The sequence below is a fragment of the Microbulbifer mixtoriginis (SeqCode) genome (genome assembly GCF_052466765.1).
In genome coordinates, this window is the sequence record NZ_CP174289.1 from 4802264 (window position 1) to 4853817 (window position 51554).

Here is a 51554-nt window from a genome sequence, read left to right on the forward strand (position 1 = left end):
TACAAATTGCCCCTAACCAACGGCTGGATTCGATTTGTGCGCGGATAAGCTCCATTAGAGGTTCCGAGTTATGCATACACTCGGCACCTTCCTTACCTCCTGGCAGAGCTATTAAATTCCAAGTGGTATTTAAACACTCCTCTATACGATAAGGCGCTTCGATAACAAGATTTCGTAGGGTAGTGATGCGATTACTCGGCATAATAGAAGCTAGTGTTAGCTCCGCATCCGTCCGACTTAAAATGTCGTAGATAGCAATGGCCTCGATATCTTCAACGCCATCTGCAAGGGGGATCAGTATTTTGGACATGGACACAGCTCCAAAAAGGCTAGGACTTAAGTATTTATAGGCTTTCTAACCTAACGCCACACCTTAAAGCTAATCCCCAGCTCAGGGAGTTAGGTCCATACGGACCTAACTCATTAGTCCTTAAAGCTTAGCCTCGTATACGGCGTACCCGGAATTTACGCCCTTTCAGTTTCCCATTTTCGATCTTTTTCAGTGCTTGGGATGCCACATTGCGTTTAACAGCAATATAGGCAGTTTGATCCAGTACGTTGATCTTGCCTACATCTTTACCGTTGATGGGGCGATCGCCGCCGGTCAATGCACCCAGAATATCGCCGGGGCGGACTTTCTGTTTCTTGCCGCCATCAATTTGCAGGGTGGCCATGGGTGCTTGAAACGGAGGTTCGCTTAAGATATCGGCAGGCGGTGGAGCATCGGGATCGGATAGCGGGTCCTGGGTTAGATCCATTCGCAGTAGTTTGTGGCCTTCCTTCTCGGAAAACAGGGAGTAGGCGCAACCGCGTTCACCGGCGCGGCCAGTCCGTCCGATGCGATGGGTGTGTACTTCCGGATCTTTGGCGATATGAAAGTTAATCACTGCATCCAGTTTGTCGATATCCAGGCCGCGCGCCGCCACATCGGTGGCCACCAGAATCGAGGCGCTGCCATTGGCGAAGCGGATCAGGGTTTCGTTACGCTGGCGTTGCTCCATATCCCCATGCAGGGCGAGCACGTTGAATCCCACCTGCTTTAGGTCACTGGCGACGTCATCGGTCTCGCGTTTGGTGTTACAGAAAATCAGGGTATTGACTGGCCTGTCATTGAGTAAAATGCGGCGGGTCATCTCCAGGCGATCATCGAAACTCTCAGTTTTGTAAAATCGTTGTTCGATCACATCCTCACTGTGCGCGGACTCAATGCGTACCATCACCGGCTTTTGCATAACTCGTGCACTGAGCCGCTCGATTTGATCCGGGTAAGTCGCGCTGAACAGTAACGACTGTCGCCGAGCTGGCACTTGCGCCAGAATGGTATCAATAACGTCCTGAAAGCCCATATCGAGCATCCGGTCGGCTTCGTCAAAGACGAGGGTGTCGACATGTTCGAGGGATAGGGTTCCCTTGCGCAGGTGCTCTTCGATACGCCCTGGTGTGCCAACAATAATGTGCGCCCCATGGGCGAGGGAGCCAATCTGTGGGCCAAACGGCATACCGCCACACAGGGTCAGAATCTTAATGTTGTGTATTGCCCTGGCCATTCGGCGCAGTTCCTGCGCAACCTGGTCGGCAAGTTCCCGTGTGGGGCACAGAATCAGCGATTGAATTCGAAATCGCTCAACACTGAGCCGCTGCAGCACCCCCAAACCGAAGGCTGCCGTTTTACCGGAGCCGGTTTTTGCCTGCGCAATCACATCTTTGCCGTCGAGTATGAGCGGAAGTGTCTTGGCCTGGACCTCGGTCATTGATGTGTAGTTGAGAGACGCCAGGTTTTTCAGCAGGGCTGGCTTCAAGGGGAGTTCGGAAAAGGGGGCAGTCAAGGTAAATCCTGGAGTCGTTGAATGTCAAATACGCGTATTACTCAACAAGCCAGGAAAGTGATTTTCACATTCTAGCTTTTGTCATTACAGCGCTGTTGCAATCTGGGCAATACAAATCTTGCCTGGCATTTTAACAGTTAACTCTGAGGAAACCTATTTGCCCGCTGTCGTTACAGCAATGCACAGCTGACAAATAGGTAATTTACGCTGATGAAAAATGATCAGTAGAAAATCGATGGGGCAATGGGCCAAGTTGAGCCAATGCCCCCGCTTTTCTAGCTTTCCTTATCTGTACGAGCCTTCCACTGATAAAACACTCCGGGCATAACCAACAGTACAAACAACAGTGTCGTGAGGGTGCCGCCGACCATGGGGGCGGCAATGCGTTTCATGACATCTGCGCCGGTGCCATCGGAAACCATGACTGGAATCAATGAAATCAACAAGGTGAGACTGGTCATTAACATTGGCCGTATACGGCCCGCTGCCGCTTGTGCGACTGCAGCGGTATTGTCTTGCTGCGGCTTATTGGTTCCAGCAGCCGATAAATAGTGCAGCATCAATAGCCCCATCTCTGCGGCAAGGCCGGCCATAGCGATCATGCCCACCCATACGGCGACGCTCAGTTTGTAGTCAAGCAGGTACAGCAACCAGAAGGCCCCGACCAGTGCCATCGGCATAGCGGTAAGTACAAACAGGGTGTCAGACAGCCGGCCGCGGTGTAGGTAAAGCAGGAAACAAACTGCTAGTAAGGTCAAGGGCACCAGCCATTGCAGGCGGGACTTGGCCCGCTCCAGATATTGATACTGGCCAGCCCAGGCGATGCGCTGACCGGGCACCAAATTGACTTGGTCGGCGACCACCTGTTTTGCACGGCTCACATAGTCGGCAACACCTACATCGCCTTTCAGGTCGACAAATACTAATCCCACTAACTGCCCGTCTTCATTGCGAATCATGGGCGGGCCAGTGCGGAAGTCCATATCAGCCAGTTGGTTGAGAGGCACCTGGGAACCGTCGGAAGCGGGAACCAGAATTTGCTCCAGCTGTTCCGGGGTATCCCGGTAGTCGCGGGCATAGCGCACCAGCACGTCGTAACGCTCGCGCCCCTCGACGGTCTGGGTTGCAGCCAAGCCACCGGCAGCCGCGGCAATCACATCTTCGATATCCTGCACATTTAAACCGTGGCGGGAGGCCCGTGCGCGATCGATATCAAAGTCCAAAAAGTAGCCACCGGTGAGGCGCTCGGCAAAGACACTGCGGGTTTCATCGGCGGTGCGCTGATCGCTGCGCAGGGCTTCCTCAATAGCTAATGCGGTTTGTTCGATTTCTTCCAGGTTATCGCCAAATACCTTGATACCCAGCTGGCTGCGAATACCGGTGGCGAGCATTTCGGTACGGGTTTGGATGGGCATCCACCAGATATTCGGCATACCGGGATACTGAAGTTTCTCATCCATCTCCGATAGCAGGTCATCCCAGGTCATGCCGGGCCGCCATGCATCCTTGGGCTTCAGGGTAATCACAGTCTCTACCATGGAGAGTGGTGCAGAGTCAGTCGCACTGTTTGAGCGACCAATTTTACCGAACACGTGCTCAACCTCGGGAAAGGTTTTTAGCTCTTCATCCATTTGCTGCAGTACTTTGCCCGCTTCGGTCACAGACATACCGGGTAGGGCAGTGGGCATATAGAGGATACTGCCCTCATTGAGTGGCGGCATAAATTCACCACTCAACTTACTGATGGGGTAGGCCACGGAAACCAAGGCGGTTACCGCGAGGGCCGCCACCATTTTGCGCTGGCGCACACAGAAGTGGATCACCGGTTGCAGTGTAAAAACTAGGGCGCGGGTGACCGGGTTTTCCTTGGTGCGGATCTTGCCACGCATCAACAGTACGGCGAGTGCCGGGATCAGGGTGATCGCCAGCAGTGCGGCAAAGGCCATGCTGTAGGTTTTGGTATAGGCGAGGGGTTTGAACAAACGGCCCTCGGTGGCTTCCAGTGCAAACACCGGCAGGAAGGAAACCGTAATAATAATCAGGGAGAAGAAGATACTCGGCCCCACTTCTTGCATTGCCCGAACAACCAACCTTCTTCGCTCAGCAGTAGACAATGCCTTATCGCCAGAGGCTGCCAGCTTTTTATGGATGTTATCCACCATCACAACGGCGGCATCCACCATGGCGCCAATGGCTACAGCAATCCCCCCCAATGACATAATATTGGCGGTCAATCCTTGTAGAGAAAGTGGAATAAAAGCCAACAATACAGCAATGGGGAGGGTGATCACCGCGACCAAAGCAGAGCGTGCGTGCAGCAGGAAAATGGCGATCACAGCGGCGACCACTAACATCTCTTCAATCAGGGTGTTTTTAAGGTTGTCGATCGCACTGTTAATCAGCTTTGAGCGATCATAAGTCACCACCAGCTCGACGCCTTCCGGCAAGCCAGCGCGAATCTGTTCGATGCGCTCTTTAACCCTTTCAATCACCTTTAGGGCGTTTTCACCGTAGCGCATTACCACAATACCGCCGACGGTTTGTCCCTCACCATCCAGCTCGGCAATGCCGCGCTGCATGGCCGGCCCCAAGGTAATATCGGCAACCTGATCCAGGGTTACGGGAATTTTTGCCGCGTTTACCCCAATGACTACTTCTTCCAGATCAGAAACATTGCGGATATAACCGCGGCCACGGACCATATGCTCGTGGCCGGCGATCTCCAGTACCCGCCCGCCGGTGTCGTTGTTACTGCGGCGAATGGCTTCGACCACTTTGCCCAGTGGAACATTAAACATCTGCAATCGATGGGGGTCGATCTGGACTTGATATTCCTTCTCATAACCACCGATAGACGCGACTTCGGCCACACCCTCCACAGAAGTGAGCCAATAGCGCAATTTAAAATCCTGTAGTGCGCGCAGTTCTTGCAGATCTTGCTTGCCGCTGCGATCCACCAACGCATACTGAAATACCCAGCCGACTCCGGTGGCGTCTGGCCCCAGAGTGGGCTGAACATCCTCGGGGAGTTGGTCTGACACCTGGTTGAGATATTCGAGCACCCGCGAACGGGCCCAATAAATATCGGTGCCGTCTTCAAAAATGGCGTAGACAAAACTGAGCCCAAAAAAGCTCTGGCCGCGGACATATTTGACTTTGGGCAACCCCAGCATGGCGGTAGACAGCGGATAGGTGATTTGGTCTTCCACCAGGTCTGGACTGCGGCCGGGCCAGTCTGTCATGACGATCACCTGGGCATCGGAGAGATCCGGGATAGCATCCAGGGGAACACTGATTAGGGCCCGGTATCCCGCCAGGGCGGCAATCGCCACAAGGATCAGCGTGATCCCCGGCTTGCCAGCGCAGGCCCCAATAATACGGGCGATCAGCCCTTTGGGTTCGGTATTTACCACTGCTGTACCCCCGATTTCAGGCGACTCTCTGCCGCGATCAGGAACACGCCAGAGGTGACGATTTTGTCACCTTCCTGCAGTCCGGAGCGAATCACAATGCGCTCACTATCCCCGTAACCGGTGCGTACCTGCACCGGCTCCAGGCGTCCCTGGCCCAGATCACGGAAAACGATGCGCTTCTTGCCGGAGATCAGCACAGAATCCCTGGGAACCACTAGCAGATTACCCAGTTTGGCACTCAACATAATGTCCGCGAACAGCCCGGGGCGAAGCTCGCCATCGGTATTGGGCAGGGTTACGCGCAGCCGCGCACTGCGGTTACTGTGATTGAGAAACGGGTCGATCTGCGTGAGGGTTGCCGGAATTTCCTCGTGGTAGACGTTGGTTAAACGCACCTTGGCCGGCATACCTTTTTCCAGCAGTGGCAGCTGGTCCTCATAGGCGTGGGCTTCTATCCAGACCTGGCTCAGATCGGCAATACGCAGCAGGTTGTCTCCCTTCTGAAAGGCCGAACCCGCGACAATATTCTTCTCAATAATCACGCCACTGGCCGGAGCGAATATCGGCACATAGTCTTGCGCTTTCTGTTGCTCTACCAGCCAATCGATTTGCTCCTCTGAGAGTCCCCAAAGCAGTAAGCGCCTGCGTGCGGCTTTTTCCAGGGAGTCGCCGCGGCGGCGCGCTTTCAGGTATTCATCCTGAACGGCCAGAAGCTCCGGGCTGTACACAGAAAACAGCACTTCACCGCGTTTAACTTCCTTGCCCTCAAAGTCGGCATCCAGGTCGCCAATCCAGCCATCGAAGCGCAGGCTGATATCCCGTAGGCGGGTCTCGTCGTAAGTCACCTGACCGTGCAGGTGAATGGGTAGGGCGAATGGCTGTCTTTCAACCGTGCCGGTTTTGATACCGATAGCCTGACGGCGACCACTTTCAACCACAATACTGCCGCTTTGCAGCTCATCATGACTGACCGGCTGTAAGTCCATACCGCAGATCGGGCAGGTGCCGGGCTGTGCAGCTCGGACAGACGGGTGCATCGCACAGGTGTAGTAAGCGGTATCGGAGGCCTCAGGTGCAGATTTCAAGCGCAAACCTTTGCGGTTGGTGCTCATATCAAAGGCCAGGTCCACGTGGCGATCGTGGCCGGTAGCCACATCTACCACCATGGGCCATGAGCCCACCATCGCGAGCTCTATCTCCCCCTGAAAAATACCTGGGCTGGTCTCGTTGATATCCGCCTGAGCGCGCATAGCTGGCATAGCACCCATCGCGGGCATTTCCGCTACTGCGCGAACTTCGGCACCGCTGACTGGACGGTTTTCTTTGTCCCTAACTTCGATGCGAATCTGGTTCTTACCAGCGCGGGGCTGCAGTGGATCTACGGTTACAGCAATCTGGAAGGGGCCGGCAGGAATAAACTCAATATGGTCGGTCACCGCTAATCCAGCTGTTTTCTTCCAATAGAAGGCAGCGCCCGTGGCCGCCAGTAAAAAAACGAAAGAAACCAGGCTCAGCGTTTTTGCGCGGCTCATAGCACACCTCCAAAGATAGAGGGGATCAGAATTTGGGTAACGAGCTCGGTGCTGTGTGGGGTGCCAAGTTGGAAATCAAAGGCACTGCCCATTTCTTTGCTGCTACGGGCAGCAACGGCTTGTAGGGAAATCAAAGGGTTCACTCCTAGAACAATCTTTCTGAAGCCCAACAGCAGCAATGACAAAAGTTGAATGATGCTGCGGGAAATTTCGCAAATCAGAGAGAGGGAGTGATCAAATACGCAGGCGTAGAGTGGCTAACCAAGTTCGATTGCCGAGGAAGGTGGAGGCTAGTTGGAAGGGTGTAACCGCCTTGAGCAGCGGTGGGGCTAATATTTGCGGCCACTGGTAAGTGGGCGGTGGTGCCAGCTGAGGAAGTTCAAGGCCAAGGAACGCAGCGGTTAAGGCGACTTCGTGATCATCCAGGGAGGTCTTGAGAGAAACCTGGGTGTCGTATTCACAGCAGTCGACTTCATCGGGCTCTGAGCTGGTAACCATGTGGTCACAACAGCACTCCGCGGCTGGCTCAGGGCTATCCATCATTTCGCAGGCAAGCACAGTTTGCACCTGGAACATCAGCAGGAGCAAGGCCGCCATAGCAATCAGTTTGGCGCGAAATGTGGAAGAGTAGTGTTTCATTACTAGTAAATCATACACCAGAGATCGGCCACCCGACAAAGATTGCCTTCACTGCGTGACTGGCTGGTGTTCTCAAGTTTCTCCAGGCAATGAAAATATAAACGAGGCTCAGCAATTTCCCATGAGCCCTATGGTGGGAATTCCGACATCCATTTTCTCTTCGAGGCAGGCTTCCAAGCGATAATTAAGCTGTGCCCCTCTGAATAATGGGCCAAGTCACATATAGCTATCGAAAGCGACCTAAGGTTCCCCAATGCCATTCCTTCCAAATGCCGCCTTATTGTTGATTTCTTTAATGAGCATCATCTTTACTACTTCGGCTGTCGCTAGCACTAATCAAGATGCCTTACAGATATTGCATGCTACGGCGAATGATCTCAATAAGAAAATTGATAGCGACTGGATACTGAGTAGGGAACGGAATTGGACAGCTTGGCTGCGAATGAAAGCAGTTCGCCAAGCGAGTTATGACGGTGAAGACTTGTCTTTCCTCCAAAAGCACGGCCTTGAAAAAAAGAGCCCGACTTGGTATGAGGTGAATTTAAAAGAACATCCTGAGTGGATGACCGCATACCGGTTGCTAATGCCGCTTTCCTCTTGGCGAGGACTGCCTGAACACCAGGCTAAACTTTATGAACTTGGCATGACGGTGGTTGAAGTCAATAGACTCACTGGCTATATCCTTGCCAATGATATTCAGGAAATAACCATCCAGGCAGCGTTGGATTTTTTACGGGAGGAGGAGTCCACTTACGTAAGTAGATTTCTTCAAGGAGGTGAAGACTTTTCCTTAATCTATTTAGAATTTGTGGATAAGTTTTACACGCTCTCACATGTATTGGAAACCGATTGGGCGATAGGCCTGTTTAACCTGTTCGATCGTGATGGTCAAGATATTTTATTGACTTACAGTTTGTCGAAAGTTAACTCCCGGATAGGTCTGGGGAAGGGTAGTTTTAGCCTGGATGAGAAGGTTGACATATTCATGGGGTATTTTCTCTCTGGAGGATTTCATGCATCAACGAAAGAGTCATTGCAGAGACACAAAGAGAGAAGGCGAGCCGATAGAACTCAAATTAATGTGGAATTTAACCCCCCGACCGATAAAGCCATCAATGAGTGTCGTTGCGCCCCAAAGCAATGTTCGTATACCAATCATTGAATATACTCATTAATAGCGATAACGCCTTGTGTCGCTTATGTGGTCAATTCTTGATTTTGAGTGGTAGTAGCAATGGCTGTAACAAGGATCTGTATTTGTCTTGTCGTACTTCTCATTTCATTGCCTCTTGCGGCAGAAGAAAACACCCCCGCCGCTGAATCCTACGGTCCCCTTACAAAAATGACCAACTTATGGCTCCGGGGTGAAATTAGCAAAAGGCAGATTCGGGAACTGGCGTTAAGAGGGCGCTATGTGAATAGTTCTGATAAAGATAACGCCCATGTATCTTTTTTTCTGGACGAGATGCAGATAGTTGCTCGTGGATCATCAGTGTCTGGGCGATCAGCCCAAATTAATATCCAGGTCAATGAATCTAAGTTTGATCTGGATTATGACCTTGTCTCAATGCACCTTTTAATTAACGGGCATGGCAGTGGGCTATCGAATGAGCAGAAGTTTCTTCTGATTGTAATGAGCTATCGATTGGCAGCTGAGGGGTGGAGTAAATCTTTGGGAATAGACCAAATGGAGAAGAGCCTGATTTATCGCACTCTCAATTATCTCTCTGAAATGCCGGCAGACTATAAGATGTGGGGGATGGCTAAGGAGATTAAATATCCTTTACATTAATAATAGAAGCGGACAATTTTTAAGTCTGTGGTGATAACCTAATCGTTATCTAAATTGCTATTGATGAGTTTGTGTTATCCAAGGTCTTATATGGACAGCAGAAGTGGCAACTTTTGTATTATGGTGACGCGCATTCGACAGATTTCAAATATATTTTCTAACCGATCTAAAAAAACTATTGGTCCAATAGTCCCAAAAAAATGTTAACCGGCTAATTTTTTAAGTTGGTACATCTGTCAATAAAAGAATAATACTTTTAAGTGGTTCAATCTTGTGTCAAACCTACACTGGCATTAATCTGCTCTATTTTTGCTTAAAAGGATTTGCATGTCAGCCCGGATTTCACAGTTAGATTTGTTGAGGGGAATTGCCATATTGGGCATTCCTTTTATGAATATGGTTAGTTTTTCCATGCCCATGGCTGCCTATTTGAACCCTAAAGCGTATCTGGCAGATGGGCCACTTAATGATCTGATTTTTATTTTCTTACATATATTTGCCGATCAAAAATTTATGGGACTTTTTGCCATGCTTTTTGGAGCGGGTATAGTCCTTCTTGCTGAGAAGCGTTTAAACCAGCAAAAATCTGCCGCTAAGATTCATTACAGCCGCAACTTTTGGCTACTGGTTATAGGCTTGCTCCATGCGATCTATATCTGGGAGGGCGACATACTGACAGTATATGCGCTAGTTGCTATGGTGCTTTATATATTCCGTGGACTGCGTGGAAGTTGGCTCATTACGCTAGGAACTTTGAGTTTAATAGGCGCTGTACTGGTTTCAAACCATACCGGTATTGTGTTATCCGGGCTCAGTGGGGAAGCTAAATATATAGTCTCAGATATCTTCGCACCTGATACAGCACAAATTCAAAGGGAGGTTGCGGCCTATACAGGTGGTTTCTGGGAGTTGGTCAATCACCGATTCGCAGCTGAAGATAGCGATGCAGATATGGAGGCGAATACTGTGATGCTATTTTTCAGTTTGTCGTTTATTTTGAAAATCGCCGCGATGATACTAATAGGTATGGGCCTCTATAAAGTTGGTATCTTACGTGGTGAGGCAAGCTCTGAGACCTATAAAAAGATGGCTGTTGTCGCAACACCCATTGGTTTGATCCTTACCGCATTGGGTTTGGTTTGGAACTACAGCAATGATTGGAGTATTAATCACTACTTCTTATATGGCGATGCATTTAATCTGGTTGGGGCTACCTTCACCAGTATTGGCTATGTTGGCTTGGCCTGTCTCTGGTATCAGAGTAATACACATCTGTGGATTAAGAATAAAATACAACAGGTTGGCCGAATGGCATTTACCAATTACCTCGCTCAGTCATTGATTGGTGTGTTTATATTTTATGGCTTTGGAATGGGGCTATATGGTGCGCTGACAAGAGTAGAAGTTGTTGGTGTTTGTATTGGTCTTGTCCTATTTCAGCTCGCTTATTCTGATTTGTGGCTGAAAGTTTTCCGTATGGGGCCTTTAGAGTGGTTTTGGCGGGCACTAACCTATCTGAAGCTTCCACCGATCTTTAGGGCGAAGTCGCTCCAGACTGCCGGTAGGGGAGCTTAATTAGTCTCATTTGAATAGTGAAAGGACACGTCAGCTAGGGCAGTGACAGGTGTTAAGGCTTAGAGAAGAAAAAGCAGCTCAAACTAATCAGATATCCAAATCGCAGAAGCAGAGAGCCGGCTACAATCAAAGATGTGCAACATCACGCAAATAGCGCCAGTTTTAACTACGGGTGCAAGCTGCTGGTGAGGCAAATCGGCCGGTGACTTAGCCTGCAAGAAAATCAAGCGTGTCCTTACAGCATTTCCTGGGCGAATAGCAGATCGCTGGCGGCCAGTATTTGATAGATGCAGTCGTGTTCATGTGGGCATTTTGGTATCTCTGTCTTTCAATCTCTTTTCTCACCAGCTATTGCGCAAATGGTGTGCGGGCGCATTGGAACGGGAGGTGTAGATGCAGGCAAGTTGGGGCTCCAGTTTCAAAGGCACTGGCACCATAAGAAATGCAACGATCCCTGCCTGTGTCTTGCGTGACCCTGGCAATTCTGAGCCATCGGATCTTGTTTCCTGCGATTTGGTCTTTCGTAACGGAACGCTAATACAGGTTGCTCCGGCGGCCAATCTGCCAGAGGCGTCAGGCGGGCTCGACCTGGATAACGGCTTGGTCCTACCGGCTCTTGTCGATCTGCATACTCATCTGGATAAAGGGCATATCTGGCCGCGTGCATCCAATCCCGACGGCTCTTTCACGGGGGCGATGCAGGCGGTTGACAGGGATCGGAGTAAAAATTGGTCAGCAGAGGATGTTCGGGTGCGTATGGAATTTGGGCTGCGTTGTGCCTATACCCATGGCACGGCCGTCATCCGGACGCACCTGGATAGTTCGCCGCTGCAAGATGAGATCACCTGGCCGCTCTTTTGCGAGATTCGCACCGAATGGGCGGGCCGAGTCGAACTTCAGGGCGTGTGTTTGTTCGGAATCCATCGCCTTGCCGCAGACGATCAATATTTAGGGCGCATTGCGACTAGGGTGCAGGCTGCCGGGGGCATCTTGGGAGCAGCGACCTACATGGTGCCCGATCTAGATCGGTATCTTGAAGCGATGTTCCGCGCGGCTATGGAGCATGCGTTGGACCTAGACTTTCATGTCGATGAGACGCTCGACCCATCCGGAATGACCTTGCGCCACATCGCGGAAACAGCTCTGCGCCTGGGCTTTCAGGGGAAAATTGTGTGCGGGCACTGCTGTACTTTATCGGTACAGCCTGATCACGAGGTGGACCGTACACTGGACCTGGTGGCTAAGGCGGGGATCGCGGTCGTGACTCTGCCGGTGAGCAATCTTTATCTTCAGGACCGGGTAATGGGCCGGACTCCGCGCCGCCGGGGTGTCACGCTGTTACATGAAATGCGTTCCCGTGGAATAGATGTTGTTGTTGCTTCGGATAATACACGGGACCCTTTTTGCGCCTACGGTGACCTCGATCTGATTGAAGTCTACGCTCAGGCAACTCGCACTCTGCATCTGGACCATCCGGTTGGAGACTGGGTTCGCTCAATAACGACCACGCCGGCAGATATAATGGGGATTTCTGCCGGCTGGATTGGGGCCGGTGAGTCGGCAGATCTGATTCTCTTTCGTGCGCGCAATTGGAATGAACTCCTTTCACGCCCAAATGGTCCACGACATGTGCTGCGCGCAGGGTGCAGCATTGACAAGGACCTGCCGGATTTCCGCGAACTGGATCATCACATGCACATGGGAGCGCAACGCCCATGACTGACATCTCCGCTTTGAAAGCGAATCTCGACGGTATCAAGGTTGAGGATGATCCACGGATAGTGAGAAAAAAGAGCCGGGATTTCTTTTGGTATTCCCCGATCCTCAAGGAGCAACTTGATGGTGTGACCGGTGATCTGCTTGTCAGGCCGAAAAATGTTGACGAGGTTATTCGCGTTCTAAAAGTGTGCTACGCCGCGGGCATTCCGGTGACGGCTCGGGGGGCGGGGACCGGCAATTATGGTCAGGCCATGCCACTTTCCGGTGGCGTTGTCCTGGATTTGTCGGAAATGGATGCTGTCAAGGATATTAAGCCAAGCGTTGTTGTTACCGAGCCTGGAGCCGTTATGGCGGATATCGATGCGCAGACGATATCCCGGACCGGTCATGCGCTCCGCATACATCCCTCCACCTACCGTATCGCGACCATCGGAGGATTTCTTGCGGGGGGAGCTGCGGGGGTCGGCTCGGTGAATTGGGGGGGGCTCAGGGATCTGGGTAACGTCATCCGTCTGCGGATGGTAACCATGGAGGCGGAGCCGCAGGTTCTGGAGCTGACAGGAAGCGATGTACAAAAGGCTCTGCACGCTTACGGTACGACAGGCATCATCACCGAGATCGAAGTACCGCTGACAGAAGCTTATGACTGGATTGATGTGCTCGTCGGGTTTGATGATTTTATAAATGCGATCCGTTTTTCTGAAGAGCTTGCCAACATGGATGGCCTTCTGACAAAAGATATCGCTACGATTGAAGCGCCGTTGCCCCATGACTATTTCTTGCGACACAAAAAATTTATCCGCAAGGAACAGTCCGTTGTTGTGCTCATGGTGGCAGAGTTTGCCATGGGGGCATTGGATGGGCTCCTGAGCCGATCACCGGGTGCTGAGATGTTGTACCGCTCCGATAGCGCAACCGCTGAAGATATCACGCATTTACCGCCGGCTTATGAACTCACCTGGAACCACACAACCTTGCGTGGCTTAAGTGTTGATCCATCGATTACCTATCTTCAGGTCCGTTATCCTGATGTGAACCCACTTGAGACCGTCGGCAAGTTGCAGAGCATATATGCTGAAGAGTTGCCCGGCCACCTGGAGTTTATTCGCTACAACGGACGCCTAGTTCCCATTGGCCTACCCATTGTTCGCTTCACGGATAAAACCCGGCTTGATGAAATCATCAAACGGCATGAGGCACTCGGGTGTACGATCTTCAATCCGCACCGATACACCCTGGAAGAAGGGGGGATGAAGCAAATTGACTCGGTGCTGCTTGCATTCAAAAGGCAGACAGACCCCAAGGGGCTACTCAATCCGGGTAAGATGATCGCCTGGGAGGATCCAGACTACAAATTCGATAGTGATCAGGGGTTTTTGTTTCCAGGCTTGCAGCGTTCATGAACTTGTATCATTCACCAGGGCCTGAATAGGCCGAATCGCCGGCACCAGTCTATGCCTGTATTGCCATATTTATATAGCGGTTTAATTTTTGAAATCTATGATGCACTAAGAACTAATATCCCTAAGGTCCCAGGGAAGTGACTGTTATATTGGTTGGTAAGATGATTTATTTATTCGAGTATAAATAGGGTGCCTAAATTTAGTATTATTCTTTTTCAGTTTTATTGAGCCATCTAATAATCGAGATATGTTCGTCATCTCCAATTGTAGTCATACTCTGATGGTTTCTATTGTGAATCTTGACTAGGTCAATATTATCTTGGCTTAAGCCTTTGTAGTCGGAGTAAGGAGCAATTCGATCTGTATCTGAGGATATTAAAAGTATTGGAATTTTAGATGATTGGATAAGGGGGATTATATTTGTATCCTCTAGGTTAATATTATTTTTTTTCAAGACTAAACTGGCGCCTTTGCGAATATCTTGTTCCGGAATGATTTTGCTAAGTATTGGATGTGTGACTTTAGAGTGATTATATAAGGCTTGATCAAATTGCGGCATTGGGGCTAATAAAATAACTCCACTGATATCCGTTCTCAAATTTGAGATATATGTAGCGGTTAAGGCCCCCATTGAGTTCCCAACAATATAAAAATTATCCTTCTTAATAATATCTGCTTCAATGAGGTTGTTAATAAAAGGGTTGATGAGTTTGCTATCATAAACTCCATATTTCTTAATCCCACCTGATTCACCATGGCCGAGGAGATCTGGAACAACAACATGATAACCTAAGAAACGAAAATATATTGCCGAGTTCAACATGAACTCTTTAGATACCCGAAATCCGTGTAATAATATTACCGTTCCAGAATATATCCTTGTTAAAGAACTCTTATTCAAATTCATGCTGGCAGTACTTTCACTGCCATTTGCTTCAAATGTAACAGAGTATTGTAAATTTTGATCTATTAAAGGAGGTCCATGATAATAGCTTATACAGATGCCATCCTTTACAAAGCAATATTTATCTTTCTTAAAACCATGTTTTATAATTCTTTCAATAGTTATTATCTCATCAAATGGGAAGCATTTAGAGCTTTCAATAAAGTTGGCAATCATTTGAGAACATACAGCACGTATAGGGTGTAACAGTAGGGTTGAGAATAGCACTGACAAATTAGCTATGGACTTCATTTCTATGTTTCCTATGCTGTATCTTTAGTGCTTGACTGAAATCTACAAATTGATATCGTCTGCCTGAATGATAGGCGGCACCTTGTTAGTTCTTTTGACCCTCATCAGCCTTTCAACCCGTTTTGTGCTAAAGGCTCCAGGGTATTGCTGGACTACAGATGCCAAGTTATGAATCTCAGCTAGAATTCGTTTTCGAACTATGTCGGATTCTGTAATACCGGTATAAGCTAAAGTAAGTTCGCTTGCAGATTTACGTGTTTCCCCGCTTTTTGTGAGAATCAGCTGCGCCTCCTCAACACCATCCTCTTCTCTAGCGATAGCAAGTATGTTCCTAACGCTAAAAATCGCACTACAAAGACTCACATCATCGTCCGCGCGCCCCTCAATCAGCAATGCATTTGGCTGACCACATGGGCAAGTGGCTTGCCGAATCAAATCCCCTAACCGATAGCGTATAACTGGTACTGTCCAGCCATTGCCAATACGTGTGAGTAGGGCCCCGTGATCGTCGGGTTCAATCAATTGATCCGCTAAAAGGTGGTAAGTATCCCGATCACACTCGGGCCCGTTAACAGCGATGCTGTTGGTCTCCACCGAACCGTAGTCACACCAGAAGCCGGCATTTGGAAAGGCCATACGCACCGTATTAAACTTTTTCTCGGTCCAGGGTTCCGCCATCCAAATAATTGTTTTGATGTTCAGTTTACAATTGCCATCCAGGATGCCCAGGGCGAAGTCCGCTAATCCTGTGGGAGCTCCAGCAAGGGCATTAATCTCTATCTTGCGAAATGTCTCCAGCCAAGCGCGTACTTCACTGGGAGTAAAGGGACCTACAGGTGCGGTGATAGCTCTGCTTTTTTCGGCGAGAGTTTGAATAAAGTAGTGGGCACCCCACAGGCGGCCGGGGTTGAAAAGGTTGAGGAGTACATCGCCAGACCCAAGTGGTTTCCACTGTTGTAGAAGTCTCTGAGTTGCCTGATGGAAGGGCGTATAGGCCAGCTTGGGGTTTCCTGTGGTACCACCGCTGGACATTAATATAGCGCCTTCTGTTTTTGCCAAGGCTTTGGTGATTTTTAAGATTTCTTTCGGCCCACTGATAGGTAGGTCGTCAATCCGGTTGGCATTTGGGGGCACACTGAGCCCCCCCTGTTCAGATATTGATCTGGCATGGTGTAACAGCTGGCTCCAATCTAAGTGTCCGATGGTCATGGGGAGCTCCGTGCTTCCATTTCTTAATTGACTTGCCGGATGGATGGCCATAGTTATGAATACATCAGCTAGGGCTTTTGCGCTGAAATGACCGAGAAATAGCCAAGTGCTTTGTGGCTTTGTGGATTTTTAAAGCCGGCTTTAGTGAGCATTTGGTATAGTTCTTTTTCAGAATACAACTGTGAACCATGATTCATAAAAAGGTGGAAGCTAAATAAGCTCGGTGTAAGCTGGCTCTCATCTAGGAGCATGTCATGAATATAGATAAAACCCTCTTTGGGTAGTAGAGAGAAGGCCTTATTCAGTAAGGATTCACAGATAGCTTCTTGCCAGTCGTGTAGTACATTGCTAAAGCAGAGGCCGTCAAAGCCCGTGGGCCACTCAGGGCTGAATAGGTTCCCCTTTGCAATGGTTATTTGCCGAGTTTTGTTAAATTTTTGTACATACTCCTTGGCAATTTCACAGACTGGGGCAAGATCAAAGAGTACAGCAGTGCGATTTGGATATGTTTCACAGAAGGCCAGGGCGATAGTCCCTGAGCCGGCACCAGCATCAAGTAAGGTATCAACCTGCTTGAAAATACCGTCTGAAGCGGCTTTAACTGCAGAGGCGAAACCCTGAGAGTGCATTAGATGAGTAAATGCCGCTGCCGATTCATTATCCATTTCATCGTTTTGCCACATATCGGTTACTGAACGCCCCTTACACTCCAATTCATATTCCCGCTTAAGGCTGGTTATAATTTTCTTGTCCAAATGATTGATATCGTAAATAGCAAAGGGGTCCAGCAAGACTTCCCCCCCAATAATATATACTGTTCTTATCTAAATAATTTTTTGCCAGCTCAGTGTTCTCATACTGGGCCAGTTCCATTTTGATATAACCCAGGTGATTAAGAATCAAAAGATATTGCTCAACACCCTTGCTACTAAGTTGCAGTGCCTGAGAGATCTTGTCGCTAGTGTTGTAGCCCTTGTCTATCAGGCCGTAAATATCAAGTTGAGTGGCAACCTTCAGACAAGCAAAGGTGTAGTTGCCCATCAGGCGATCCCACAAGGGGGTGTCTGAGGAGGTGGGCGCCTTTATATACATACTCTATCTCACTATTGTCTTTATAAATATCTTCAACACGAAGGGTTACACTCTAATATGTGTAGAAGTGACTTATATATTGATTTGTCGCTTAACTTCTATTTTTGTCACCTAAATGAACTCTAAGGTTTGTTTGTCTTTTCGCTATTTGGTTTAGGTCTATTTGTTTGCTCTTTTGCTTTTAGAGTAATAGTAGATCTCCAGTAAAGCACTAGGATGTCGCGATTTTGTACCAGTATAGGGCTGTGTGGAGTGGTTATGATTAGAGATTTTTTGCTGGAGATAAAAAAAACTTTTAGGGCTGATCAAGTTGTATCTGAGCAGGATGAAATAGCACAGCATATTGAAAATGTTACATCATATAACGTAGATGTTCCTTTAATCTTATATCCTGAGTCTGCTGAGGAAGTTCGACAGATAGTCTTAAATGCAAATAAATTTAAAGTTTGTATACAGCCTTTTAGTACCGGAAAGTCCTGGGGTTTTGGTTCAAAATTATCAACGCAGGGTGATCTAATACTTGTTGATCTTCATCGAATGAATAAGATTATCGAAGTAAATGAAGAGTTTGGCTATGCAGTTATTGAGCCGGGAGTGACACAGTTTCAACTTTTTAATTACCTCAACGAGACTGGCTCAAAGTATTTTTCAGACACAACAGGCTCTGCAAAGGATACAAGTATAGTAGGCAACGCTCTAGACAAAGGGGTGGGGTACAATATGGAGCGATATAAGCAACTTCTTAATCTGGAGGTTGTTCTAGGGGATGGGAGAATATTTAAGACGGGATTTGGGCATTATGCAAATTGTAAAGCAACTAATACCTTTCCGGAAGGAATAGGGCCATCATATCTTCGGATTTTTTTGCAATCAAATTTTGGAGTTGTAACTCGTGCAACAATAGAGTTGAGGAGAAGGCCTGAAAAACAGTGCATGTTTTTGACGGTTTTAAAGGATGAAAGTTACCTGGGTGATGCAATCAATGCCCTCAAAGGAATTAAACAACTTGGGTTGGTTAATTCTATTACTCATTACTATGAAAATGTCCGGGTTAAAAATGGTCTGGCTCCTGTAATGTATCAAGATCTTAAGGGTCAGGATGTTGATATAGATCGCGAGAGCTTGATGGGATTTCTGAATCGATACTCATTTGGTGCAGGTGTAATATTTTCAAATATCAGTGGTACCAAATACCAGATAAAAGCAGCAAAAAAAGAGTTGAAGAGATTGAGTCCTTGGGGTATTACTTTTTATGTGACGGATAGGTTGATTAACTTAGGGTTGTATGCTTCCAAGCTTGTCGGCTGGAAAAAGATGAACTCTTTTATTCATTGTAATGCAGGCTTTTATCGTATGGCATTGGGTGAGCCAAGTGATCGACCTCTTATGAGTATTTATTGGCCGGCTCAAACGGAACTTCCTGAAGGATGGGAGAATCCGGATCACACTGACATTGGTATGCATTTCATTCTTCCAACAGTACCCATGAATGTTGAATATGTTCAGCAGGCAAACTCAATTGTTCGAAAAGTAAATACACATTACAGTAAGGCCCAAGCAAGTTATGCATTTGGCCTTGTTGATGACAAGACAACTCATTTCAGTATATCAACGCACTTTATACGTACCGATAAAGTAGCGCGAGAGGAATCGCGATCTTTGGCAAAGGAGCTTAATGAAGAATTCATTAAGGCCGGCTTCCATCCTAACCGCCTGTTTGTTGATTTTATGGATCTTGTAGTTGATCCTGATGATGTTTTTTGGCAGGTCACAAGGGATATTAAGAAGGTTTTCGATCCAAATGGCGTCATTGCACCTGGCCACTACAATTTAACTTGACACAATTTTGGTAAATGTTAGTGAAAGCTTTTTAGTTCTTATTATGGCTGTTGAAATTTTTATTTTAAGAAATTTTAACTTCCTCCTTTGGTTTGAGAGTGTAAGGGTTATTTAAATGTTTACTGAGAAAAGATATCGGCAGTATATTAGTGATTTTAACTCTACTTTCACTGGAGGAATCAGCTTGGATGATTTCTTTGATAAGTATTACGAAAAGAGTGCAACTTTTGAGTATGTTCCCCAAGCCCGTAAAAATATTGGACGCGACCAGATTCTGGCCTTCTGGGAGGGCGTCGCTGAAAAAATGCAGGAGGTGATTCTAAGTCATACTCATTTCTTGGCGGATGAAAAAACTGTAGCTTCTGAAGCGCCGATAGATTTCCTCTGTAAAGAGGATCTTGAGTGGAATGGCATAACTTATAATGCCGGCTCAAAATTCAGGCTTATGATGTGTGCTTTTTATGATGTGAGTCCAAGCAACAAGTTTTCGTATGTTAGAGTATATTCGATATATAATCCGGGTTATAAGCCTGATGAGTAAAATTTGTTTGCTCGCAATTGCTCAGCTAGGATCCTAGTTCGATGTTAAATGGTTTGTTTAGGCCCAACATGTGGGCCATAGCTTTTGAATTCTTCAAGAGTCAGTCAATAGTAACCACAACTTTGCCCATAGCTTTACCGCTTCTCAGCCTTGCGTGAGCTTTGCCAATCTCCTTAAAGTCAAATGATGATTCGTCGAGTACGGGTTTGACATCACCCTTTTCTACAATAGATTTAAGGGCTTTTAAAATGGTCCCATGGTCTTTTCGCCCTTGATTATGAATCATAGGGATCAACATAAAAACGACATGCAAAGAAAGGCCTTTAAGGTGGGCCGTTGTTAAGTCAAGTTCAACCATGGCGACAGTTGATATCACCTGCCCATTGAGTGTGGCTGCTTCGAATGATTTTGCGATGTTAACGCCACCCACAGAATCGAATACGATATCAAAGCCTTTGCCATCTGTATGTTCTTTGACGTATTCCTCGACCGATTCTTTTTTGTAGTTGATTGGCGTTCCACCGAGCTTTTTGATTAGAGCCATTTGAGGCTCTCCGGCGCCTGTTGAAAAGACCTCGGTGCCAAAGTGACGGGCTAATTGCAAGGCAATATGCCCAACGCCTCCCGAACCACCATGAACAAGGACTTTCTGACCCGCTTGAATACCAGCGCGTTTTAGCCCTTCATACGCGGTAATACCAACCAGTGGTAAAGCAGCTGCTTCTCGCATGGTTGTATTTGTGGGCTTTAATGCGATCAGGTTGGCATCCGCAATCATATATTCGGCCAGGGTGCCCGGCAAATCTGCTAAACCACCGGCACAACCATAGACTTCATCGCCAACCTTATAGTCACTGACACCTTCACCAACCTCTTCAATCGTACCAGCGAAATCCATGCCTAAGATGGCGGGAAGAGGTGGAGAGAAGGGCAGTTCCGTGCCCATTTCTCGGATCATCGTATCGACTGTGTTAACACTGGTTGCTGCAACCTTTACCAGTACATGCCCAGCCTTAATTGTTGGCTTTACTACATCGGCTTCTTCAAATACATCTGGACCGCCAAAGGCATTTACTATCATTGCTTTCATTTTTAATTCTCAAATATCAGGGGTAATAATGGTAGCTAATCAGGATTTTGGACTGATCACCGAGGTGAATTATTAATAGTCAGCCCTTAGAATAGAGAGGCTCTATTTTTCTATTGGAAAGAGAAAACTTTCAAAGGGTTAATTGATGTTCTGTACTTGCATGACCAGTTCACTCCAATTGCGTTGATTTTCAATATCATGCTCTAATCCCTGCTCATCAGCGATCGAAAACCGCTTTAGTGCAGGTGTTTTACTGGTCGCTTGATATAACCAATAGGCTTCAGCCTTCAATGCTTCATCTATGGGCTTGTCGATGGACTCATATACGGCTTGCTTACAGGCATTGATAGATTCAGCAGGAAATTGAGAGATTCTCTTTGCTAGTGAATCTACATATTCACCGATTTCATTAGAGTCCAGTGCTTTGTTAATTGTGCCTAGCCTCTCCGCCTCATCCGCATCGAAGTCTTGAGCACTTAGAATGATCTCTAATGCTCTCCCTAACCCGGTCTGGCGAGCCATCCGAGATGCGCCACCACCGCAGGGCAGTATTCCCATACCAACTTCCATTTGCATAAACTTAAATTTGCCACGTGCGGCAAAACGCATATCCATTGCCAGCGCCAACTCGTGGCCGCCGCCTCGAGCAAAGCCTTCCAGTTTGGCAATGGTTGCCTGTGGAACTTTACTAATTCGCTCACAAACCGCTTGTAAATCGAGTAACTTAACTTCATCTCGGGATATTGCCTCATCAGACATATCCTTTAAGAGCTCGGTGTCATAGTGGCAGACCCAAATTTCTGGGTTTGCCGATTGAAAAACTACCACTTTGGTATTGCGATCCCGTTCCAGGCGCATGGCTAAACTGTTAAGGTCTGCCAGCATTTCTTGCCCCTGGACATTCACTGGCCCAAAATCAAATGTGACCGTTAAAATGCCTTCCTTTTGAGCGGTTGAGAATGTAGTAAAGCCTTCATACTTCATCATTATGTCCTTTTAGGGGGTGAAGGTATTGATTGTTTAAGTTACAGGTTATGCTTTAGGGGATTTGAGCCCCTAACTCATTAGCAACGCTTTCAATTTCTAAAATAAGCAATTCATTCTTTGCCTCATCAAGAGCATCGGGGTGTGGCTGAGACCAATTGCCCAGGTCGTTATCAAAGTACTTGCCGGTAGCACTGGAGAATTCATCACTAAGAGCTGCTCGAACCAATACATCAGCACCAATACCTATATCTCTCCCAAGCGAGCCATAAGCCTCTTTCACCATTTTGCTGCCCAAGAATGATGCGGGGTTAATGGCAATGAATGCTGGGGCTTCATTGCCAAGGGATTTGGATAATTGGAATGTCCACATCGTAATAGCCAATTTACTCTGGGCATAAGCATCACTATCAGAGAGGAGTTGCTCACCTTTAAGCGCTTCCAGATTCACAGGCGCCTGGGCGGCAGAGGATAGATTGATGACACGGCCACTACTATTGAACAGAGTTAAAAGGTGCTTGGTTAATATATATGGTGCAATAGTATTTACGATAAAACGAATATCGTACCCTGAGTCTGTAACTGGATTGGGTATTTTAAGTACACCAGCATTGTTTATTAGTACGTCAATATTTGAATAGTGACTTTTAACTTTTACTGCCAGTGCCTCAACTTCAGATAGGTTAGTGAGGTCTGCCAGAAAAGTGTCTATTGTGGTTTCAGGGAAATCTTGTGAGATGCTTTTCTTTACCTGTGCCAATTTAGACTTGCTTCTGCCATGCAACAGTAAAGTATGGCCTTTTGACGCTAATAGCTTTGCCGTTTCCAGTCCAATACCATCTGTTGCGCCTGTTAGTAAAATTGTCTTCGTCATTAATTATTCCTATCCTTTCAACTCTGGAAGAATATTTGTAGCAATCTGTTGAAGTGTTTCTTGTACGTCTCGTTTATTAAAGCGTAGATTAAGCGCAATATGATTAATGCCAATTGCCGCTCTTGACTTCAAATACGCAGCTAATTGATTGATGCCGATGCGAAACCCCAAATGTATTGGTTGTGGCGGACAATCAGGGTCGTCAATAACATCAATATACAGTGGCTCCATAACTGGCTTGGCAGGGACCCCTTCTTCGCAGATGTTTTTTCTTAGTTGTTTAATAAAATGCTTCTGCTCTGTATGGGGCCTGGGATATGTAATCCATCCGTCGCCATTGCTCGCTAGCCAATCTGGGGCCTGCTGGGAGGATCCTGTTATTAGTAACGGCAATTGTTGGCCATAAGGCTTTGGCAAAAGGTCCACTTCCCCAGATACGACCCCAAGGCGACTCTCAAAATGAGGGTAGGGGGCTGTTATTTTTCGAATGTATTCGTAACTCTCACGAAAAATCGCCCCCCTCTCCTTATAAGGAATATTCATCGTTGGATACTCTTCAGGGCGATCGCCGCTGGCAATGCCAAGGATAAGTCGCCCTCCGGAGAGTTGATCAACTGAGGCAGCTGCTTTTGCAACGTGTGCCGGGTGACGTAATGGCAAAATAAGACTCGCTACGCCGAGGCTAATCTTTGAAGTTGCACCTGCAAGTAATCCAAGATAGACGAAAGGGTCAAACACTTGCCCGGCATCACCAAATGAAGGCACATTGAACGGCACGTCTCTTAGCCAAACGGCGCTAAAACCTAGCTCCTCAGCGAGTTGAACTCTCTCAATATGATCTGCCATAGTTGGCACAGAGGTTGTCGAGTAGTTTTCAATAGGGACGACTAGGCCTATAGAAAGTCGTCCAGGTTTAAATACGCTATTGAAGCCAGTATTGATTTCGGGAAACCAAGCTTTTCTATCTCTTTGGCCAGAAGTCACTAAACATCCCCTTCAACATAGTTGACACAGCGGGTTATGGTTGTTGGCATTGCCATGTCCTTTGCACAATTGGGATCAGTTGGCTCATATCCCATAAATGTTCTGAAGAGAGAAAATACCATCTATTGATCTCTTCTAATCGCGAACGAATTTCCTGTTATTGCTTAGCTACAAGACCTTTTGAGGGCAACTACTCAACAGCTGGGCAAAGCCTAATTCATTGGTTATTACGAATAAATGAGGTATAAATGGATTCAGAATTCTGATTTTGGATATAATTGGTGGATACGAACGGAATAAGGCTTTTTGTGCTGGCTGCTGGCCTGCTCAATATCAGTTCCGCAGGGCGTCAGCTTGGGTTGGCTCCATCAGTAGCCAGTGCGCGCCTGTCAAAGCTTGAGGTTCAATTAGGGGCGGATCTATTCCATAGATCCACTCGGAAGGTCACTTTATCGACAGAAGGAGCCGAATTCCTTCCCTATGCTAGAGAGATCCTTGCCCAAGAAGATGCTGCCTTGGCAGCCCTGGGTAAAGGCAGTTCAAATGTGAGCGGAACGCTAAGATTTGCGGCTTCAAGCACATTTGTACAGCGCTTTGTAGCACCAATACTGCCTGAATTTCTTGAGCGATATCCCGGTGTGGATGTGGAGCTTAAGCTATCTGATACACAAGTTAACCTAATCGAGGGAGGCTTTGACTTAGCCCTACGCAACTATGCCGTAGAAGACAGTAGTCTTATTGGACGTAAACTCGCTGAAGACAAGAGAATCCTGTGCGCTTCCCCCAGCTACTTAAAGAAATATGGTGCTCCAAATACGCCTGAAGATCTCATTCGGCACCAGCTTTTGGTGTTTATGAATTCAAAGCCCAGAAAGCTGATATCTGAAAGTGATAAACAAGCTGGATCATTTCCTCCACCGAAAGGTAAGTCTCGAGTAATTTGTGATGATGGCGCCAGCATGCGTATAGCCGCCAAGGCCGGGGTTGGGGTTTGTATGAGTTCGTTATGGAATATTCATTCTGAATTAGAAGAGGGCACACTGGTTCGGGTACTTCCGGATTACAGAATTGATGACCAGGCAGCGATTTGGCTTGTCTACCCTAAATCTAATGTACTCACTTCAAAAGTCAGGGTGTTTATTGATTTCCTTGTTGAAAAGATTGGTATTTCAGCCACCTGGGCAAACCTGAAATCCCAATAAAGTATCCCTCACATTATCTAGTCGTTCCATAACTGGAGAGATAAATTTTATAGAAAATTGAGGCTGGAACTGTAAATTTTACGCTGTAAATAAGTGGAAGTTTTAGTAGAGATGTAAGAAAGGAATTGTTGTCCGCTAAAAATACAACAACTCCCTTCTTCAACTAGAGCACAAAATTATTGCGTCTTTTGGGGTGACGTTCAGTGGTGCGTTAATCCTGAACTCCGGCTAGCCTCAAATAAGAACCAAGATCGCCTTTCAGCCTGATCAATATACTCCTCCAGAATGCTCGCAGTTGCAATGTCACGATGCTCATCGCAAAGCTCATGGACTTTGCGCATATTCGCAATCATTTGCTGATTGTCTTCAGCAAGTTCCGCGAGCATATCTTGTGGGTCTACATAATCCGTATCATTATCTGAAGATCGTTGTAGTTTGGCGATCTGGCCAATGGAGCGAAGTGTGGTTCCCCCCAGTTTACGCACACGCTCTGCCAAGACATCGGTCATCTCAAAAATTTGACTGGCCTGATCATCAAACAATAGATGGTAGTCCCGGAAGTGCGGACCGCTCACATGCCAGTGAAAATTCTTCGTTTTCATGTATAAGCCAAAGGTGTCTGCCAGTAGTGTATTGACAGCAGTAGTAATGCTACTCCTAGCGTTCTCGCCCAAATCAGTTGGAGCCTTAAGTCTGGCTTGATCCTTTGCGCTTACTTGTTCACTGGTTGCTTTTCTCATAGGAAGCCTCATTAGGTTATGGCAAGGGGGGAGCTAGAAGAGTAAATATTATCTTGGCATTAGATTAGACGCCTGTAGGGCGACTCGCCAGTCAAGCCTGGGTCACTCTGAGACTTTCGCCTTCGTTCCCGCACAATATTTAGCAGGCGTCTGGTCTAAACCAAAAGCCTTCATCAGCTGCGTGCTTGCCCCAATATAGGACCCAACTGTTGCGCCTGACCAATAGCCGGTATCACAAGTCAACGTAACGCAGTCTCCTCCAAAAGTTACAAAAGGCTGATCACGTACTATTTTGCATGTGCAAATGGCCTTGAGTGGATTCATTGGGTCGACAATACAGGGTTGATCCAGGCAATCCGCCCAAGGGTTACCTTCTGGACAGGAAAGCACTGGTTTAGTAGGTGCCTGAGCGAAAGAAAAAGTCGATAAGACTTTTTTTACACCGGTCGAGTTAGTTACAGGAATCCGGGCTTTACATGCTGACATCCCGAAGTTTAAACCCTTGTTAACATCACATTGGCAAATTGCATTTGAATCCGGATTTCTAGGGTCCGGGATACAAGGGGCGGAAGTGCATAAGACATATTCATTACTACAAATATTGCCTTCACTACTTTGAGGAGGCTTAGGCTTACCTTCTTCAGCCGCTGTGTTAAACCCTACAAAGGCAAGAGCAATCAAAATCATTATGAATAAGAATGAATACTTCTTCATGCACATCTCCTTTATGAATCAAGGGGCGGGTAGGATATGAGCAGATATTTACTCAAACTCAAATAATAGCAGTTGTTAATTAATAGTTGTTCCTATGTCACTATCGACCAGGCAGTGTGAAGGAACACCCCAAGAACATTATCTTTAATTGCTCATTAAGTAGCCGTGGTTGTGGCTTATCCAGGCTTATTATGAAAAAAACTAATAGGGTCGACAAAGATAACTGCTCTATCTCGCTCTACCTCTGGTAGGTTTATCCAGCGATATTTAAATTTTGAATATATCCGAAAACTATATAGGCAGTATTACTGAGTAGTATTGAGCCATTTAACAATGGCTTTATGCTCGATCTCACCTATTGTATTCATGCTTGGATGATACCTATCATGAACTTTAAATATTTTGATATTATCTTTCTTCAATTGTTTGAAACTTGCATATGGTGAAATATGGTCTGAATCTGAGAGCATTAGTAGAGTCGGAGTCTGGGAGGATTTTAAGAGAGGTTTTATGTTTGTATCTTTCAAATTTATATTAGATTTTCTTAGAGCCAAAATCGCCCCCTTGCGTATATCTCTCTCAGGGATAATTCTGCTAAGTATGGGGTGGTCACGTTTTGCATAATTGTATACAGCTTCATCAAGTTGCAACATCGGAGCTAAAAGAATAACTCCGCTAATGTCTGATCTTAAAGAAGAAATATGAGAGGCTGTTACGGCGCCCATAGAGTTTCCTACAATATATATATTTTCATTTTTGATGATCCCTTCTTCAATTAGGTTGTCAATAAGGGAGTTGATATATTTAGTATCATTTACCCCATATTTCTTCTTGCCTCCAGTTTCACCATGACCTAGAAGGTCTGGAACAATAACCTGAAACCCAAGAAAACGAAAATAAAGAGCAGAATCCAGCATAAATTCTTTGGAAGTACGGAATCCATGCAGTAAGATTACGGTGCCAAAGTAGCTTCGATCTAATGAATCTCTACTTAAATTAATCTTAACAATATTTTCTCTTTCGTCCTCACCAAATGTTACAGAGTAGTTTAGGTTGGCGTCGGCTAAAGGTGATCCGTAATAATAACTAATGCATGTCTTTTTTCCAGGTGGGCAATATTCAGCTTTCCTGAAGTTTAACTGTTCTATTCGCTCGACAGTTATCCTTTCTCCAAAGGAGAAGTGTTCAGCTTTTTCTATTGAGCTAGCTATTCTTTGAGAGCAGGATGAGATAGCAATGCATATAGAGATAACAGTTAGCACTCTGGCTAAAATTGACTTGGCTTTCATATCGCTTTAACTCAAATGGTAACTGCAGTTTATTCATATGGCGCGTAGATAAATTCACTAATCCATAAATTGCTCACTTGGCGATATCCCGCGACAGATTAATCTTGATATATCAGCTTAGCTGATCCTAAAAAATACAGTTCAAACAGCTATACCTTATAGTTGTCATTTAATATCTTGCAGGTTCAAGCGCATTAGTGAGCCTTAATCGTTTCAATTTGGAATAGTGCATTTTTGCCAGTAGAGTAGGGCGGTAGTTTTACCGCTCCTCCTTAACCCGCTTACGTCGCCTGCTCTCATACCGTTCCCGCATCATCACGGATATGCTTACGGGGACGGTACCTCAAATCTTCAGAAATACCAGTATGGCGAAACCAATGGACGATAGCGCCTTAAGCATTTGGTCGCAAACAGTGATCGTACAGCCTTTGTACCTTTACCTAAAATGTGAAACCATTAGTTTGCGCCGCAATCTTTCTTGGAATCACCCATAGCGGGTAACGATCTTTAAACGGCAACCAACTCAGAGATTCACAAGTACATAGCGAATAGGCTGCTCATAATGAATAAGGATAGATCGTGAACAGTTGGCGATGTCTCGGCCATAATCTCAGAAGTTCCGATATTAACAGCCCTAATGCTTATCTCAGCCTAGACGAAATTGAAGATCAACTGGTAGAAAAATGATGTGTCCGTTGTTGATGGATCGAGTCCAAGCATGTAAATCACTACAAAGAAAACCGCAGAAGCGGCCAGAGTAGAGCTTAAAACCAATCTAATTTGATGTAATAAATATGAATAGCCTCGTTATTCCCGCTGCGCTTCCCATTCCTTTTTCAAGCTTTCCTCACTCCAACCATGTCGGCCGGCTTGGGTTTCAAAAAATGGAACCCAGTGACTTTCAAGTACTTCAACTTCATCAGACTTTTGATTTAACTTCTTCCAACCAGTACCACCTGGCATACGACAGTTTCTACCGCCCGGTAACGGGGGAGTATTCTGTATAGCTTTCGCAAAACGATCAGACTTAGCCTTTACTTCGGAAATAGGGCCGAATTTAGAGGGATCAATACATATATAGTAACTACCACCTACTGAGGTAGCCTGTGCCTTACCGTTTATGAAGTCTGCTAAAGTGGGAACCTCTGGGGTTATGATACCTCTAGGATTTATGATGCCTGTTAGTAACTCGTTCCATAGATTCAGCATATAAACCCGAGGTTCGTGAAGATTCTGGAAGCAGGTCTGATCATATACACGACCATATCCCTCGACTGGAATTGCATAGGGAGCCAAATCATTACCCAGCTCACCTGTATCCGGGTCAATTACAGCATTATATTTAAGCTTGGTACCTTGCAAAACAGCCTGTGCAGTATCTGCATCATACCGCTCACACAGTTTCGTGCTCATCCAGACCGGTGGCTGTTCTCCGCTTGGGCCTATGGCATCAAGCGGCGGTACGGCAATTGTATTTCCCATACCGCCCAGTGGGGAGCACATGGGTACAGAGTTATTCGACGCTTGTGCTACACAATCGGCTTGATGAGCAAGCCACGTGTAGGCGCCAAAACTGCCAGCATCATTATGATTATGAGCAAATACTATTGAAATACCTTGCTCTTTTGCTTTTTTGATCGCAGTCTGGGCAACTTTCGTCATCGTATAGTATCCAGATGAGCGTTTACCATCAATTGATGCCCAAGTAGGACCTTCATCAACAATCTCAGGTTCAGCTTTGATATCCAACATTCCCACTTTATGGGTCAAATCTATGGCTTCATAAACACCGAGTCCCTGATTTAGCTTGCCCTGGAATATTCCGATCATTAATGCATTTGCCACCGCATTGCAGTGCTCATCGCTTGCCCCCTCAGCTTTCCATATCCTTCTAATGCAGTAACTTAAAAAATCTCCACTTGTTTTTCTCGTTTGTGCATCAGCATTCATATTTTCTTCCAGTTATATTAACCTGTTGGTCAAAGTATAGATGGGTATCAAAGGAGAACTACAAACTATAATTTTATGATTTATCCAAAAAATTAATTGTAGTAAGTTAAAATCTAGCTCTAAATTTATATTTAAACGATTAAGTAGTTAGCTACTATATAACTAGCTATTAATCTCAGAGCCTGCATTATGAAAAAACTCTCAGGTAAGATCGCGATTATAACTGGTGCTACCAAGCAAAAAGGGTTGGGTCAAGCTGTAGCAATAAAACTAGCCTCATTAGGAGCAACTGTGATACTTGCAGGGAGAGAAAAGTCAAAGGATAGCCTTGAATGTAATGTTAAAGAAATAGAATCTAGTGGCTGGGAGGCTACATATATATTTATAGATATGTCAAAACCTGATCAAATAGATAATGCAGTTAATGACCTGGCAGATAAATTTGGTCGCATTGATATTTTAGTCAATAACGCTGGGGTTGGATTTGGATCCGCCATTTTAAATGAAAATGAGAATAAAGATTGGGATATTAATTACAGCATCAATGTAAAAGGTGCATTATCTATGTGTAAGGGAGTACTGAAGATAATGGAAAAAGAGGGTTCTGGGGCAATAGTCAATGTTGCATCTACAGCTGGTATCGGGGTTTCTGCGGGTATGCCATATCCTTATATAGCTACAAAGCATGCATTGGTAGGTACAACCAAAGCTTTAGCTTTGGAATATGCAGACAGGGGCATAAGGGTTAATGTTGTAGCACCTGGTGCAATCAATACAGATATGTTGCAGAAAGCTTATGCGGCAATAGCAGAAGGCGAAGGAATTTCTATTTCTCAGGCAGCCGAACAAGAAAACTCATCTATACCGTTAGGGCGCCCAGCAGAACCCTTTGAGGTTGCTGCGGCAATAGCTTTTTTAGCAAGTGATGAGGCATCGTATATTACAGGTGTTGTATTACCTGTAAGTGGAGGCTTGTCTCCAGGGATTTAGTAATATTTAAGAGATAATAGCTTACTTTTAGGTTTATATAATTATATTGTATTTAATAAGATTTCCATGTGAGCATTCAAAATTCTCAGCACTTGTACTTCCCCACTCATTTTTTTTGAAAAAATTAATCCAATTAAAAGGTCAAAAACCTTAACAAAGAAATGATAGCAGCCGAAAACTAACAGTTCCTAGGAGAACCGGATTTTGGAGAAATAAGCTATGAATAGATTCTTTGACATTAATGACCAAGTGGCAGTGATAACTGGAGGAAACTCAGGAATTGGATTGAGCACTGCAAAACGTTTTCATAAGGCTGGCGCTCACGTCATTATAGCGGGTATTGGTAGTGGGGATAATGCAATTCGGGATATAGAAGGCGGCGACTTTGTTGAAACAGACGTATCAAGTGAGTCACAAGTAAAAGAATTAATGAATTACGCAGCAGAAAAATTCGGGAAAATAGATACTTTGGTTAATTGTGCAGGCATAAACAAAGGATATGAAACGCTGCTTAACGTAGATTGCAATGACTTTGGGGCAAACTACAGCGTCAATACAATGGGAGTCGTTTTTGGTATAAAATACGCCACACCTCATATGAAGTATGGTGGCTCCATAGTCAATGTTGCTTCAGCCGCCGCAAAATCTGGCGTTCCTTACCTTGCTCCATATGTTGCATCAAAATGGGCAGTCGTTGGTATTACACAGACAGCAGCATTGGAGTTAGGGGCACAAAATATTAGGGTAAATGCCATATGCCCAACTTCCGTTGATACACCAATGGCCCAAGCAGAAGGTGGTGAACCCCAATTAGCTATGGAAAAAGTTGCTGTTCCTTTGGGACGCATTGCACATCCAGATGAAATTGCCGCTTTGATACATTTTCTGGCGTCACATGACTGTACCTTTATCAATGGTCAAGCCATTAATGTTGATGGTGGTTTTAGTGCAGGGCTTTCTATCTCTGCATTCAATAAATTGGCTCATACTTAGATATAATTTAAGGTGTTTCATATTGTTATTTAAGTGGACGTAAAAATGAGTAAAAGGAATTACCCTTATCCAGAAATGTCGAAAGAGAAAAAAGCACGTCTTCAGGATTTATGGAAACATTCTAGAAGCTCTGATGGGATAGACCCGGAAGTAGCTGCTCACCTACAAAGAATGGGTAAGATGGGCGGCGTTGGATTAGAAGTTGTTGGTAACCTAAACAAGGATTATTTAGGTGGCTTTATGTCGCCTTACTCTCGGGACTGTAAAAATGCAGACCTCGTAATAGTTGGCCAGCCCTTAGAAAAGGCTGCGCCGATGAATGCATCTCATAAATATGGTCCAAAAGTCCTTCGTGAGTTTTCAAAGAATGCCATGGGGACTATCGAACCAAGTCCTGATGGAGGTTGGGATATACCTTTCGATACATGTAGAATCATAGATTATGGAAATATTGATACTTACGGGCGATTTGATTTGTCTGATGAGGTATCTAAAATAATCCAGGAATATGAAAAGATAGTTCTAGATAATGACTGTGTCACATTTACCTGGGGTGGTGATCATACAATTAGCTATGCACCAATTAATGTTCTCGGCAGAAAATTTGGCCCATTAAGTTTGATTCATTTCGACGCGCATTATGACCTGGTAACCTTCGCGGATTTTAAATATCCATATCACTCTGGCAATCAATTCACTAAAAATATGGCAGAGGGATATCTCGACCCAGAACGTATGATAACTATGGGTATCCGGGGAAGGATGACAGCCTTGGTTGGTGGACATGCAAAAAATTTTGGCGTAACTACTTATACTGCCGATCAAGTATTTGAGCTGGGGACGGACAAAATTGCAGAAAGGATTTTAGAGGTTGTTGGAGATGGACCTACATATTTCACTCTAGATCTCGATAGCCTTGACGCTACGGATAATGCTTCCAATTCAGCGGTGGAACCCTTTGGACTAAAGTCTAGACAAATATGGGACATTATTCGATATCTCAGAAAAAATGGAGACATTGATCTTGTTGGTGCTGATGTATGTGAATATGCTCCATACCTAGACTCTACACATAGAGACGCATATATAGCATGCGGTATTAGTTGGAAACTGCTCTGTTGGCTGGCGGATTGTGTAGCTAAGCGTAAGGGAGAAAAACAAAAGACTGAATGGCCTTTAGCTATGGGTAAGGCAAGCCTGTGATATACAAATGAGGATTTTATAGTTTAATTTACTTTAAATGGACTTTGCATGGAATATAAATATTTAAATAAATTTCTATCCGTTAGGCATGGCCATTTGTTCATTGAAGACTGTGATACGGTTGAGCTTGCTGAGAAATATGGAACCCCATTATTTGTTGTATCAGAAAACCATTTGGTTAAAAACTTAAGATCATACAGGAAGGCATTTGAGTCTGAATGGCCTGAGGGTAAGGTCAGAATTATGGCAGCGATTAAGGCAAATCCTGTTACAGCAATACGTAAAATACTGACAAGAGAAGGGGCCGGTTGTGACACTTTCGGTAAAGGGGAGTTGGAGCTGGCTCTTCGAGGAAACGTTCCATTAAAGGATATAGCTGTAAATGGATCTATTAAGGGGCGAGAGATTATAAGTAAAGCTATAAATCTAGGTATTCCCATTGTTTTAGATAGTCCTATAGAGCTTTTATATTGTGAGCAGGAAGCTAAATTTTTAAAAAAGAAAGCTACTGTAATACTTAGAGTCAAGCCCTGGCTAAAGAATCTTGATCTAAATTCAGATTTTTACCCTGATCGTACTATTCGAGAAATGACACAAACTGTTAAGTATGGTATCCCTCACAGTGAGCTTGTAGATATGATTCCACAGCTTAAAAGCTCGAAATGGTGTGATCTCGTAGGCGTTCATACTCATGCAGGACGCCATTCTAAGAAAGCGGCCTTCTGGAAGGCTTTAATGAGAGACTATGCATCACTTATAGGTAAAATAAGTATGTTAATGGGAGGGGATTGGGTACCGAGAATAGTTTCAGTGGGTGGTGGCTTTGCAGCCTCTAATGATCATGAGACCCGAGTCCCGGTAACGGATTATGAAACTCCTACACCTAAAGATTATGCAAAGACGATTACTAAGCAATTTAGAAAATCAATGCAAAAACTAGGTCTTTCAACCGAAGGGATTGTACTTGAGATTGAACCAGGAAGAGCACTCCACAATGAAACTGCTATCCATTTAACAAAAGTTCATAACATAAAATTGGAACGAAACTATATTGCCCGCAGTTGGATAGAGACTGATACCTCTGAGTGTTTTCTAGGTATAGGCAGCTTAAATACAAATCCTCCATTTGATATTTTATTAGCCAACAGAGCAAATTCACCCGAGTATGCTCCATATGATGTTGTAGGAATAACGTGTAATTATGAATGTATTGCTGAGCAAGTCATGATGCCAGAAGTTGCTGCAAAAGATATATTGGCGTTCCTCAATACTGGTTCATATATAGAAACCTATGCGTGTAATTTTAACGCTCTCCCTCGACCGGGTATGCTATTGGTGAGTGGACATAAAGCTAGCTGGATTAAGCGACCTGAAACACAAGATGAGGTGTTTCAACGGGATATTATTCCTCCATGGATTAACTAGTTATCATTAGCCTTAGTATTTCAGCTCTTAATTTAAGATTAAATAAAATGTCAAAAGTTGAGCGCAGCTGGTTTCCAATGATTGTTATTTCTCTGTCAAATGTGATGCTTTATATAACAACTTTTGGTGTAAATGTTCTTATATCTCCGATCGTAAATGACCTTCAAAGCACGGTTTCAACCTTACAGGCCGTTATTGTTTCTGCTTCGTTAATTGGTGGGGCATTAATGGTGACAGCAGGAAGGCTCGGTGATAAATATGGAGAAAAGAAAATATTTTCTATTGGAGTGGCCATTTATGTTCTTGGGATGATAATTGTCATTTTAAGCCCAAATACCCTTATTTTCATTATAGGGTGGGCCATTGTGTGGCCTCTGGGGATGGTTATGGTTGTGCCCACTTCAATCGCTTTAATCATGAATTATTATCATGGTAGCCAGAGGGTGTTGGCTTTTGGGGTTTATGGAGCTGTTCTTTCAGCTGTATCGGCATTAGCTCCAGTAATTGTTGGTTTAATAGCTGACAATGTTAATTGGCGCGTATCACTTTCTTTATCTCCTATATTTGGAATAATTACTTTATTGATGGCTTATTCCCTTCCTGAAACAGAAGGCGATAAAACGATAAGCATAGATGTCAGAAGTGTCATCTTGTCGACGCTAGGTTTTGGTTTCTTCTTAGTAAGCACAACTCTTGCTGGGCAGTATGGTTGGTTGTGGGAGAAGAGGCCATTAGTAATCGCTGGAAACACTATTACCTTTGGAGAGCTGTCAGTTGTTCCAATTATTTATGGGGTGAGTCTAATTGCAATATTCTTGTTTATTGTTCGATGTGTTAGATTGAAGAAGCAGGGGAAAGTCCCATTGTTAGATTTAACTCTGTTTAAAAATATATCATTTTCATTAGGGTTGTTCATTGGTGGCTTCTTTTTTCTGGTAAATGCGGGGTTTCTGTTTGTTGTTTCTGTATATCTACAGGCTGGTGTTCAGATGGACTCGCTCTCTACGGCCCTAACAACATTACCATTCACAGCAATTTTAGCGATATTATCATTTTTAACTCCACCCCTCGGAAAAAAAATTGCACCAAAATGGATTCTGATTTTTGGTGCAATCTGTATGCTCCTAGGAATATGGTTATCCGGGCAGTTGGCCAGAATGGATATGACACCTCTTGTGTTGCTAGTTCCTATGATTATTGCGGGAATAGGGGGCGGATTAATAATGGCCCAATATACGGGAGTTACGATGATGAATGTTAAACCTGAAAATAGTGGAGCAGCGTCAGGTTTAACTGAAACTATGAAAGAAATATTAGGGCAAGGTTTTGCTGTGGCTTTTGCGGGTTCTATACTTTTTGGATCCGTATATGCAAGTATGGCAGACTCGTATGCCAATATAGAGGGAAAAACCTTATCAGATAGAACTCGCCAGGAAGAGGTTGTCAAATTAGAAGATATATTTAATAGTATCTCTGTCCCTGAAGAAGAAAAGTATGTCTCAGAGTTGCCAGAAAAAATCAGATTAGCTTATTCAGATATAGTTTCGAGAGCCGCAAATACTGGTCTGAAAAACGCCCTTTTTTCTATAAATATATTTTTATTGCTTTCATTGGTGTTGATGTTTTTTTTGCCTAACAGAATCTTGAGGTGAAAGTAAAAGGTTAGACTTTAGTGATTATCTTGTAATTCACAACATCTATAAATATTCCCCTTGATTAACGCAAAATGATTGATGTCTAACTAGATAGTAACTCTAAAAAGGTCTTTAGTACGCAGGCTTTTGTTTCCTCCCAATTACGCATAAGAAGATCCTGCACAGCAACCGCGTGCATAATACAAACGCCTCGGCGAATAGGGCATACTTGTTAGTAGAGTAGGGCAGTAGTTTTACAGCCCCTCCTTACCCCGCTTGCTTCGTCCGCTTTCATGCCGTTCCCGCATATCGGAATCAATATAGCGATCGGTTGTGGCGATACTTGCATGGCCTGCATCATCACGAACATGTTCCCGGGGACGATATTTCACATCTTCGGAGATTCCAGTGTGTCTTAGCCAGTGCATCGTGGCAGCTTTCAAGTCTTCCGCATCTTCACCAAGGCCTTCTCCAACCATCCGTTGGTAAGCGGCATCGAAACAGTTCTGTACGATATGTCAAACTTGGCGTGTACTGGTGACAGGTCCCTTGCCGCGAGATTTTTGCACCAAGGGTGTCTGCTCATTGATGCTGGGCAGAGCAGGGAGCTGCAACTGGATTCTGTAGCGCTTTAAGGCACTTAACATCTGGTCGCACACGGTAATGGCTCGGCCTTTATTCCCCTTACCGGTGACGTGAAACCACCTGTTTCCGTCGCGATCTTTCTTGAAGTCACCCATAACGGGTGCCGATCTTTCATCGGCAACCAGCTCAGAGATACGCAGATACATAGCGAATAGGGCGTTCATAATGAACAATGTACGCTCGTGCTCAAGTGGTGACATCTCTGCCATAACCTCAGCAGTTTCCAACACATAATCCCACTGCAGATTGCTGATGCGCCTAACTACCTGGCTTTGTTGCTCACGCCGGACGAACTTACTTTTTTGCCGGATCAATGCCACAGGGTTGGTGGGAACCAAGCCTTCCTGAAAGAGGAAGTCGAAGAAAGAAGACAGTGCGGTAAAGATACACTTGATGGCCGCCTGAGATGGCCGGAAGTCCTTGGCGGATGGTGTCTTACCTGAACGAAACTCAACCTTAGATACACTGACTACGAATGGCCGCCAATCTGAATTAACAACACGTCCGCCGTTTCTAGTTTTAAACCGGGCTACATTCTTTGTACCGATCCAGGCAAGTGGCGGTTCAATACAGAACTGAACAAAATCCTCTATATGCTCACGCTTGAGCGACAAGATTGAAACTTCTTCAATACGCCAAGCCCATTGCAGTAGTTGTTCAAGTTCGCGGCGATAACTATTAAACGTAGCCTGGCTACTGTTGTAGCTGTAAAGAAACTTGAGCGTAAACTCCAGATCGGTTCAATCTGTTTGCTGAGATAATGGCTAGCGGAGAAGTTACTGCAGCGGAATGGGTTCTCAAAATTACTCAGGTTGTTGATGATTGATGCTGGTGATTGATTGGAGGCAGACATAGAAAGGAAATGAAGTTGTTGTTGGAATGCAGTGGACGGCCAAGTAAAGTACTTAATTGAACGACCAGTATTCGGCCTTGGATAAGGTTTTCAATTCTGCCTTGTCTTTAACTACTCCTAGTATGCTTAGAGAGAGTTTTTAGCGATGGCATAGCATAACCCTTTCATTCTGATAGTGTTTAAGCACTAAAAGCTAGCCAACTATCAGCGAATAGGTTTGCCCCAACTTCTGAACAACGTACGCCTTAACAGCAATATCCTTGGAATATCGCCAATCCTCCTCAACAAATTGAGGCAGAAAAAACCCTGTATATGTAGGTCAGGTTCGCTCCGGAAATCGTGATGCGCCGTACCACACTTGTTGGCGGTGCATTACAGGCTGTGTGATATCAGAGAGAGTCTAAGTACACACTCTTTCAGTGAGAGGTGCGTGTCGCTAGGCATTGTTCGACATACCGAGGTATAAGCCTGTAGATTGCGCTTTAGTTAATGGAGACTAAGTTCACGTCTATCTGAAAAACGCTTCTGCTATCTTTCTACAGATCTATGCTTCAAAGATGTGACTCTTAAGACTTCATCAAGCGGTTGTGATCAAACAATATTTGGCGGGTTATTCCTAGTAAAAATCATTTCCTTTATCCCGCTGCCGCCTAATCTCTACATAGTCTTGGATTTTGTTAGTGCGCCAAACTAGCAATAACTAAGGACAACAATCGTTGAACCTTCCGCAGTAGCGGTCGTGGGTAGGGGATGCTGATGAAAACCACATCATATATTGCACTTTCGTTACTTTTTACTTCCACAGTTCCAATTTCCGCCACAGCCCAATTGGCTATTCCAGAAATAGGGACTTCGGCTTATCCAGATGAAATGTGCAAACGGGTTAAGCCGCATTTTGACAAGCTATTTAAAGCGCCAGTCGATGAATGCTTCAATGGAGTTGGTCAACCTTATCCAGAGTTAGTGGACGGCATCTGTTCGGCAGGAGAACCTAAACGCAATGGTACGCGGATTTGGGGAATGGCTGAATCTCCCCAATTTTTATACTGGGGAACCGGCAGTAATTTTCTCTGTACCGCACAAGCGTCACCAACCGCAGTTTTGACACCGCTATTAGCCCCAACGCAGGGTTGGGTTTGCGAGTTTGCCGATGGGATACTTGCTCAGGAAAATCCAAACCTTAAGAACCTTGGGGACTGGCGGGCTCCCTCTGCCTACCGTATGGATACTTGTACACTTGAAGTCACAGAAGTTACTCCCACTTACGATCCGCTTCTACAGGACATCCTTGGATTACGCTCGGGTGGCTACGCGGACGATGTGATTTTTCTTGCCGGGCCGGGTGGTATACAGGAGGGAATTGCCGGCGTTGGCAGTGGTAACAGCATTATCATGTTGGCTTGGCAGGCAAGTACCGGACGGTATTTGGGCTCAAAGAAATTTTCTGAATATTCGAATATCCGTGAGTTTCTTAACTACGAAGGCGTTTTATATACCGGTGTGCGATTGCATGAAGATCTTGGTGGGGCGGGCCGGGTTCTGCGTTGGATGGGCAATCTCGATGATCCATTCCATTTTGAAATCATCGGTACTATGGAAAGTACTCCGGCAGACATGACGATACACAACGGGCGTATATTTTCGTCTACCTGGCCGAATGGTGATATTGAAACAGGAGAGGTGCAAGCCTACGCCGGGATAGTGATGAGTCCCCAAATACCTTCGGGTGGCTTCATGCCTAATGATGTCGAAGAGTGGGAGGAAGTTTGGAATATTAGCGAGTACGAGCCAGACCCTGTCAGCGCTCGAGCCTATGCCGGTGGAGATATTACTTCATGGCGTGGGAATCTCTACTGGGGTACGATCAACTTTCCGTTCGGTGGATTCAGGAGCCATGTTCTCGCCTATGGTGAGACATGGGGTACTCCTATTGGAGAGCTGGACACCATTATGGCAACCCATAGAGCAACAACCGTATTCCGCGGGGACAACTTTGAAGGAGAAGGGCAGCCAAATGTTGAAGTTCTCTATGGGTATGAAACGGTTCAGGCTTGGGACCCCGATCTCAACAAGTTTGTGGAAACACAAACCTTGTCAGGGTCTCCAAAGCTAGGGGGAGCCGGACTGGGCTGGCTGTTTAATGTATACACTTGGCGCCTGGGAGTGACTGGAGACAATCTGTATCTGGCTACACTGGACGTCAGCTCACTTATACCGAGTGTAATTGATCTTGCGGGTGAGCTTCCCTCGGAATTGCTGATGCTCCTTGAGGATGCGTTATCCAGCCCATCAATCTCTGGTGCAAAACTCTATCGTTTTTTCTCTCCAGATCTACAAGCAATCCCTGCCACTATAAATGGTGTAGGTAATTCGGGTAATTTCGGTTTCCGTACGATGATTAACCACCCAACTTTTATGTGGCTGGGCACCGTAAACCCCTTCCACCTAAATCCCGAAGGGGGTTGGGAGTTGTATCGGTATGCACCGACCACACCGGTTCAGCAGAAATCCGTGGATGGGGCGAAGTCTGATTAGTTCAGTGTCTTCACTGTAGCCGAATTTGCAACCCAGCAAGGAGTTAAGAGTTTGGATTGTGTTATGACTTTGCTGGATGATGGATGAAAGCTCAGCAGGTATTGGTGAAAATTAAACACTTAACCTGGACAGTCCAACTGTGTGGACGGCCAAGTAAAGTACTTAATCAGTATTCGTATAAAACCGTTCTTTTAAGTCTGAGCCCTTAAAAGTTTCTATTCTTGATAAATAGAATCAGACAACATATTTCTGAAGGCCAATTTCAAACGACTCAAAGAGTATTGTCATGAAAAAGGTTTTAGTGACCGGCTTTGAACCATTCGGGCATACGCCAATAAATCCTGCAGAATCGGTAATGCGTGTTTTGGATGGTACCCGTATTGGGAATTCTGATGTTTTTGGAATCCTGGTTCCTAGTAACTTCTTTGAGTGTATTGACGTAGTAACTAGCGCTATAGATGAGCTCCGCCCACAAATAGTGATCATGATGGGTGAATATGGTGGGCGATCGATGGTTACTATAGAGCGAATTGCTCAAAATTTTAACGATTCTACTCGATACAACCTGAAGGACAATCGTGGCGTAGAGATGCAGGGCGCACCTACGGTTGCCAATGGGCCGGTAGCCTATCGTAGTAATCTTCCTCTCAGAGCTATGGTTAGGGCAATGCGTGAAGCCGGAGTGCCTACAGATATTTCGGATAATGCCGCCACTTTTTGCTGTAATCACTTGATGTATGGCGTTTTGCACTTTATTGCCAGCAATCAGCTGGATATACGCGCAGGGTGGATTCACCTTCCGCAATTACCTCAAGTAGCGGCTTTGCCCGAAAACCTTGGTACACCCAGCATGTCCAGAGAGACCTCAGCACTTGGTGTCCATGCTGGAATAGAGGCCGCATTGCTACATACTGAGGATATTGATGTTCCTATTCCATCCAAGTTTCAAGTCTAAGGCCTACTGAAGCTACTAAGAAGGGTTTTGACAATGGAGATTGAATGTCTTTGGGAGTGTAACGATGGATTGGGAGAAACACCCATCTGGCATGCAGAAGACACTTCTATCTACTGGGCCGATCATGTCGGCCCTTCGGTTGATTTGGCAGGGCCCCGGCGGCCATCGATTCGGCGGCTAAACATCTCTACTGGTGAAAGAAAGACCTGGGAAATGCCGGAGCAGGTAGGGTCCTTTGGTTTCCGTAAGGGGAGAGGGTTAGTTGGCGCTGCCAATTCAGGATTCTGCACCATTGACCTTGAAACAGGGGAGTTTGAGACAGTTGTTGATCCGGAACCGAATCTACCCCAAAACCGGTTGAATGATGGAAAGATCGATCGAAGAGGGCGTTTTTGGTGCGGTAGTATGGATACGCAATTGAAAGGTAAAGTCTCTCATTTATATTGCCTTGAGCCTGATTTTAGCGTGCGCCAGGTTGCTAAGGACTTTTCCTTTGTATGTTCCAATGGAATTGCCTTTGATCCAGAAGACACTCGTATGTACTTTGGCGATACCATTGGTGGCATGGTCTATGTATTTGACTTGGATATGGATGAGGGCCGTATCAGCAACCGAAGGCCGTTCTTTTCAGTTGAAGATCGTAAGCCCGCGATTGTAGATGGCGCAACAGTCGATTCTGAGGGGTATTATTGGTTTGCTTTGAATCTTGGCGGTAAGATTTTACGGGTTGATCCTAAGGGCCGCCTTGACCGTGAGATTGACCTACCGATCCGAAGTCCCACCTGCATTACATTCGGCGGCGACAATTATGAAACTCTCTACGTTACTTCACAGCAATCATTTGTAACTCCTGAGGAACTGGCCCGCCACCCGCAGCCAGGTAGTATTTTTGCTATTCATGGCCTTGGTGTTCGGGGGCTCCCGGAGCCAAAATTTGGAGCTTGAGAAGCCCACCGAGTCAGGATCACTGATAAATATCTGCCTAGCTTATTGACACAGGATAATTTTGCAGATGCATAACCCCCAAGATTAGAGCACCCAAACCCAGTAAGAATGGATGTGGGTGCCCGCTTGGTACTTGTTAGTTATCGTTTAGGTCGTAAACAATAAATTTCTCCCATGAACCTAATGCTTTGCGATTCGCATTAGCCCGGCCATCTGATTCTGCAACGATGTAGTTACCATGCTTCGGGTTGTATAAGGAAATTAAGTCACCATTTCGTAAACAGCCCGTATTGTCTGAATGGTTGATCAACTTAAATGTTTCCCAGCTGTACCGAGCCGTTCTATCGACATCTAAAGCACCACTTTGTTGGGCACTGTAGTAATAACCATCGGTGCTTTGCAGCCACACTTCATCCCCGTCTATTAGGCAACCCTGTTGCAGGCTATTTCCTGTAAGGACAATAGTCTCATGGCTACCAATTACTGAGGCATTGGCGTTGGCAGTTTTGCCATTTCCTCCATTACCTGCTGCGCCCAGATACTTCCCGTGGGCACCTTTAAGTGCCACTTTTAAGGATTTAACGGGGGGCTTTCCGACAGCCATATAACCTACAACTGCCTTTATAGTCTCCTCATTATTACTGTTTGCCTCCTGTACCATCAGGCTCATTTCAAATGTGCCAGTTTTCTTATTTCTGACACGCGTGCTTAGTGTTTCATCCCTGTCACTACCTTGTACTTGGCTGATCAGTAAGTAATCCTGTAAGTCGACCCCGACAGTTTCAAAGTCCGGGGAGCCACTCAAATTATCTTCCAGTGCAACGGCGCCAATATGAAGCTGCAATCCATTGGCAATTGAGTAACTACCAGCCTCCATCACCACATAATGCACCACTTCCGATGTATGGATGCCATCGTTCCAGGCAAACTCCGCAACACGCACATCGAAGCTGGTTGAAGTGATATTACGAATCTCAGTTGTTATCGGGTCAGTGCCGGCAATACCAATTACTGAAGCAAACACCACAGGGTTTTCATAACTGAAGTCCAACTCTATAGTAGTCCATTCGTGATTTATTCCGTAAGCCTTATCAGCCTCGCCACCTACAAAGCGCCGGTTAGTAAAACGCACTACATCGACCTTTTCACCTTCATGGATCAATTCCATATCTTGTGACTGGTCTTCTACGTTAATCAGATAGCATTCACCATTATCGGCCTCTGCCATACGTAATATTGTTGGATCAAAACCGTTAAAGCTTACGTTTTGATGTAAAAGCACATCGTTTGAACTCTCGCAGTTACCATGACCGGTATTAGTTTCTGTGTTTGTTACATTATTGACCTGGAATCCACTCACCGAAGCCATTTCGATAGTAGATGCGTTATTAGCACTGGCCAATTCCCACATTTCTCTATCCGTTAAATCATCTACGTTTGCTTCCCAGCCAAAACTTAAGGTCTTTCCATCGACTTCTAAAGTTGTCTCCCATACATGGCGGGTCTCTGCCCAGCTCCAGTACCATTTGCTTTTGATCTTGGCTTGTGAAACAGTAAAAATGAAATTACTAAAGCTTTCGTGAGTCTGCGTATTACCAACAACTGTTGCCCAGACTTGTTCATCAGCACTACAGCTATAAATTTCTACAACCTCCTCATTGCGAATAAAGGTTTTGGTATCCAGGCAGTGACGATAAACAGCCACATAACCATCACCCTCACGTGCAAACAACCAGTTCTGGAAACTGGTTGCTTCATCGAATTGCTCTGTTGGCCAATGTAAATTTACTGGTGCAGTTAGAAAGTCATCTACAGGTAAGAAGTCAGTTGCTCTGTTAACACCATCCATAAAGCGCAGCTCCATCGCAGGTTTGTACAAAACCATGGCTACATTCTCATTTTGCTTTATATAGGGTAAATGCGTGTTCATTTGCTCCTGGCCACCAGCCTTCCAGCCACCGTATTCCGCACCTGAACGAGTATAAACCGGTATAGTACCGGTTGTTGCTATCCAGGGCAGCTGCTGCCAACCTGCATTCCCCGCATGGAAATCCTGGTATGACGATAATTGCACATTGCCATGGCGATACAGATCCATGGTTTTTTCTGAAATAATTGAGCTTGTGGTGAAAGGTGCACTGGTTTCAGTAAGAAGAACACCTGACATGTCGACTACGTCATCTGCCAGGTTAGACTCCACAATCAAATCTTCCAAAAAGAAGTTCAGACCGGCAAGTGGATTCAGGTAATATTCCAGCATCTCATCAATCAGTTCTGGGTGGGCATAGGCGCCGGCAGATTGAGAGAAAATTAACTTATCTTGGAGGTCCAACCCAGCCCATACGGTATCAACTTCAGTGATAGGGTGGCCGGAAGAATAGCTTATGTTAATCTCACCATTTAGTTTTTCAAGGCGGTTATAGGCAACACTGCTTACATCAAGTGTAGTCATGGCAAAAATATCCATATGGGTACTACCCGTAAAATCTTGTGGACCTTTGCCAGTAATCAACGCGGTATATTGTGCGAACTTATTATTCAAGAAGTTAAGATCTTGGTGAACACCCTCATAGGTCCTTGAATCGACGGCTATAGCAGCACCAAGGTCGTTGGTGACCATAGCGATATCATTAAGAAAAATAAGGGCAACCTGTCCAGCTAGGGTTTTAATCTCTGTATCCTGGGCATAGTCGTATAAATTTAACAATGCTGTCAGGGAAAATGGGCTATAAACATTTGAAGTCGACTCATATACCCCAAACTGTTTTTTAACCTCCAGATAACGTACGAGACGCTCCCTTAGTTTTTCGGGTCCACCACCTATATCCCAACCTTCCATTTCAGATAGTAACCAGCTGGAAGATAGCCACATAAGTACGTGATTTTCAGAAGTGTAAACTCGCTTTCCTTCAGTATCTTCATCCTGCCAATAAGGTAGTTTGATAATTTCACTCAGGATAATATCATCGTACTCATCACTCTCTGCCAATAGCCTAATATATTCTATCAGGCGCATATCAGGGTTTTTGTAAGCGTGCTTTCCTGGTGTAAAAAGATCGGTCAGCCCCCGAGCCAGAGCCTCTTTATCCAGTGGTAAATCATAATATGCCCTGAGTACATAATGATCGTTATTAGGTTCGGCTTTGGATGAATCAAGAACACGTTCGATATAAGCTACCTGCCGATCACGGAAGGCATTTAAATATGCAGGATGCGAGGACGTATCATAGTCTGTAAGGCTCCACAGCCGCGCACCGTCCTCGGAATTCTGCCCCCCCGTGGTGAACCAGTCCGATATATCGAGATCCATGCCGAAGTAATTTAATGCCGTGACTGTACCATCGGCAACGCCGTAGAAGAAATTAAGTGAACCTTCAACCACGGTCGTTAGTCCATCGTATATCCACTCACCGGTATCTACAAAGAAACCAATTGCTGACGTTACACCATCCTCTACAGTTGTAACGACATCCTCAATAATCTCTTCAACTCTCTCTTCAACAGTATCCCAAGTATCAACAACCCAGGTTGTAAATTTATCCCACAATCCTGCATGGGCATATGCTGGTAAAATTAGAATAAACATAAGTGCGATACACGCACCTATTTTTTTGAGCTTCATGATCAAGTCCTATATTGTTTTTTTTGACCAAATAGAAGTAACTCTTTGGAGGGGAAATATTTTTTGTTAAAAATTAATCATATAATTTAGAAAGTTCCACGAATTTCATGCAATGCCGCATATTAAATTATTATTGGATAAAGTAAGTGATGTATGCTAGCTGTTCGAACTTCAAAATTCGTTCAGCAATGTAAGACCTTGTTGTTGATCGGGTCAAACAGAGATGGCGTATAGTGAGAAACTGATCTCACGAAGCTTTTAAAAGTTGATTCTGCAATCTCATGAAATATTGTGTTAATAATTTCGTAATACCCTTAGGCTTCTGTGTTGAGAAAGTGACTTTGGCTTGCCTTGTGCAAATGGTTTACCTAAATAAATCTAATTGGCAAAAGCATGACTGTCGCAACTTGTATTAGTAGCTAATAGCTGAAAAGATGTGAATTCGATACTATCGTCTAAAGCTAAACTAATCACTACTGATTAACTTGATACCTTCCGCCGAATAAATCAGATTACTTGACCTTGAACGGACAGAACACCTTCCGATAAAGACAACTGATAACTGAATGCTCAGGTAGTGAATGGTAATTTAATGGAGCTGCCGCAAATCGATAGCTAAAACTGTACACCTCACTATGGATTTCACTTTTCCGACTTGCTATAGATATTGTTAGAGGGCTATACATTACCAACTGGTTAGCAATTAGGAAACTGTTTAGTCCGCTAGCTTCTATCTCTGAACGTGGCTGATACACAAAGGTAGGGCAGAGTGATAATAAGTTATCAATGAGTAGTGATTTAAAATCCGCGAGCCTAGCCAAAATTAAATAGAGCGAAAGGGGCCCACCCCGAAGGGTGGGAAATACCTTAATGGATTTGATGCTCTAAAGCATTTAGGAAAGTTGCAATATCATCTACTTGTTGTGTGCTTAATTTCTGCCCCAATTGGTACCAAGCCATATCGTAAATTGCTTGTTCAATGGTTTCTACACGCCCGTCGTGGAAGTAAGGAGCGCTTCTGCTTATATCGCGTAACATTGGAACTTTAAACATCATTTTATCTTTTTCAAGGCCTGTAACTTTATAACGACCTAAATCTTCTTGGTGTGGATATTGGTTGACTAGCCCCATCTTCTGGTACATGTTTCCACCCAAGGTTGCACCATTGTGGCATGCCGAACAACCAGTGTTGATAAAGGTTTGCAAGCCCTTTAACTCACTTTTTGTCATAGCCTGATCATCGCCGCTCATAAAATCATCAAAACGATCATTCGTAATCAGGGTGCGCTCAAATGCAGCTATGGCCTGAGCAATATTGTCGTAAGAGATAGCATTTTCTTTATCAAAGGCGTGTTTGAAACTTTCTTGATATTCGGCAATTTTTGAAATCTTTGTCTCAACAGCCTCTTCTGAAGGCATCCCCATCTCTACAGGGTTTAGAATTGGACCTTTGGCCTGTTCCTTCAGGTCCTCTGCGCGACCATCCCAAAATTGAGCCATTTGGAATCCTGAATTCCAGACCGTTGGAGAGTTTCGATCACCCTTGGTGCCAGGTAAAGCTCCCGGTGATGTCGCTTCATTGTCAACGCCCGAACCGTTGTAGTTCCCTACTTGATGGCAGCTGTTACAGGACTGGCTATCATTTACTGAAAGCCGTTTGTCCATGAACAGTGTTTTTCCAAGCTCAACCATAGCTGGGGTGTCATTCTCACTGCCTGGCATAGTTTCTGAGAGAGTGCCGAACATAATTTTTGATTGTTGACGTAATTGATTTATATCAATTTCGGCTATTGCCGTTGTTGATAGCAAGCTTGCTGCCGCTATCAAGCTGCCAATGATTGGAAGCTTTAGATCTCTTTTCGAAAAAATTTTCTTAATCACTTTGGTATCTCTCCCAAATCTCAAAAAAGAATGAAAACTAACCTATTTTTAGTCAAAGTTAGACGGTGCCACTATATAGGGGAGCTCGTTCAGCTGATACCATGATTTAACAAAAAATTTGTTGATTTTTGGAATATCCAGAATTGTTCACAAAATATTTTCCAAATATTATTCAGAACTTGACCTATACATTGAGTGCACTGGTTTTGGCAAAATTGATGTCTTGCTATTTACCTTTGAAAATTGCAGGGCAATTTCTGAGATGGGGAGGAAGTGTAGAGTTGAGGGGATACTTATCGGCATCTCCAAAGAGAAATGATTCGTATTTCTGCTAGTCGGTTGGTGGTGTAATATTTACTCGAACGATAAATGACCCCTTAACTATCTGAATGTGGTCAACTTTTTAGTTAGAGCTTTTAGGAAGCTTTTAATCTTATTGTTATATCTGTTTAACTTTTATATTGGTCTACGTATTCTAAATAGAGGCGTTCCGCTGCCTATCAAGCTACCGGGCTTAACAAGAATCTCTTCGATCAATCTCTTTAGTGAAATTGGTTACTTTCCCAATTAGCACCCCTAGTTCGCCTTTCTGGGGAATTACATTTTAGAGCCACCTGAGAATCTCTGTCGATACTCCCGAGGAGAAAGACCGGTCTGTTTGTGAAACATTTTCCGGAATGCGCTGACATCCTCATATCCCACTTGCCAAGCGATCTGTTCGACTTGCAATGTGCCCGTTTCCAGTAGTTCGCGGGCCTTCTGCCTTTCAAGCTCTAAAAGTTATATCTAACTCTTCGGTTATAACTTTTTGTCTCTCAAGGAGATCTTTCTTGTATCTATCTGTTGACTCTCAAGTGGCTTGAGAGTCCATACTTCAACTCACGCGCAGAAGGGCGAACAGATAGGTGGAACTATGTTTAGAATCGGTGAGTTTTCAAAAATAGCCCAGACCGCTGTTTCACAATTACGGTATTACGACCAAATTGGTCTGTTTCAGCCTGATCACACAGACGAGTCCACTGGGTATAGATACTACAGCACTAATCAGTTGCCTGAATTAAACCGTATTATCGCCTTGAAAGAGCTGGGAATTTCGCTTGAACAAATTAAGGTCATGGTTCTTCAGGACGTATCGGTTCAAGAAATTCAAGGTATGTTACTGCTGAGAAAAGCACAAATAGAACAAACTGTTCAGGAACAAATTAATCACCTAAAGATCATTGAAGCACGCCTAAAAGAGGCTGAAAGGCCTGAGAGTTTGAATTTCGATGGAATTATTCTAAAAAGCACTGCTGAGCAGCCTTTCTATTCTGTTAGAAAGATAATGCCAAACCTATTTGACACAATCCACTTGGTGACCGAGCTAAGGGAATATGTACCTGACGTGGCGGGGAAAGACCAGCTTGGCCCTCTAACGATCATACTTCACGGTAATGCTTTTAGTATTGAAAACGTAGATATCGAAGTAGGGTTTCCAGTTAAGATGAGTATCGAAAGAGCTCTACTGCTACCTGGAGGAAGTGAAGTTAAAGGGCGGGTTCTCCAATCAGAGCAGAGTGTTATTTCTACGATCAGGGTAGGAGCATTTGAAAACGGGTATGAGAAATATGCTCAGCTAGGTAGGTGGATAGAGAATAGTGATTTTCAAATATCAGGGCCTGCAAAAGAAATATTTATAAAGCCACCATCCCAAGGGGACCCTGAAGATTGCGTTTGTGAGATTCAATTTCCGGTAACAAGGCCAACCACTCCTGTTTGAATATATAGGTAAAGTCCTATAGATATCGAACATTAAAACATATCAAAAATCAGATTTTTGATGAATAGGCAATTAAGGCTTAGGGGTTCGTATATCTTAAAAACAGAATACATTATTTTTACGTCATAATTTTTAATTGGGAGAGTGCAAATGAAAATTGTCAATCAAATTAACATCAACACTTCTATTGATAAAGTGTGGGAAATATTATCAGGTAATTTTAGCGAGATTAGTAGTTGGACCAGTGCCGTTGTTGTATCCACTGAAAATCCAGATTTACCGAGAGGTGATGGTCGAAAGTGCGAGTTGCCTGATGGAGCCATTGCCAGTGAAACATTAGTGAATGTGGATAGTGGTCAGCATACTTTTTCCTATGAGGTAAAGCTATCTAGTATGCCATTCTTTGTTAGATCCATGATTAATACTTGGAAAGTTGAACCGGTTGCTAATGGGCAGTCACGAGTTAGCTTTGAAATTGGTGTAACTTTGCTCCCCATATTTGCTCAGATTATGGGAGTACTAATGAAGAGGCAGTTTAACAAACTTGCCAAGGTTGTGCTTGAGGAGTTGAAAGTCTTTTCAGAAACCGGAAAAGTCCATCCGCGAAAAGAAGAACAAATAAAACTTAACATAGCTAAGACCGCTTAGCAGTAATATCAACAGGCAATAATGATATCTCTGGGGGGCTGAGTACCTACAGCCCCCAAATATTTCATATTGGCTACCCTTAAGGTTTTTCAATGTCGTATTCAGTAGACTTAAGACGTCGAGAGGTGGCAATAGAGGGAGCACCTGAGATTCATTTAAACAATAAGAAGCTCAGTTACATACCTCAGCAATTTTTGCGATATTACCATACAAGAGAAACTGTAGAGGAGTTGGTGTTAGATATTCACTATGATGAAAAATTCCCCATATTTGTCTGTGAAGACAGCTCCGGAATATATATTCAAGTCGGTGTGATTAGTTACGATATTTATATTCCACTACAGCAGCAACCTTGCCAGAAGAATATTTATGGTAGGAAGTGGCGGGTAGAGCCTGAGTTACCAACTTCCGAAATCATCTGACTCCATGTTTACTGGTCGTAACTCAATTGATAAGGAGACCATAATAGGAACTCCGGAAAACCTAGTAAGGTCGGCTAAGGACTCCCGAGCCTCATTATAGGGCAGGGCGGTAGTATTACCGCTCCTCTTTTACCCGCTTACTCCGTCCACTTTCATGTCGTTCCCGCATGTCGGAATCAATGTAGCGATCGGTCGTAGCCATACTTGCATGTCCCGCATCATCGCGCACATGCTCGCGGGGGCGGTACTTCACATCTTCAGAAATACCCGTATGGCGGAGCCAGTGCACAGTGGCAGCCTTGAGATCTTCTGCATCTTCCCCTAAGCCTTCTTCAACCATCCGTTGGTGGGCAGCATCAAAGCAGTTTTGAACAATCAGGCGCACCTGTCGGGTACTGGTAACTGGTCCCTTGCCACGGGACTTGTGCACCAGAGGTGTCTGCTCATTAATGCTGGGCAGAGCAGGGAGCTGCAAATAATTTCTGTAGCGCTTCAAGGCCTTCAACATTTGGTCGCAAACAGTGATCGCCCGGCCTTTGTTACCTTTACCCGTAACATGAAACCACCAGTTTCCGTCGCGATCTTTCTTGAAATCACCCATAACTGGTGCCGATCTTTCATCCGCAACCAACTCAGAGATTCGCAAATACATAGCGAATAGGGCGTTCATAATGAATAAAGTTCGCTCGTGATCAGTAGGTGATGTCTCGGCCATGATCTCAGCAGTTTCCAGAACATAGTCCCACTGCAAGTTACTGATTCGACGTACAACCTGGCTTTGTTGCTCACGTCGAACAAACTTACTTTTCTGGCGAATCAGTGCCACAGGATTGGCTGGAACCAGGCCTTCTTGATAGAGAAAATCGAAGAAGGACGACAATGCAGTAAAGATGCATTTGATCGCTGCCTGGGATGGCCGGAACTCCTTGGGAGAAGCCGTCTTGCCAGCGCGAAACTCAACTTTGGACACACTGACTACGAATGGCCTCCAATCAGCATTCACAACGCGCTCGCCATTTTGTGTTTTGAATCTGGCAACATTCTTAGTCCCGATCCAGGCAATTGGCGGCTCAATGCAAAACTGCACAAACTCCTCAATGTGTTCGCGCTTCAGAGTCATTATTGAAACTTCTTCAATGCGCCAAGCCCATTGCAGCAAGCGCTCAAGTTCACGGCGGTAGCTGTTAAACGTTGCCTGGCTGCCGTTATAGCTGTAAAGGAACTTAAGCGTGAACTCCAGATCGGTATCTGCACCAGGAATCTGTTTGCTGAGATAACGGCTAGCTGAAAAGCTGGTGCAGCGGAATGGATTCTCAAGATTGCTTAGGTTGTCGATGATTGGTGCTGGTGGCCGGTTGGAAGCAGACATAGAAATATGGATTTGTTGTTGGAATGCGGCAAATTATACGGAAAAACGGGTATTTATAAAATATCCGATATTC

At 45.0% G+C, this 51554-nt stretch carries 41 protein-coding genes and 1 pseudogene (1 of these 42 cut by a window edge); 19 read left to right on the forward strand and 23 right to left on the reverse strand.

Features of this window, described 5'->3' with window-relative positions; genetic code table 11:
* The 5 genes from ACJJIV_RS20915 to ACJJIV_RS20935 all read right to left on the reverse strand — a co-directional run.
* Positions 1 to 310, reverse strand: the 5' portion of a protein-coding gene (locus tag ACJJIV_RS20915) for a DJ-1 family glyoxalase III (RefSeq protein WP_444886273.1). 260 nt of this gene lie to the left of the window's left edge; the window shows 310 of its 570 coding nt (coding positions 1-310); its start codon is at positions 308 to 310; its stop codon lies beyond the left edge, outside the window.
* 127 nt (positions 311 to 437) lie between these two features.
* On the reverse strand, positions 438 to 1826 hold the full coding sequence (dbpA, locus tag ACJJIV_RS20920; protein WP_444890231.1) for an ATP-dependent RNA helicase DbpA: 1389 nt from the start codon (positions 1824 to 1826) through the stop codon (positions 438 to 440).
* Between the two features lie 275 nt (positions 1827 to 2101).
* Positions 2102 to 5239 carry an efflux RND transporter permease subunit gene (locus ACJJIV_RS20925; RefSeq protein WP_444890232.1) on the reverse strand — a complete coding sequence of 1046 codons (3138 nt, stop codon included), beginning with the start codon at positions 5237 to 5239 and terminating at the stop codon, positions 2102 to 2104.
* Positions 5233 to 6771, reverse strand: coding sequence for an efflux RND transporter periplasmic adaptor subunit (locus ACJJIV_RS20930; protein WP_444890233.1), 1539 nt, complete (start codon positions 6769 to 6771; stop codon positions 5233 to 5235). The genes ACJJIV_RS20925 and ACJJIV_RS20930 overlap by 7 nt, the downstream gene beginning before the upstream one ends.
* Positions 6772 to 7005: 234 nt before the next feature.
* A complete protein-coding gene (locus tag ACJJIV_RS20935) occupies positions 7006 to 7410 on the reverse strand; it encodes a hypothetical protein (protein ID WP_444890234.1) in 405 nt (134 codons plus the stop codon).
* Positions 7411 to 7663: 253 nt separating this feature from the next.
* On the opposite strand from ACJJIV_RS20935, the gene ACJJIV_RS20940 reads away from it, so the two are divergent.
* The 5 genes from ACJJIV_RS20940 (at position 7664) to ACJJIV_RS20960 (ending at position 13899) form a co-directional block, all read left to right on the forward strand.
* Positions 7664 to 8572, forward strand: a complete 909-nt coding sequence (locus tag ACJJIV_RS20940; RefSeq protein ID WP_444890235.1) for a hypothetical protein — start codon at positions 7664 to 7666, stop codon at positions 8570 to 8572.
* A gap of 72 nt (positions 8573 to 8644) precedes the next feature.
* Positions 8645 to 9202 carry a hypothetical protein gene (locus ACJJIV_RS20945; RefSeq protein WP_444890236.1) on the forward strand — a complete coding sequence of 186 codons (558 nt, stop codon included), beginning with the start codon at positions 8645 to 8647 and terminating at the stop codon, positions 9200 to 9202.
* A gap of 327 nt (positions 9203 to 9529) precedes the next feature.
* Entirely contained in the window at positions 9530 to 10777 is a 1248-nt protein-coding gene (locus tag ACJJIV_RS20950; protein WP_444890237.1) for a DUF418 domain-containing protein, read from the forward strand.
* Positions 10778 to 11170: 393 nt separating this feature from the next.
* Positions 11171 to 12496, forward strand: a complete 1326-nt coding sequence (locus ACJJIV_RS20955; RefSeq protein WP_444890238.1) for a cytosine deaminase — start codon at positions 11171 to 11173, stop codon at positions 12494 to 12496.
* Positions 12493 to 13899 (forward strand): FAD-binding oxidoreductase, encoded by a 1407-nt coding sequence (locus ACJJIV_RS20960; RefSeq protein ID WP_444890239.1) that lies wholly within the window; start codon positions 12493 to 12495, stop codon positions 13897 to 13899. Before ACJJIV_RS20955 ends, ACJJIV_RS20960 begins: the two co-directional genes overlap by 4 nt.
* A 205-nt stretch (positions 13900 to 14104) precedes the next feature.
* On the opposite strand, the gene ACJJIV_RS20965 is transcribed toward ACJJIV_RS20960, so the two are convergent.
* The 4 genes from ACJJIV_RS20965 to ACJJIV_RS20980 all read right to left on the reverse strand — a co-directional run bounded on the left by ACJJIV_RS20965 (position 14105) and on the right by ACJJIV_RS20980 (position 17344).
* Positions 14105 to 15094, reverse strand: a complete 990-nt coding sequence (locus ACJJIV_RS20965; RefSeq protein ID WP_444890240.1) for an alpha/beta hydrolase — start codon at positions 15092 to 15094, stop codon at positions 14105 to 14107.
* Positions 15095 to 15136: 42 nt separating this feature from the next.
* Positions 15137 to 16303, reverse strand: coding sequence for an AMP-binding protein (locus tag ACJJIV_RS20970; RefSeq protein WP_444890241.1), 1167 nt, complete (start codon positions 16301 to 16303; stop codon positions 15137 to 15139).
* A gap of 68 nt (positions 16304 to 16371) precedes the next feature.
* Positions 16372 to 17094: a methyltransferase gene (locus tag ACJJIV_RS20975; RefSeq protein WP_444890242.1), complete on the reverse strand. Its 723-nt coding sequence runs from the start codon at positions 17092 to 17094 to the stop codon at positions 16372 to 16374.
* On the reverse strand, positions 17030 to 17344 hold the full coding sequence (locus tag ACJJIV_RS20980) for a methyltransferase family protein (protein ID WP_507021892.1): 315 nt from the start codon (positions 17342 to 17344) through the stop codon (positions 17030 to 17032). Before ACJJIV_RS20980 ends, ACJJIV_RS20975 begins: the two co-directional genes overlap by 65 nt.
* Positions 17345 to 17653: 309 nt before the next feature.
* Between ACJJIV_RS20980 and ACJJIV_RS20985 the strand changes: the two genes are divergently transcribed.
* A complete protein-coding gene (locus ACJJIV_RS20985) occupies positions 17654 to 19234 on the forward strand; it encodes an FAD-binding oxidoreductase (protein ID WP_444890244.1) in 1581 nt (526 codons plus the stop codon).
* 115 nt (positions 19235 to 19349) lie between these two features.
* Positions 19350 to 19775 carry a nuclear transport factor 2-like protein gene (locus ACJJIV_RS20990; RefSeq protein ID WP_444890245.1) on the forward strand — a complete coding sequence of 142 codons (426 nt, stop codon included), beginning with the start codon at positions 19350 to 19352 and terminating at the stop codon, positions 19773 to 19775.
* 100 nt (positions 19776 to 19875) lie between these two features.
* On the opposite strand, the gene ACJJIV_RS20995 is transcribed toward ACJJIV_RS20990, so the two are convergent.
* From ACJJIV_RS20995 to ACJJIV_RS21010, 4 genes are all read right to left on the reverse strand, one after another.
* A complete protein-coding gene (locus tag ACJJIV_RS20995; RefSeq protein ID WP_444884790.1) occupies positions 19876 to 20865 on the reverse strand; it encodes a zinc-dependent alcohol dehydrogenase family protein in 990 nt (329 codons plus the stop codon).
* A 138-nt stretch (positions 20866 to 21003) separates the two neighbouring features.
* A complete protein-coding gene (locus tag ACJJIV_RS21000) occupies positions 21004 to 21849 on the reverse strand; it encodes an enoyl-CoA hydratase/isomerase family protein (protein WP_444890246.1) in 846 nt (281 codons plus the stop codon).
* Between the two features lie 55 nt (positions 21850 to 21904).
* On the reverse strand, positions 21905 to 22723 hold the full coding sequence (locus ACJJIV_RS21005) for an SDR family NAD(P)-dependent oxidoreductase (RefSeq protein ID WP_444884792.1): 819 nt from the start codon (positions 22721 to 22723) through the stop codon (positions 21905 to 21907).
* Between the two features lie 9 nt (positions 22724 to 22732).
* Entirely contained in the window at positions 22733 to 23707 is a 975-nt protein-coding gene (locus tag ACJJIV_RS21010; RefSeq protein WP_444890247.1) for an LLM class oxidoreductase, read from the reverse strand.
* 281 nt (positions 23708 to 23988) lie between these two features.
* Between ACJJIV_RS21010 and ACJJIV_RS21015 the strand changes: the two genes are divergently transcribed.
* On the forward strand, positions 23989 to 24909 hold the full coding sequence (locus ACJJIV_RS21015) for a LysR family transcriptional regulator (RefSeq protein WP_444890248.1): 921 nt from the start codon (positions 23989 to 23991) through the stop codon (positions 24907 to 24909).
* A 200-nt stretch (positions 24910 to 25109) separates the two neighbouring features.
* On the opposite strand, the gene ACJJIV_RS21020 is transcribed toward ACJJIV_RS21015, so the two are convergent.
* From ACJJIV_RS21020 to ACJJIV_RS21035, 4 genes are all read right to left on the reverse strand, one after another.
* Positions 25110 to 25649: a Dps family protein gene (locus tag ACJJIV_RS21020; protein ID WP_444890249.1), complete on the reverse strand. Its 540-nt coding sequence runs from the start codon at positions 25647 to 25649 to the stop codon at positions 25110 to 25112.
* 102 nt (positions 25650 to 25751) lie between these two features.
* Entirely contained in the window at positions 25752 to 26363 is a 612-nt protein-coding gene (locus ACJJIV_RS21025) for a hypothetical protein (protein WP_444890250.1), read from the reverse strand.
* A gap of 305 nt (positions 26364 to 26668) precedes the next feature.
* Positions 26669 to 27652, reverse strand: a complete 984-nt coding sequence (locus tag ACJJIV_RS21030) for an alpha/beta hydrolase (RefSeq protein ID WP_444890251.1) — start codon at positions 27650 to 27652, stop codon at positions 26669 to 26671.
* Positions 27653 to 28459: 807 nt separating this feature from the next.
* Positions 28460 to 29602 (reverse strand): Ldh family oxidoreductase, encoded by a 1143-nt coding sequence (locus ACJJIV_RS21035; protein WP_444890252.1) that lies wholly within the window; start codon positions 29600 to 29602, stop codon positions 28460 to 28462.
* A 189-nt stretch (positions 29603 to 29791) separates the two neighbouring features.
* Between ACJJIV_RS21035 and ACJJIV_RS21040 the strand changes: the two genes are divergently transcribed.
* The 5 genes from ACJJIV_RS21040 to ACJJIV_RS21060 all read left to right on the forward strand — a co-directional run bounded on the left by ACJJIV_RS21040 (position 29792) and on the right by ACJJIV_RS21060 (position 35865).
* Positions 29792 to 30592, forward strand: coding sequence for an SDR family NAD(P)-dependent oxidoreductase (locus ACJJIV_RS21040; protein ID WP_444890253.1), 801 nt, complete (start codon positions 29792 to 29794; stop codon positions 30590 to 30592).
* Between the two features lie 219 nt (positions 30593 to 30811).
* Positions 30812 to 31585 (forward strand): SDR family NAD(P)-dependent oxidoreductase, encoded by a 774-nt coding sequence (locus tag ACJJIV_RS21045; RefSeq protein WP_252081698.1) that lies wholly within the window; start codon positions 30812 to 30814, stop codon positions 31583 to 31585.
* Between the two features lie 45 nt (positions 31586 to 31630).
* Positions 31631 to 32788, forward strand: a complete 1158-nt coding sequence (locus ACJJIV_RS21050) for an arginase family protein (protein ID WP_444890254.1) — start codon at positions 31631 to 31633, stop codon at positions 32786 to 32788.
* Between the two features lie 48 nt (positions 32789 to 32836).
* Positions 32837 to 34213 carry a diaminopimelate decarboxylase family protein gene (locus ACJJIV_RS21055; protein ID WP_444890255.1) on the forward strand — a complete coding sequence of 459 codons (1377 nt, stop codon included), beginning with the start codon at positions 32837 to 32839 and terminating at the stop codon, positions 34211 to 34213.
* 47 nt (positions 34214 to 34260) lie between these two features.
* The gene (locus ACJJIV_RS21060) at positions 34261 to 35865 is read left to right on the forward strand and encodes an MFS transporter (RefSeq protein WP_444890256.1); all 1605 of its coding nucleotides are present in this window, start codon (positions 34261 to 34263) and stop codon (positions 35863 to 35865) included.
* A 236-nt stretch (positions 35866 to 36101) separates the two neighbouring features.
* On the opposite strand, the gene ACJJIV_RS21065 is transcribed toward ACJJIV_RS21060, so the two are convergent.
* Positions 36102 to 36239: a hypothetical protein gene (locus tag ACJJIV_RS21065; RefSeq protein ID WP_444890257.1), complete on the reverse strand. Its 138-nt coding sequence runs from the start codon at positions 36237 to 36239 to the stop codon at positions 36102 to 36104.
* A gap of 126 nt (positions 36240 to 36365) precedes the next feature.
* Entirely contained in the window at positions 36366 to 37106 is a 741-nt protein-coding gene (locus ACJJIV_RS21070; protein ID WP_444890258.1) for a site-specific integrase, read from the reverse strand.
* Between the two features lie 995 nt (positions 37107 to 38101).
* On the opposite strand from ACJJIV_RS21070, the gene ACJJIV_RS21075 reads away from it, so the two are divergent.
* From ACJJIV_RS21075 to ACJJIV_RS21085, 3 genes are all read left to right on the forward strand, one after another.
* Positions 38102 to 39880, forward strand: a complete 1779-nt coding sequence (locus ACJJIV_RS21075; protein ID WP_444890259.1) for a hypothetical protein — start codon at positions 38102 to 38104, stop codon at positions 39878 to 39880.
* Between the two features lie 286 nt (positions 39881 to 40166).
* Positions 40167 to 40835 carry a pyroglutamyl-peptidase I gene (pcp, locus tag ACJJIV_RS21080; protein WP_444884801.1) on the forward strand — a complete coding sequence of 223 codons (669 nt, stop codon included), beginning with the start codon at positions 40167 to 40169 and terminating at the stop codon, positions 40833 to 40835.
* Positions 40836 to 40868: 33 nt separating this feature from the next.
* On the forward strand, positions 40869 to 41780 hold the full coding sequence (locus ACJJIV_RS21085; RefSeq protein WP_444891738.1) for an SMP-30/gluconolactonase/LRE family protein: 912 nt from the start codon (positions 40869 to 40871) through the stop codon (positions 41778 to 41780).
* A 136-nt stretch (positions 41781 to 41916) separates the two neighbouring features.
* Here ACJJIV_RS21085 and ACJJIV_RS21090 read toward each other — a convergent pair whose 3' ends face one another.
* The 3 genes and pseudogenes from ACJJIV_RS21090 to ACJJIV_RS21100 form a co-directional block, all read right to left on the reverse strand.
* Positions 41917 to 45402, reverse strand: a complete 3486-nt coding sequence (locus ACJJIV_RS21090; RefSeq protein WP_444890260.1) for a fascin domain-containing protein — start codon at positions 45400 to 45402, stop codon at positions 41917 to 41919.
* Positions 45403 to 46269: 867 nt separating this feature from the next.
* Entirely contained in the window at positions 46270 to 47283 is a 1014-nt protein-coding gene (locus ACJJIV_RS21095) for a cytochrome-c peroxidase (RefSeq protein WP_444890261.1), read from the reverse strand.
* A gap of 597 nt (positions 47284 to 47880) precedes the next feature.
* Positions 47881 to 48036: pseudogene (locus tag ACJJIV_RS21100) on the reverse strand (helix-turn-helix domain-containing protein); the annotation flags it as partial.
* 160 nt (positions 48037 to 48196) lie between these two features.
* Here ACJJIV_RS21100 and ACJJIV_RS21105 point away from each other — a divergent pair.
* The 3 genes from ACJJIV_RS21105 to ACJJIV_RS21115 all read left to right on the forward strand — a co-directional run bounded on the left by ACJJIV_RS21105 (position 48197) and on the right by ACJJIV_RS21115 (position 50112).
* Positions 48197 to 49042, forward strand: a complete 846-nt coding sequence (locus tag ACJJIV_RS21105; RefSeq protein WP_444890262.1) for a MerR family transcriptional regulator — start codon at positions 48197 to 48199, stop codon at positions 49040 to 49042.
* A gap of 150 nt (positions 49043 to 49192) precedes the next feature.
* On the forward strand, positions 49193 to 49690 hold the full coding sequence (locus tag ACJJIV_RS21110) for an SRPBCC family protein (RefSeq protein ID WP_444890263.1): 498 nt from the start codon (positions 49193 to 49195) through the stop codon (positions 49688 to 49690).
* A gap of 92 nt (positions 49691 to 49782) precedes the next feature.
* Positions 49783 to 50112 (forward strand): hypothetical protein, encoded by a 330-nt coding sequence (locus tag ACJJIV_RS21115; protein ID WP_444890264.1) that lies wholly within the window; start codon positions 49783 to 49785, stop codon positions 50110 to 50112.
* Positions 50113 to 50227: 115 nt separating this feature from the next.
* On the opposite strand, the gene ACJJIV_RS21120 is transcribed toward ACJJIV_RS21115, so the two are convergent.
* Positions 50228 to 51481: a tyrosine-type recombinase/integrase gene (locus ACJJIV_RS21120; RefSeq protein ID WP_282932847.1), complete on the reverse strand. Its 1254-nt coding sequence runs from the start codon at positions 51479 to 51481 to the stop codon at positions 50228 to 50230.
* Between the last annotated feature and the right edge of the window lie 73 nt (positions 51482 to 51554).

What these genes read in the sequence shown, in the direction of transcription:
- ACJJIV_RS20930 (WP_444890233.1), bottom strand. Translation starts at nt 6,771, where the DNA reads ATGAGCCGCGCAAAAACGCTGAGCCTGGTTTCTTTCGTTTTTTTACTG.
- ACJJIV_RS20935 (WP_444890234.1), bottom strand. Translation starts at nt 7,410, where the DNA reads ATGAAACACTACTCTTCCACATTTCGCGCCAAACTGATTGCTATGGCG.
- ACJJIV_RS20940 (WP_444890235.1), top strand. Translation starts at nt 7,664, where the DNA reads ATGCCATTCCTTCCAAATGCCGCCTTATTGTTGATTTCTTTAATGAGC.
- ACJJIV_RS20945 (WP_444890236.1), top strand. Translation starts at nt 8,645, where the DNA reads ATGGCTGTAACAAGGATCTGTATTTGTCTTGTCGTACTTCTCATTTCA.
- ACJJIV_RS20950 (WP_444890237.1), top strand. Translation starts at nt 9,530, where the DNA reads ATGTCAGCCCGGATTTCACAGTTAGATTTGTTGAGGGGAATTGCCATA.
- ACJJIV_RS20955 (WP_444890238.1), top strand. Translation starts at nt 11,171, where the DNA reads ATGCAGGCAAGTTGGGGCTCCAGTTTCAAAGGCACTGGCACCATAAGA.
- ACJJIV_RS20960 (WP_444890239.1), top strand. Translation starts at nt 12,493, where the DNA reads ATGACTGACATCTCCGCTTTGAAAGCGAATCTCGACGGTATCAAGGTT.
- ACJJIV_RS20965 (WP_444890240.1), bottom strand. Translation starts at nt 15,094, where the DNA reads ATGAAGTCCATAGCTAATTTGTCAGTGCTATTCTCAACCCTACTGTTA.
- ACJJIV_RS20970 (WP_444890241.1), bottom strand. Translation starts at nt 16,303, where the DNA reads ATGACCATCGGACACTTAGATTGGAGCCAGCTGTTACACCATGCCAGA.
- ACJJIV_RS20980 (WP_507021892.1), bottom strand. Translation starts at nt 17,344, where the DNA reads ATGGGCAACTACACCTTTGCTTGTCTGAAGGTTGCCACTCAACTTGAT.
- ACJJIV_RS20985 (WP_444890244.1), top strand. Translation starts at nt 17,654, where the DNA reads ATGATTAGAGATTTTTTGCTGGAGATAAAAAAAACTTTTAGGGCTGAT.
- ACJJIV_RS20990 (WP_444890245.1), top strand. Translation starts at nt 19,350, where the DNA reads ATGTTTACTGAGAAAAGATATCGGCAGTATATTAGTGATTTTAACTCT.
- ACJJIV_RS20995 (WP_444884790.1), bottom strand. Translation starts at nt 20,865, where the DNA reads ATGAAAGCAATGATAGTAAATGCCTTTGGCGGTCCAGATGTATTTGAA.
- ACJJIV_RS21000 (WP_444890246.1), bottom strand. Translation starts at nt 21,849, where the DNA reads ATGAAGTATGAAGGCTTTACTACATTCTCAACCGCTCAAAAGGAAGGC.
- ACJJIV_RS21005 (WP_444884792.1), bottom strand. Translation starts at nt 22,723, where the DNA reads ATGACGAAGACAATTTTACTAACAGGCGCAACAGATGGTATTGGACTG.
- ACJJIV_RS21020 (WP_444890249.1), bottom strand. Translation starts at nt 25,649, where the DNA reads ATGAGAAAAGCAACCAGTGAACAAGTAAGCGCAAAGGATCAAGCCAGA.
- ACJJIV_RS21025 (WP_444890250.1), bottom strand. Translation starts at nt 26,363, where the DNA reads ATGAAGAAGTATTCATTCTTATTCATAATGATTTTGATTGCTCTTGCC.
- ACJJIV_RS21030 (WP_444890251.1), bottom strand. Translation starts at nt 27,652, where the DNA reads ATGAAAGCCAAGTCAATTTTAGCCAGAGTGCTAACTGTTATCTCTATA.
- ACJJIV_RS21035 (WP_444890252.1), bottom strand. Translation starts at nt 29,602, where the DNA reads ATGAATGCTGATGCACAAACGAGAAAAACAAGTGGAGATTTTTTAAGT.
- ACJJIV_RS21040 (WP_444890253.1), top strand. Translation starts at nt 29,792, where the DNA reads ATGAAAAAACTCTCAGGTAAGATCGCGATTATAACTGGTGCTACCAAG.
- ACJJIV_RS21045 (WP_252081698.1), top strand. Translation starts at nt 30,812, where the DNA reads ATGAATAGATTCTTTGACATTAATGACCAAGTGGCAGTGATAACTGGA.
- ACJJIV_RS21050 (WP_444890254.1), top strand. Translation starts at nt 31,631, where the DNA reads ATGAGTAAAAGGAATTACCCTTATCCAGAAATGTCGAAAGAGAAAAAA.
- ACJJIV_RS21055 (WP_444890255.1), top strand. Translation starts at nt 32,837, where the DNA reads ATGGAATATAAATATTTAAATAAATTTCTATCCGTTAGGCATGGCCAT.
- ACJJIV_RS21060 (WP_444890256.1), top strand. Translation starts at nt 34,261, where the DNA reads ATGTCAAAAGTTGAGCGCAGCTGGTTTCCAATGATTGTTATTTCTCTG.
- ACJJIV_RS21075 (WP_444890259.1), top strand. Translation starts at nt 38,102, where the DNA reads ATGAAAACCACATCATATATTGCACTTTCGTTACTTTTTACTTCCACA.
- pcp (WP_444884801.1), top strand. Translation starts at nt 40,167, where the DNA reads ATGAAAAAGGTTTTAGTGACCGGCTTTGAACCATTCGGGCATACGCCA.
- ACJJIV_RS21085 (WP_444891738.1), top strand. Translation starts at nt 40,869, where the DNA reads ATGGAGATTGAATGTCTTTGGGAGTGTAACGATGGATTGGGAGAAACA.
- ACJJIV_RS21090 (WP_444890260.1), bottom strand. Translation starts at nt 45,402, where the DNA reads ATGAAGCTCAAAAAAATAGGTGCGTGTATCGCACTTATGTTTATTCTA.
- ACJJIV_RS21105 (WP_444890262.1), top strand. Translation starts at nt 48,197, where the DNA reads ATGTTTAGAATCGGTGAGTTTTCAAAAATAGCCCAGACCGCTGTTTCA.
- ACJJIV_RS21110 (WP_444890263.1), top strand. Translation starts at nt 49,193, where the DNA reads ATGAAAATTGTCAATCAAATTAACATCAACACTTCTATTGATAAAGTG.
- ACJJIV_RS21115 (WP_444890264.1), top strand. Translation starts at nt 49,783, where the DNA reads ATGTCGTATTCAGTAGACTTAAGACGTCGAGAGGTGGCAATAGAGGGA.
- ACJJIV_RS21120 (WP_282932847.1), bottom strand. Translation starts at nt 51,481, where the DNA reads ATGTCTGCTTCCAACCGGCCACCAGCACCAATCATCGACAACCTAAGC.